General features: G+C 49.3%; 58 protein-coding genes, 1 tRNA gene and 2 pseudogenes (2 of these 61 only partly in view). 2 read left to right on the top strand and 59 right to left on the bottom strand.

Translation table 11 applies throughout. The features are described from left to right. The 5 genes and pseudogenes from FXV78_RS08580 to FXV78_RS18235 all read right to left on the bottom strand — a co-directional run. Positions 1-711: the 5' portion of a DUF3848 domain-containing protein gene (locus tag FXV78_RS08580; RefSeq protein WP_004841035.1), read on the bottom strand. It extends 108 nt beyond the left edge of the window; the window shows 711 of its 819 coding nt (coding positions 1-711); its start codon is at positions 709-711; the stop codon falls past the left edge of the window. Between the two features lies 1 nt (position 712). Continuing rightward, positions 713-2,212: pseudogene (locus FXV78_RS08575) on the bottom strand (SNF2-related protein); the annotation flags it as partial. Between the two features lie 92 nt (positions 2,213-2,304). Beyond that, positions 2,305-3,882 (bottom strand): reverse transcriptase/maturase family protein, encoded by a 1,578-nt coding sequence (locus FXV78_RS08570; protein WP_274600882.1) that lies wholly within the window; start codon positions 3,880-3,882, stop codon positions 2,305-2,307. Positions 3,883-4,582: 700 nt separating this feature from the next. Continuing rightward, complete coding sequence (locus FXV78_RS08565; RefSeq protein WP_330404604.1) at positions 4,583-10,840, bottom strand: SNF2-related protein; 6,258 nt, start codon at positions 10,838-10,840, stop codon at positions 4,583-4,585. After that, the gene (locus FXV78_RS18235) at positions 10,768-11,112 is read right to left on the bottom strand and encodes a TnpV protein (RefSeq protein WP_430472407.1); all 345 of its coding nucleotides are present in this window, start codon (positions 11,110-11,112) and stop codon (positions 10,768-10,770) included. The genes FXV78_RS08565 and FXV78_RS18235 overlap by 73 nt, the downstream gene beginning before the upstream one ends. Here FXV78_RS18235 and FXV78_RS18230 point away from each other — a divergent pair. Further along, entirely contained in the window at positions 11,111-11,572 is a 462-nt protein-coding gene (locus FXV78_RS18230) for a hypothetical protein (protein WP_233447365.1), read from the top strand. The genes FXV78_RS18235 and FXV78_RS18230 overlap by 2 nt on opposite strands. A 409-nt stretch (positions 11,573-11,981) precedes the next feature. Here FXV78_RS18230 and FXV78_RS08560 read toward each other — a convergent pair whose 3' ends face one another. From FXV78_RS08560 to FXV78_RS08440, 25 genes and pseudogenes are all read right to left on the bottom strand, one after another. Next, positions 11,982-12,773 (bottom strand): CPBP family intramembrane glutamic endopeptidase, encoded by a 792-nt coding sequence (locus FXV78_RS08560; protein ID WP_004841040.1) that lies wholly within the window; start codon positions 12,771-12,773, stop codon positions 11,982-11,984. A 148-nt stretch (positions 12,774-12,921) separates the two neighbouring features. Continuing rightward, positions 12,922-13,137 carry a transposon-transfer assisting family protein gene (locus FXV78_RS08555; protein WP_002570996.1) on the bottom strand — a complete coding sequence of 72 codons (216 nt, stop codon included), beginning with the start codon at positions 13,135-13,137 and terminating at the stop codon, positions 12,922-12,924. A 2-nt stretch (positions 13,138-13,139) separates the two neighbouring features. Beyond that, positions 13,140-15,449 (bottom strand): YodL domain-containing protein, encoded by a 2,310-nt coding sequence (locus tag FXV78_RS18835; RefSeq protein ID WP_465220339.1) that lies wholly within the window; start codon positions 15,447-15,449, stop codon positions 13,140-13,142. A gap of 45 nt (positions 15,450-15,494) precedes the next feature. Further along, positions 15,495-16,745 (bottom strand): annotated as a pseudogene (locus tag FXV78_RS18825) (CHC2 zinc finger domain-containing protein); the annotation flags it as partial. A 6-nt stretch (positions 16,746-16,751) separates the two neighbouring features. After that, on the bottom strand, positions 16,752-17,030 hold the full coding sequence (locus tag FXV78_RS08545; RefSeq protein ID WP_002570998.1) for a hypothetical protein: 279 nt from the start codon (positions 17,028-17,030) through the stop codon (positions 16,752-16,754). Continuing rightward, positions 17,027-19,135: a type IA DNA topoisomerase gene (locus FXV78_RS08540; protein WP_039959342.1), complete on the bottom strand. Its 2,109-nt coding sequence runs from the start codon at positions 19,133-19,135 to the stop codon at positions 17,027-17,029. The genes FXV78_RS08545 and FXV78_RS08540 overlap by 4 nt, the downstream gene beginning before the upstream one ends. Then, positions 19,122-19,805, bottom strand: coding sequence for a hypothetical protein (locus FXV78_RS08535; protein WP_004841045.1), 684 nt, complete (start codon positions 19,803-19,805; stop codon positions 19,122-19,124). The genes FXV78_RS08540 and FXV78_RS08535 overlap by 14 nt, the downstream gene beginning before the upstream one ends. Continuing rightward, a complete protein-coding gene (locus FXV78_RS08530; RefSeq protein ID WP_002571001.1) occupies positions 19,802-19,996 on the bottom strand; it encodes a hypothetical protein in 195 nt (64 codons plus the stop codon). Before FXV78_RS08530 ends, FXV78_RS08535 begins: the two co-directional genes overlap by 4 nt. Then, positions 19,993-20,748 (bottom strand): DUF4366 domain-containing protein, encoded by a 756-nt coding sequence (locus tag FXV78_RS08525; protein WP_004841047.1) that lies wholly within the window; start codon positions 20,746-20,748, stop codon positions 19,993-19,995. The genes FXV78_RS08530 and FXV78_RS08525 overlap by 4 nt, the downstream gene beginning before the upstream one ends. After that, positions 20,738-20,989 (bottom strand): DUF4315 family protein, encoded by a 252-nt coding sequence (locus FXV78_RS08520; protein WP_004841049.1) that lies wholly within the window; start codon positions 20,987-20,989, stop codon positions 20,738-20,740. Before FXV78_RS08520 ends, FXV78_RS08525 begins: the two co-directional genes overlap by 11 nt. A 28-nt stretch (positions 20,990-21,017) precedes the next feature. Next, a complete protein-coding gene (locus FXV78_RS08515; protein ID WP_004841051.1) occupies positions 21,018-22,754 on the bottom strand; it encodes a C40 family peptidase in 1,737 nt (578 codons plus the stop codon). Then, complete coding sequence (locus tag FXV78_RS08510) at positions 22,747-23,127, bottom strand: DUF3851 domain-containing protein (protein WP_002571005.1); 381 nt, start codon at positions 23,125-23,127, stop codon at positions 22,747-22,749. The genes FXV78_RS08515 and FXV78_RS08510 overlap by 8 nt, the downstream gene beginning before the upstream one ends. Beyond that, positions 23,127-25,529: a VirB4-like conjugal transfer ATPase, CD1110 family gene (locus FXV78_RS08505; protein WP_004841055.1), complete on the bottom strand. Its 2,403-nt coding sequence runs from the start codon at positions 25,527-25,529 to the stop codon at positions 23,127-23,129. Before FXV78_RS08505 ends, FXV78_RS08510 begins: the two co-directional genes overlap by 1 nt. After that, a complete protein-coding gene (locus FXV78_RS08500; protein WP_004841058.1) occupies positions 25,486-25,941 on the bottom strand; it encodes a PrgI family protein in 456 nt (151 codons plus the stop codon). The genes FXV78_RS08505 and FXV78_RS08500 overlap by 44 nt, the downstream gene beginning before the upstream one ends. Positions 25,942-25,961: 20 nt before the next feature. Further along, positions 25,962-26,831: a VirB6/TrbL-like conjugal transfer protein, CD1112 family gene (locus tag FXV78_RS08495; RefSeq protein ID WP_002592890.1), complete on the bottom strand. Its 870-nt coding sequence runs from the start codon at positions 26,829-26,831 to the stop codon at positions 25,962-25,964. Between the two features lie 69 nt (positions 26,832-26,900). Next, positions 26,901-26,972, bottom strand: coding sequence for a hypothetical protein (locus tag FXV78_RS08490; protein WP_118736852.1), 72 nt, complete (start codon positions 26,970-26,972; stop codon positions 26,901-26,903). A 105-nt stretch (positions 26,973-27,077) separates the two neighbouring features. After that, positions 27,078-28,748, bottom strand: a complete 1,671-nt coding sequence (locus FXV78_RS08485; RefSeq protein WP_003020327.1) for a recombinase family protein — start codon at positions 28,746-28,748, stop codon at positions 27,078-27,080. Beyond that, the gene (locus tag FXV78_RS08480) at positions 28,749-28,946 is read right to left on the bottom strand and encodes a hypothetical protein (RefSeq protein WP_003020324.1); all 198 of its coding nucleotides are present in this window, start codon (positions 28,944-28,946) and stop codon (positions 28,749-28,751) included. A 241-nt stretch (positions 28,947-29,187) separates the two neighbouring features. Then, positions 29,188-30,516, bottom strand: a complete 1,329-nt coding sequence (locus tag FXV78_RS08470) for a virulence-associated E family protein (RefSeq protein ID WP_003020317.1) — start codon at positions 30,514-30,516, stop codon at positions 29,188-29,190. After that, positions 30,494-31,138, bottom strand: a complete 645-nt coding sequence (locus tag FXV78_RS08465) for a CHC2 zinc finger domain-containing protein (RefSeq protein WP_004841066.1) — start codon at positions 31,136-31,138, stop codon at positions 30,494-30,496. The genes FXV78_RS08470 and FXV78_RS08465 overlap by 23 nt, the downstream gene beginning before the upstream one ends. Before the next feature lie 65 nt (positions 31,139-31,203). Then, complete coding sequence (mobQ, locus tag FXV78_RS08460) at positions 31,204-32,784, bottom strand: MobQ family relaxase (RefSeq protein ID WP_003020311.1); 1,581 nt, start codon at positions 32,782-32,784, stop codon at positions 31,204-31,206. A gap of 157 nt (positions 32,785-32,941) precedes the next feature. Further along, complete coding sequence (locus FXV78_RS08455) at positions 32,942-33,952, bottom strand: C45 family autoproteolytic acyltransferase/hydolase (protein WP_004841069.1); 1,011 nt, start codon at positions 33,950-33,952, stop codon at positions 32,942-32,944. A gap of 306 nt (positions 33,953-34,258) precedes the next feature. Continuing rightward, positions 34,259-34,555: a DUF3847 domain-containing protein gene (locus tag FXV78_RS08450; protein ID WP_039959346.1), complete on the bottom strand. Its 297-nt coding sequence runs from the start codon at positions 34,553-34,555 to the stop codon at positions 34,259-34,261. Further along, positions 34,548-34,889, bottom strand: a complete 342-nt coding sequence (locus FXV78_RS08445) for a DeoR family transcriptional regulator (RefSeq protein ID WP_003020305.1) — start codon at positions 34,887-34,889, stop codon at positions 34,548-34,550. Before FXV78_RS08445 ends, FXV78_RS08450 begins: the two co-directional genes overlap by 8 nt. Continuing rightward, on the bottom strand, positions 34,886-35,074 hold the full coding sequence (locus FXV78_RS08440) for a hypothetical protein (RefSeq protein WP_003020302.1): 189 nt from the start codon (positions 35,072-35,074) through the stop codon (positions 34,886-34,888). The genes FXV78_RS08445 and FXV78_RS08440 overlap by 4 nt, the downstream gene beginning before the upstream one ends. 483 nt (positions 35,075-35,557) lie before the next feature. Here FXV78_RS08440 and FXV78_RS08430 point away from each other — a divergent pair, with 483 nt between their 5' ends. Then, positions 35,558-36,364: a helix-turn-helix domain-containing protein gene (locus FXV78_RS08430; protein ID WP_003020299.1), complete on the top strand. Its 807-nt coding sequence runs from the start codon at positions 35,558-35,560 to the stop codon at positions 36,362-36,364. A 174-nt stretch (positions 36,365-36,538) separates the two neighbouring features. Here FXV78_RS08430 and ltrA read toward each other — a convergent pair whose 3' ends face one another. From ltrA to FXV78_RS08270, 29 genes are all read right to left on the bottom strand, one after another. Continuing rightward, positions 36,539-37,834 (bottom strand): group II intron reverse transcriptase/maturase, encoded by a 1,296-nt coding sequence (ltrA, locus tag FXV78_RS08425; protein WP_039959348.1) that lies wholly within the window; start codon positions 37,832-37,834, stop codon positions 36,539-36,541. Between the two features lie 89 nt (positions 37,835-37,923). Then, positions 37,924-38,103 carry a hypothetical protein gene (locus tag FXV78_RS08420; protein ID WP_003020292.1) on the bottom strand — a complete coding sequence of 60 codons (180 nt, stop codon included), beginning with the start codon at positions 38,101-38,103 and terminating at the stop codon, positions 37,924-37,926. A 221-nt stretch (positions 38,104-38,324) separates the two neighbouring features. Then, positions 38,325-39,626: an MATE family efflux transporter gene (locus tag FXV78_RS08415; protein ID WP_003020289.1), complete on the bottom strand. Its 1,302-nt coding sequence runs from the start codon at positions 39,624-39,626 to the stop codon at positions 38,325-38,327. Continuing rightward, a complete protein-coding gene (locus FXV78_RS08410; RefSeq protein WP_003020286.1) occupies positions 39,619-40,053 on the bottom strand; it encodes a MarR family winged helix-turn-helix transcriptional regulator in 435 nt (144 codons plus the stop codon). Before FXV78_RS08410 ends, FXV78_RS08415 begins: the two co-directional genes overlap by 8 nt. Before the next feature lie 116 nt (positions 40,054-40,169). After that, entirely contained in the window at positions 40,170-40,547 is a 378-nt protein-coding gene (locus FXV78_RS08405) for a TnpV protein (protein ID WP_003020283.1), read from the bottom strand. Next, positions 40,507-40,779 (bottom strand): helix-turn-helix domain-containing protein, encoded by a 273-nt coding sequence (locus FXV78_RS08400; RefSeq protein ID WP_039865074.1) that lies wholly within the window; start codon positions 40,777-40,779, stop codon positions 40,507-40,509. Before FXV78_RS08400 ends, FXV78_RS08405 begins: the two co-directional genes overlap by 41 nt. Before the next feature lie 155 nt (positions 40,780-40,934). Further along, positions 40,935-41,093 (bottom strand): Maff2 family mobile element protein, encoded by a 159-nt coding sequence (locus FXV78_RS08395; RefSeq protein WP_004798086.1) that lies wholly within the window; start codon positions 41,091-41,093, stop codon positions 40,935-40,937. A 219-nt stretch (positions 41,094-41,312) separates the two neighbouring features. Further along, positions 41,313-43,142: a VirD4-like conjugal transfer protein, CD1115 family gene (locus tag FXV78_RS08390; protein ID WP_004841079.1), complete on the bottom strand. Its 1,830-nt coding sequence runs from the start codon at positions 43,140-43,142 to the stop codon at positions 41,313-41,315. Continuing rightward, positions 43,139-43,639 (bottom strand): PcfB family protein, encoded by a 501-nt coding sequence (locus FXV78_RS08385; protein ID WP_039959350.1) that lies wholly within the window; start codon positions 43,637-43,639, stop codon positions 43,139-43,141. Before FXV78_RS08385 ends, FXV78_RS08390 begins: the two co-directional genes overlap by 4 nt. 86 nt (positions 43,640-43,725) lie before the next feature. After that, positions 43,726-44,145, bottom strand: coding sequence for a DUF4313 domain-containing protein (locus FXV78_RS08380; protein WP_004841083.1), 420 nt, complete (start codon positions 44,143-44,145; stop codon positions 43,726-43,728). A gap of 21 nt (positions 44,146-44,166) precedes the next feature. Further along, positions 44,167-44,469: a DUF5720 family protein gene (locus FXV78_RS08375; protein WP_004841085.1), complete on the bottom strand. Its 303-nt coding sequence runs from the start codon at positions 44,467-44,469 to the stop codon at positions 44,167-44,169. A gap of 22 nt (positions 44,470-44,491) precedes the next feature. After that, positions 44,492-45,238 (bottom strand): BRO family protein, encoded by a 747-nt coding sequence (locus tag FXV78_RS08370; protein ID WP_004841087.1) that lies wholly within the window; start codon positions 45,236-45,238, stop codon positions 44,492-44,494. A 34-nt stretch (positions 45,239-45,272) separates the two neighbouring features. Continuing rightward, the gene (locus tag FXV78_RS08365; protein WP_039959351.1) at positions 45,273-46,151 is read right to left on the bottom strand and encodes a DUF6017 domain-containing protein; all 879 of its coding nucleotides are present in this window, start codon (positions 46,149-46,151) and stop codon (positions 45,273-45,275) included. 565 nt (positions 46,152-46,716) lie between these two features. Further along, entirely contained in the window at positions 46,717-46,986 is a 270-nt protein-coding gene (locus FXV78_RS08355) for a DUF5720 family protein (protein ID WP_004841094.1), read from the bottom strand. A 12-nt stretch (positions 46,987-46,998) separates the two neighbouring features. Continuing rightward, the gene (locus tag FXV78_RS08350; protein ID WP_004841095.1) at positions 46,999-47,934 is read right to left on the bottom strand and encodes a ParB/RepB/Spo0J family partition protein; all 936 of its coding nucleotides are present in this window, start codon (positions 47,932-47,934) and stop codon (positions 46,999-47,001) included. Next, positions 47,891-48,712: a ParA family protein gene (locus FXV78_RS08345; protein WP_039959352.1), complete on the bottom strand. Its 822-nt coding sequence runs from the start codon at positions 48,710-48,712 to the stop codon at positions 47,891-47,893. Before FXV78_RS08345 ends, FXV78_RS08350 begins: the two co-directional genes overlap by 44 nt. Before the next feature lie 477 nt (positions 48,713-49,189). Next, positions 49,190-49,582, bottom strand: a complete 393-nt coding sequence (gene rpsI / locus FXV78_RS08330; RefSeq protein WP_004841100.1) for a 30S ribosomal protein S9 — start codon at positions 49,580-49,582, stop codon at positions 49,190-49,192. A 26-nt stretch (positions 49,583-49,608) separates the two neighbouring features. Further along, positions 49,609-50,037, bottom strand: a complete 429-nt coding sequence (rplM, locus tag FXV78_RS08325) for a 50S ribosomal protein L13 (protein ID WP_004841102.1) — start codon at positions 50,035-50,037, stop codon at positions 49,609-49,611. 246 nt (positions 50,038-50,283) lie between these two features. Next, positions 50,284-50,354 (bottom strand) — tRNA-Gln (locus FXV78_RS08320). A gap of 159 nt (positions 50,355-50,513) precedes the next feature. Continuing rightward, positions 50,514-51,347, bottom strand: a complete 834-nt coding sequence (gene dapF, locus FXV78_RS08315) for a diaminopimelate epimerase (protein WP_022037264.1) — start codon at positions 51,345-51,347, stop codon at positions 50,514-50,516. 81 nt (positions 51,348-51,428) lie between these two features. Next, on the bottom strand, positions 51,429-51,671 hold the full coding sequence (locus tag FXV78_RS08310) for an HPr family phosphocarrier protein (protein WP_039959354.1): 243 nt from the start codon (positions 51,669-51,671) through the stop codon (positions 51,429-51,431). 73 nt (positions 51,672-51,744) lie between these two features. Next, on the bottom strand, positions 51,745-52,704 hold the full coding sequence (locus tag FXV78_RS08305; protein ID WP_004841109.1) for a carbohydrate kinase family protein: 960 nt from the start codon (positions 52,702-52,704) through the stop codon (positions 51,745-51,747). Positions 52,705-52,725: 21 nt separating this feature from the next. Beyond that, positions 52,726-53,673: a TIGR03943 family putative permease subunit gene (locus tag FXV78_RS08300; RefSeq protein ID WP_004841112.1), complete on the bottom strand. Its 948-nt coding sequence runs from the start codon at positions 53,671-53,673 to the stop codon at positions 52,726-52,728. Between the two features lie 24 nt (positions 53,674-53,697). Continuing rightward, complete coding sequence (locus FXV78_RS08295) at positions 53,698-54,831, bottom strand: CobW family GTP-binding protein (RefSeq protein WP_039959357.1); 1,134 nt, start codon at positions 54,829-54,831, stop codon at positions 53,698-53,700. 16 nt (positions 54,832-54,847) lie between these two features. Then, on the bottom strand, positions 54,848-55,600 hold the full coding sequence (locus FXV78_RS08290; RefSeq protein ID WP_004841116.1) for an exodeoxyribonuclease III: 753 nt from the start codon (positions 55,598-55,600) through the stop codon (positions 54,848-54,850). Positions 55,601-55,665: 65 nt separating this feature from the next. Further along, entirely contained in the window at positions 55,666-56,400 is a 735-nt protein-coding gene (gene truA / locus FXV78_RS08285) for a tRNA pseudouridine(38-40) synthase TruA (RefSeq protein WP_004841118.1), read from the bottom strand. A gap of 4 nt (positions 56,401-56,404) precedes the next feature. Then, on the bottom strand, positions 56,405-56,854 hold the full coding sequence (gene nrdR / locus FXV78_RS08280; protein ID WP_009245363.1) for a transcriptional regulator NrdR: 450 nt from the start codon (positions 56,852-56,854) through the stop codon (positions 56,405-56,407). Between the two features lie 61 nt (positions 56,855-56,915). After that, entirely contained in the window at positions 56,916-57,170 is a 255-nt protein-coding gene (locus tag FXV78_RS08275; protein ID WP_009245364.1) for a YlmC/YmxH family sporulation protein, read from the bottom strand. A 130-nt stretch (positions 57,171-57,300) separates the two neighbouring features. Continuing rightward, positions 57,301-57,478: the end of an ABC transporter permease gene (locus FXV78_RS08270; protein ID WP_004841127.1), read on the bottom strand. The gene runs 1,022 nt beyond the window's last position; only the last 178 of its 1,200 coding nucleotides appear in the window; its start codon lies beyond the right edge, outside the window; its stop codon occupies positions 57,301-57,303.

Genomic DNA, 57,478 nt, shown 5'->3' with positions numbered 1-57,478 from the left:
AGTACGGCTGCGCTGCTGTTCTTCCCGCACCAGATCAATAAATCCATCCAGCACAGCAGGGTGGCTGTTCAGGACATAACCACATCGGACGGTTTCGGGGTTCTCGTTGGGAATGCTCTTAGCCCATTCTTTGTTGCGTCGGGAGTAGCGCCCATCCCAGTCCTGAAGCTGAACGGTGTTGGCAAGGACCAGCGACACACGCTCCATGCCATAGGTCTCGATCACACCCTTTGCCGAATCGTGACTGAGATACATTCCGTCGAAGTGTTCCCGCACCGCCGCTTCAATAGCCTCCTTGCATTGGAGATTTACATTGTTGGAAGCCCGGTATTGCTCCAGCTCCCCATGTTCTTTTGCATAGGCGGCAGAATGGGGATAAACCGGCGTTGTTTGCAGTTCTTCTTTGGCTCTGCACACATCATCGGCACGGTTCTCAATGCTGTCCCTTATTACATCCATATAGCCGGTCTCCAGCTTTTCAAAATAGCGGTACACATCCGCCAGCGGAGAGGGAGACTCCAAAAGAGCCTGTGCCTGTGCATCGGTCAGGTCCAGTTCCTCCATCGCCATCACGATGTCCTCACGGACAGTATACTCATAGGTGTGGTGCAGGATTTCTTCCGGGGGCTGGCTTTTCAGCCAGTCCCTGTATTTGTCCTGCTCAGCAGCCATCTTTTCATAAAGGGCTGTATTCAAATCGTTGGTATTCATGTTATCGCACCTCCTCATGCTGTTTTGGTTTCTTGTCTATACTGCGGGGCGGCACCGGGCGTTTCAGATGGTCCAATACCGAAGGCCGTGTGCTTTTGGCAACGACAGCTTCATCGTGTGCCGGTCCCTTTCCGTCAATGTTGAGCAGGGTATCCAGCTCCACCAGACGGGCGTTTTTGCTTTTCAGTTCTTCTTCATAAAGGAATGGCTTTCCGACTTCCTCCTTTGCGGCAGCCTGCTGCTGATAAAGGTTATCCAGCTGGGCCTTTGCCGCCTCCAGACGCTGGGGCATCTGGGCGAGGGCATTGTCGATACGAGTAAGGTTTCCGCGCGGGTCTGTACCAAGGGTTGCCCTGTGGGTCATCTGGCCTTTCAGCAGGAGTGTATATTCCTGTTTCCAAGCGGAAAATTCCACAGACATGGCATAGCCCCGGTAGCTGCCGATCTGTACCGGATCGGAGGTTTTGACCTCCTTGCAGGCGTCCAAAAGGGCTGCACCGGCGTTCTCCTTATCGGTCAGCAGGTCTCCACGGATCTCCATACCGGCAAAGCCGTCCTCCGGGTGAGGGTGAGCTGCCAAAACCTCCAGGTCAGATTCAAAGCCCTTGATAAAGCCCTTGTGCTTTTCAATCTCCTCCGGGAAGTATTTGAGCAGCTGATCCTCCAAACGATACTGCTTGCTCTGGTGGTCGGCTTTCATCAGCTTCAGACGGGATACCTCCACATCCAAATCCATACGCTCTTTGATACGGGGGTCTCCGGCGCACAGAGCCTTGATCTCGGCAAAGGAAAGCGCCGTTTCGTCCACATCATCGCAGGAGCGCACCGGCGATTTAGAAGTCATGATCTGGCTGATGAATTTCTGCTTGTTCTCCACCGTCTGCCAGAGGTATGCGTCAAAGGTTCCCTCGGTCACATAGCGGTACACATGGACAAGAGGATTCTGGTTGCCCTGGCGCTCGATACGGCCCTTACGCTGGGCAAGGTCTCCCGGCCTCCACGGGCAGTCCAGGTCATGCAGCGCCACAAGGCGGTCCTGCACATTGGTACCTGCGCCCATCTTAGCCGTACTGCCCATAAGCACACGCACCTGACCGGTACGGACTTTGGAGAACAGCTCCTTCTTCCTGACTTCGGTGTTTGCTTCATGGATAAAAGCGATCTGGTCAGCAGGCATCCCCTGGGCAATGAGTTTCTGACGAATATCGTCATATACCGTAAAGGCCGGTTCCTGCTCCGGCAGGGGCACAGCACCTTCCAGTGCATGAAGCAGCGGATTATCCAGCGTTTTCGCCGCCTTGCTTGCAGGGGCTTTTGCCTGCGGGGTAGAAATGTCGCAGAACACCAGCTGGGTCAGCTTGTCAGCTTCGCCATCCCGCCAGATCTGCATGATATTGTCCACACACTGATTGACCTTTGTTCCGGGTTCGTCCGGCAGCATCTGGTTGACGATCCTCTGGTCCAGCCCCAGCTTGCGGCCATCCGAGGTGTCGGGTAGGATACCGGCGAGGTAGCAATGGCTCCTTTTCCGTTATCCCCCCTCAGAACCGGACGTGATACTTTCGCATCATCCGGCTCCCCAGTAATTCCATTTCAAGAACTTTTGGTTATATTACCATTGTGGATTGCTACATGGCATTCCCGACATACCACAAGCGTTTTTCTTTTTCTGGCAGACATTATCTGTACCCATTTAGGTACTTCTGCCTGTCCTTTCTTCTTTAAATCTGCAAGTTTTCTTATATGATGTACCTCTATATTTTTAGTACTTCCACATAATTCACACTTCTCTGCCAACAGTCTTTTAACTAATTCTGTTCGCCCACCATATACCTTGTATGGTATATCCTCTATAACAGCTTTTCGTTTATGCACAAGAGAAATTCCTCCCCATGTCGCAACTAATGGCTTTTTATTAGGACGTTCTACTACAACTTGCAGACACGGAACTGTTTTTCCACTTGTACTTGTTATGGTTGTTCTATACTTAGCCTTTTGCTTATTGATAGATGACCTGTGTTTACACGCAAGAGTTTTCAATAATGAAGTTTCCATATACCAGTACAACTTCGAGAACCAAGACAAATTTTGTGCGAGAATATAATACTGCACCAGTCCTCTGTACTCTTGCTGATATGTCTGTACAATAGAAAAATCATCATCTTGCAGAAGATTATTCCTATGAGTTGCTTTTCCACGTTTCATATATTTCTTGCATTTTTCTTCAATTACTTTTGCAGGGACTAATAGTGCGATTGCTCCATTTGCTCCTCTGCGCCCCTTTGGGTCAATATAGTCATTGACCCTTTGTGCTTTGATTTCATATCCAAGAAACTTTGCCGCCTGACTGCCTGCATTTGTTATTAGAGTCTTTTCTTCTGACATTATCAGATTTAATTTCTCTTTTAGAAATCTTCCTATTTCTTCTTTTATTTCTTCTGCATCTGCTTTAGAGCCAGTGAATCCAAGTAGAAAATCATCCGCATATCTCACATAGCGCAATCTGCGATAATTCTCATCTTGCGTATTAACAGAAGGTATTTTTCTGCGTTCAACCACAAGCTGATGGGCTGTCTTTGCATCTCCCTCCTTTCTGAGTTTTTGGATTTCAGCGGTCAACTTGTTATATTCTGGATTAGATTTCTGCCTTTTCCCTTTTGTGTATTTTGGGATTAAGACTTCTTCAATCCAATTATCAAATTCGTTGAGATAAATATTAGCCAGTATCGGACTGATAACTCCGCCCTGAGGCACACCGCTGATTGTCTGCTTGAATTTCCATTCTTCCAAGTATCCAGCTTCTAACATATTCGATACCAGACGGATAAATCTTCCATCATGAATATTTCTTGCAAGTATTTCCAGTAAAATTTTATGGTCGATTGTATCAAAGTATTGAGAAATGTCTCCCTCAATAAACCAGCGAGTTCCTTTCCATACCTGTATTTCTTGTAGTGCTGTATGACATCCTCTGTTTGGACGAAAACCATGGGAATGTTCACTAAACTGTGGCTCATAATACGCTTCTAAAATCTGACGCATTACTTCCTGCAATACTTTATCTCCCCATACAGGAATCCCCAGCGGACGCTTCTTACCATTTTTCTTTTTGATATATTCCCGTCTTGCTGGTTTCCATTGATATTTCTCCTCACGGAGTATTTCAATCATTCTGTCTATTTTCTGAATGGACATTCCATCTACCGTTTCATTTGTAACACCCTTTGTCATTGCTCCGTTATTCGGGTATAACTTAGCATAGGCATTCAGATATAATTCACGGTTAAATAAGAGCTTGTAAACTCTTTCAATAGGTTTCTTTTGTTTTCCACGTTCTTGAATGACCGTTAAAACAGTTTTGGCTGTACGCATCTCACGCACCTACTCCTTTCTAACTAATCGAAATTACCTGTCACCCTTCGCCATGTACAAGGCTTTCCCTTGCTCGGACTACTATGGTGACTCCGTTACCATGGGGGTCTCCCCCTTTAGGCAATCCTGCTATTCGTCAAAAGTATACGTATCGAGTATCCCTTAGGTTCCTTGTTCGTCCCTTTATTCGCACTCACTGTGCGCTCTTTCATTGCAAAAAGTTACTCGTCCAAAATCAACAACAACGAGCATACAATGACATCGGTATCAATCGCTTTCCGATGGGCGATGCTTTGCACCAAGTCGGAACTAAGGTTCAGGCAGTATAGCTTTAACCATAGGATACGGAACTTGCGGAGCATCGAAGTATTGCGATTAACTCCTTATCCGCTTTACCAACATGCGATTGTCCCCTTTGAGTTTCCTCTCCAGGTAGGTTGGTTGTTCCCATTATTTACTTTTAATAATGTCCCCCTGCGGGGGAGATATACTTTTGCGCTTAGCAGCGCACAATCTTGAGCATATTGTCCTGGGACGGGTCAACGGTTCCGCTGTGTACCAGCGATGCGCGCTCCGAAAGGGCCTTGACCATTTCCTGCTGATGTTCGGTAGGCTGCGCCACGATGTTGTGGTATTCCACTTCCGGGGTAGGCAGATTCAGCTGGTCGGCAGTCTTGATGTCGGCCACCTCTTTGAACAGGTTCATCAACTCCGGCAGATTAAAGAACTTGCTGAATCTCGTTCTTGCCCGGTAGCCGGTTCCCTCCGGTGCCAGCTCCAATGCTGTGACGGTCTCTCCAAATCGGGAAGCCCAGCAGTCGAAGTGGGTCATGTTCAGCTCTTGCAAGCGTTCATACTGAAGGTAACGCTGCATGGTGTAAAGCTCGGTCATGGAATTGCTGACCGGGGTGCCGGTGGCAAAAATCACGCCACGGTTTCCGGTGATCTCATCCATATAGCGGCACTTGGCAAACATATCGGAGGATTTCTGCGCGTCCGATGTGGATAAGCCTGCCACATTTCGCATTTTTGTGTATAGAAACAGGTTTTTATAGTTGTGGGCCTCGTCCACGAACAATCGGTCCACACCCAGCTGCTCAAAAGTTACCACATCGTCTTTTCGCCCCTCGGCTTGCAGCTTTTCCAGTCTGGCTTCCAGAGATTTTCTGGTACGCTCCAGCTGCTTGACGGTAAAACGCTCGCCGCCGCTGGCCTGCACCTCTGCGATGCCCTCGGTGATCTCGTCGATCTGCTCATAGAGAAGCCGTTCCTGACGCTCCCGGCTGATGGGGATACGCTCAAACTGGCTGTGTCCCATGATGATGGCGTCGTAGTCACCGGTCGCAATACGGGCGCAGAACTTTTTGCGGTTATGGGTCTCAAAGTCTTTTTTTGTTGTGACTAAGATGTTGGCGGAAGGATAGAGGCGCAGAAACTCCGACGCCCACTGCTCGGTCAGGTGGTTTGGAACCACAAAAAGAGATTTCTGGCACAAGCCCAGGCGTTTGGCTTCCATCGCAGCGGCCACCATCTCAAAAGTTTTGCCCGCGCCCACCTCATGTGCCAGCAGGGTATTACCGCCATACAGCACATGGGCGATGGCGCTTTTCTGGTGTTCCCGCAGGGTAATGGCTGGGTTCATGCCGCCAAAAGTGATATGGCTGCCATCATACTCACGGGGACGGGTAGAGTTCATTTCTTCGTTGTACTGGTGCACCAAAGTCTGGCGGCGCTCCGGGTCTCTCCAGATCCAATCCCTAAAGGCTTCCCGGATCGCCTGCTGTTTTTGGGCAGCCAGGGTGGTCTCCTTGGCGTTCAGCACGCGGCGCTCTTTTCCGTCTGCGTCCTCTATGGTGTCATAGATACGGACATCTCGCAGGTTCAGGCTGTCCTCTAAAATCTTGTAGGCATTGGCACGGCTGGTTCCGTAGGTGGTGTAGGCTGCCACATCGTTGTAGGATACGGAAGATTTCCCCTTGATCTGCCATTCAGCGGTAAAGGACGAATAGTTGACCTCGATACTGCGCTGGAGATAAAACGGGGTGTTGAAGGTCTCGTACATAAACTGCTGGATGTACTCTTTGTCGATCCAGGTAGCGCCCAGACGCACCTCGATCTCCGACGCATCCAGGTCTTTGGGCTGGGCGGCGGTAAGAGCTTCCACATTGACTGCATAAACCGGGTCCTGCTGTGCCGCTCGCTGCGCCTGACGCAGTTTGCGGCGTACATTGCCGGAAAGGTATTCATCAGCAGTCACATAATGGGGTGTGCCGTCTTTCTCTAACTGTCCCGGTACACGGAAGATCACGCCTTGCAGTTCTCCGGCCAGTTCTTCTTTTGTTTTTTCGGTAAGCTGGCTCATATAGCTCATATCCACGCAGGCTTTTTCCGAGATAGACACCGCCAGTGCTTCGCTTGCTGTATCCACCACAGCCACCGCCTGATGGGGTTTGATGGTCCGTTTGGTGAACATATCCGCCTTGCGTTCCAGCTTTCCGTCCTCGTCGATGACTTCCAGCGCACAGAGCAGGTAATAGGAAGAATCGTCTGCATAGGCCAGACGGTTTGCACGATCATTGATGAGACCGTATTTGGCAGAAAAGCTGTCATAGAGGCTGTTCAGTTCTGCCTGCTTCTCCCGAATGGTGCTGTCCGGAACCGCTGCATCCATCTGAAGGTCGATCAGTTCCTGCACACAATCACGCAGTCCCACAAGACCTTTCACGCGGGCTTCTGCGGTGGCGTTGAGGTCAGGGCGCACCATACGGCTGTTTTCCCGGTAGTACACCTGCCCGTCTACAATGGCATAGGAATAGTTCTTCACATTGGGGTCGGCAGGAATGGAGGTATCAATGGCTTCGCCTTCGCCAAGCTCCGGCAGCTCTGCCTCCTGATAAGTGCCATGAATATACTTCACCGCATCATGCAGCTGGTCGGAAAGCTCCAGTCCCTCGATGGGGTTCACGGTGTAATCCATACCATGAGCGGTGCTTACCGGCTCCTGTCTGCCCAGCACCATTTCCGGGTGGTCGATAAAATACCGGTTGATGGCAAACCCGTCCTCTGTCTGTCCGGTCTGGGTCCATTCCGGCACAATGTCCAACGGGCGGTCCCGCTTTTGGAGGAAGATGATGTCCGATACCACCTCGGCACCGGCATTCTTTTTGAACGCGTCATTAGGCAGACGGATAGCTCCCAGCAGCTCAGCACGCTGGGCAAGATAGCGGCGCACGGTGGAATCCTTGGCATCCATGGTATAGCGGGAGGTCACAAAAGCTACCACGCCACCGGGACGCACCTGGTCGAGTGCTTTGGCGAAAAAGTAGTTGTGAATACTAAAATTCAGCTTGTTGTAGGCTTTGTCATTGACCTGATACTGACCGAAAGGCACATTGCCGATGGCAAGGTCAAAGAAGTCACGCCTGTCGGTGGTCTCAAAGCCGCCTACTGTGATGTCCGCCTTGGGATAGAGCTGCTTTGCGATGCGCCCGGAAACAGGGTCCAGCTCCACACCGTACAGACGACTGTTTCTCATTTCCTCCGGCAGCATTCCAAAGAAATTGCCCACACCCATAGACGGCTCCAGAATATTTCCGGTCTCAAATCCCATACGGCCCACCGCTTCATAGATGGCCTGAATGACCGTAGGGCTGGTGTAATGGGCGTTGAGGGTGGAGCTTCTGGCGGCAGTATATTCCTCCGGGGTCAGCAGCTCTTTCAGCTGGGCATACTCTGAAGCCCATGCCGGTTTTTCCGGGTCAAAGGCATCGGCAAGGCCACCCCAGCCCACATAGCGGGAAAGAACCTCCTGCTGTTCCGGCGTTGCCTGTCCGGTGGTTTCCTCCAGGTATTTCAGCAGCTTGATTGCCTCGATATTGGCCTGGAACTTGGCTTTCGGACCGCCTTCTCCCAAATGCTCATCGGTAATACGGAAGTTTTGTGCATTGCTGCGCAGGTTAGCCTTGTATTCCTCATAGGAGGCTTCCTCGGCAGCTTTGACATTCGGGAAGGTCTGCCACTGGCCATTGACCTGAATGGAAACCGGGTGTTCGTCCAGCACTTCCTCAAAGGTTTTTTCCGGCTCTGTCACAGGGGCTGGCGGCTCCGGCTCCTCAATATGCAGCCGTTCCACCACCACATCATAAGGCAGATTGTTCTTGTCGCCCGGATAGACGGCCACGGTCTCGGAATGGAAGGTCGGGGATTCGGCAGTTGGTTCTGACTGCTCCTGTCCAAAGCCATCCAGCTTACGGGCATACATCCCGCGCAGCAAAGGCGCAACTTCATCCCAGCGAAAATACAGCACAGCCAGACGCTTTTCCTCTGCGTCCAGGACTTCCAGCTCCATGCCCTGTGCCGTGGTACGGTAATCGGCAATATCGCCGGTCTCCAGATTCAGAGTCTCGATCTCATGGGGATAGGCTCTACTCAGCCAGTAGGCGATCTCGCTGTTGCTCCTGCCGGATTGCAGCAGCGTGGAAACCTGTTTTTTATCCGCTTCATCCATCAGTCCATGAGCCAATACATCCCGCAGGTCCTGATCGGCTTTGTTCGGGTCAACGGGAAGAAACTCGGTATAGTAAGCATTGCGGCGATCTGCACGAAGCAGCTGTTCAAACTGTTCTTTGTGTTCTGCACGGTAGATGGGATACACCATACCGGTGGGCAGAAGCTGCACGGTGTCATCCCGCAGCTCGGTGATCTGATAGGCGTCATCCTCGATATACACGGTATCGCCCACGGCATAAACTGGGGCGGCAGGGTCATAGGAGGTTCTTTGCGGAGTTGGGCGGCGAACTGCATCATATTCCTCATCGGAAATGGAAACTTCGGAAGGCTGCTCTGTCTCGGCAGCTGCGATCTGCTCTGCATCCGACATCACCTGTTGGATAAATGGGTCATTGTCCAGTTTTTCCGGCTCTGTCACCTGACCGTTGACAATCCCTCTTTCCTCCAGGGCTTCCCTGATGGCGATAGGGTCGATGTTGTCAAAACGGTCCTGTTCTTCTTCGGTATAGAACCGGTCCTCCTGAATGAGCTGGGCAATCCGGCGCTGTACCTTCGGCCAGGGCAGCTGCATTTCCTCCGGGCTTCCGGCACGAGTAATGAACAGGCTGTTGCTGTTACTGCCGCCGTATTCCTGAGCCAGCCATGCAGCGGTATCTTTCTCTCTTGCATGGTCTTTCATATAGCGGACGACAGCGTGTTTACTCTCAATATTGCCGTTCCATGCACAAAGGGCAGTATCAATATCTTCTTGAGAAAGAGGGCGCAGAAGTTCATGGAGCTTTGGATAGGTTTCGTCGATCACTTCCCGGTGCAGACGCTGGCGGAACTCCGGTATATCAGAATAAAGGCGGATCAGCTCCATATCCTTAGAACCAAGGACCGCACGGCGCACAGCAGCATTGCCCTCGATGACAGCATTTTCACGGTCAGAATGACCGCAGGCATTGCAGTATGCGGCATCCTCGGAAATGGCGGCAGTTACCACAGGCTTATACTGCTCAAACTGCTCCCGAAGGGTAGGCTTTGGCGTTTCTTCCTCCACCTCCGGCTGCTGGGCTTGGATGGCATCTTCTTCGGCCAGTTCCTTTTCAGCCTGGATTTTGTCATACTGCGCCTGTTCCTGTTCGGTAAGATAGCGGCCTTTCTGAACAAGAGAGGTAATGCGCTTGGCAACATTTTCCCAGTTCAAGTGAACATCCGGGCAGTCCTGCTTTTTATAGTGCACTCCTTTTCCGTCGTGGCCTTCGCCGCTAAAGGTTGCGCCGGACAGTGCATGGGTGTAGCCGCCCATGCCATACTCGTTCTTGAGGAATCTCACTTTTTCCTTATCCGTATGGTTTTCCATGAAGAAGGCATAGATACGGCCTTTACCACCAGAGATACCGCTTCCTCTGGTCATGGCGGCGTCGATCTCATCCTCGGTAATGAAGTGCTGGACGATTGGCATTTGGGAAAGGTCAGAAGTAAAAGTTCTGCGTGGTAGGTCAAGTTCCTTCAGGTTCTCCCAGATCTCCCTTGGTTTATGATAGTGAAAGCGCAACAGGTCACGGTTCTGCTGATAGGCGGTCCAGAAGGCGGCGTATTCTTCCTTGAGGGCCTGGCGGAAAGCCGGGTCACTCAGCTGCTCCGTCAGACGGTGGGTCTCCTCCGGGAACCCATTGCCTTTGATCTCTGACAGGCAGGACAAATATCCGGCTTCTCTGGCGTCCTCACTGAGATCGTGATATAGGTTCCAGAACTTTGTGGCAAGGAGGGAGCGTTCATAGCCTGCCGCTTCTGCAAGCTCCACATTGGAGGCAAACTGGCCGCTCTCCAAAAGCTCCCCAATACGCTCCGCGGCGCTCTCCCAGGAAATGACCTGGGCAGACCTGTCATAACGGACAGACTTCCCGTGAGAAAGATGGATACCATCCTCGGCATACCATGCGCTCACGCTGCCAAGGCCGTTGCCGCCGTGGTACAGCGTTTTCAGTATCTCGGCAATCTCAGCGGTGGTTTTCTGTTTTTCAAAGGCTGCAACCACACGCTCCCTCTGGCGGTCTGTATTGCCGCCCAAACGCAGCACATGGTCGATGTCATTTTGGGCAAAAGAAAAAGCAGAGGATGTATGCGCTACATTCTCTGCTTCATCTATGGATTGGATCTGTTCCGCTTCGGAGAGGAACAGGTTTAGGGTCAGCTGTTGATAAGCTCCGCCATCAGGATCTCCTCTGCCTGGGCTTTGCAGGTGTTCATCAGCCCCACCCACTTCATGGGATCGCTGGCTTTCAGTTCCTCGGTGGCTCCCGCTTCCTTCGCCAGCTGGGGCATCATCTGCTCCAGTCTGTTCTGGGCGGTCTCGTCGATCTCCAGAAGGTGCGGGTACAGCTTCTCGCTCAGCAGCATCTGGTTGTAGAGGATGGGACGGTGTTCCTTCAGATAGGTTTTCCTCATCCTGCCGTACTTGCCCAGGGGTTTCTCCGGCTGCTGGCTCAGCTTCAGGTCGGGAATCAGATAGTCTCCGTTCTGGATGTAGGTCATGGGATTGTTCATCTTGCTTGCTCCTTTCTTCTTGGGTGGCTTCGCGCTCTGCATTTCGGACGGTGACGCCGATCTGCCGCAGCACCTGCTGGTTAATCTGGCTGACCGCTGTTCCCAGCGCCCCGATGGTGGACGGGGTGTTGAAATCAAAGATCGCCATGAAATCTTCGTGGTCGAAGTAGCGTTCCGGCTCCAGTCCGCAGCGGGACATCAAAGCGTAAGTGATGCTGACGGTGGCGGCTGCCTTAAACTGCACTCCGATGTTATACTCATCATATTCCTCCAAAAAGGAACCGTCAACGATATAGAAGAAGTCCTGCTGATGCTCCGTCCAGTATTCCTCAGCCAGTTTTCCGGCTACCTCGGTGAGCTGTCCGGCAAGGTCATCACCATAGACATCGTAGGTGCGCTCCAGCATGGCCTGCACCGAATCCAGATGGCGCTCCTCCAGCTGCCATAGCCAGGGAGTGCGGGAATGTTCACGGGTTCCGGTGTCGGAAATGTCAAAGACATAGCGCAGTCGTGGTCTGTCCCCGGAATCGTCCACTAGAGCGATCCCCTTGGAACCGCGCCTTACATATCGGCCCATCTTTTCATTCCACAGGTCGTACTCTGCACAGGCGGTGGCGTCCGGTCGCTGGGCGTAGATCATCAGCTGTTCATGGAACGGGTATTTGTAAAGGCGGGAAGCAGTGGTGAGAAACCCTGCCCATTCCTGCCAGCTCCCCGTGAGCTGTGTTGCCACCTTGTCCGCCATCTGTGCATATCGTTCAGCTTTGGTTGGCATAGTGTTCTGTCCTCCTTTCGGTTTTTGGGTAAAAGAAAAGCAGGAAACCTAAAAGATTTCCTGCTTGTTGCTTTATGGCTTCTTATGCAATATTCTTCTTTTTCTTTGCCACAATAAATCCAATTATCATAAGCACATTCAAAACAAATACTACAACACTGCCTTCAATTTTATAAATTCCACCAGATAGCAGTTGATTGCCACCGAATGTCATATTAAACAAATGCGGATAGTCCTCTGCAAGTGATACTCCTCCCAAAATAATCGCTCCTACACTATTCCAGAGAAAATGAATGATTATAGGGGCAATCAAAGAATTTGTATATTCCAAAACCGCTGTCATAAACAAACTCATTGTCAAAACATTCAAAACAGGGAGAATTCCCGCTTCAAAAGCACCTCCATGTGCAAAAGTAAACAGCATGGTAGACACAATAGTTGCCGCAACTACATTGTAGTTTCTCTTTATCATCTGATATAGATAACCACGAACCAACATTTCCTGCATAATTGTGTTGATAAAGGCTGATAGTATCCAGAGCCAAAGCATAGAAATATGATTAGTATCTTCTATCCGCGCAGACCCGGTAAAAAGCAAAATACCAACAGATATACCTAACCAGCTTAGTCCCACTATCCCTCCTAATGTACTATTATAGACGGGGCGTTGTGTGAGATGTAACTTGGTTTTTTTATGATCTACAAACCAAAAAATGACGGTCATAACAACAATCGCTAAAAACGGTATTAGTTCTGCAAAAAACCTCCACAACGCTGCATTGTCAATATCAGGAATCGGTATAACTGATGCGCAAATTGCCCATCCAACAAAGAAAATGATAGATTTTAATGATACTTCTATTAGCTTTTTCATATTTCTAAAACTCCTTGGTGCTTTCTAATTTACATAAGTACATTATACATCATCTTGTCAAGGAGCTACATCCTTTTTTGGTAAAACTCTACTTGAAAAAATAGTAGAATAAATAGCTTTCTGACCCCTACAAAGAACAGCTTTAGGCTTATTGGTCAAAATCCGGGTACAGCTCCAGCTGGGCAAAGTCCTCATCGGTCATCGCACAAAGCTTCGTAAGGGCGCTGTCGGTTAGCTCCCTCAGTTCCGTTTCCTCCGGTGATAGCTCGCCGCGCATCTCACGCAGGCTGTCGATCAATCCGGTGCGGCTGCCGGTATTGTAAATGCACATCAGGTTCATTTCCTCAAAAGTAAAGTTTCCCATAATCAAATCTCCCTTTCCGCACTCTTTTTGGGTGCTGTCTTTTTGGGTGCTGTCTTTTTGTGTTCTGCTTTGGGCTGGCTTTTCAGCTGATCCACAACGGATTTTTTCTTTTCCCGTTCCTCCCGATGAACGGCGTCAGCCAAGTCCATCAGGGAAATGGGCTGACCGCTTCGGGCCTGCTGTTCCAACTCTGCCACCGTAGGCTCTTTTGCGCCATTGTTGATGATACCGTCGATCATGCCGTAATCGTCCTCCACGGTCATCTCCACATTTTTCAGAGGATTTTGCGGCAAGAATCCAGGGATCTGGGTAAAACCAACGCTGTCACAGTAATGACAGGATACCTTACCGTCCTGCCTGATCGCAACGATGTCGCTGACGCTCATAGAAGGATGGTGGTAGTCTGCCGGATGATTGTTGTTGAACTGATTATAAAGCTGTTCAACAGCAGCCTGCGGAGAATTGCAGGATTCCAACGGCGCAGTATAGACCAGATCATAGTTTTCACGCTTTACTGCCTGCCCGATGGATCGGAGCCAGTCCATCCCTTCATAGCGAATGTCACGCAATTCATCGGTATGCTTTACCTGATAGATGGCAAAGCAATCTCTATTCTGGGAGAGAAATGCCTGTTCTCGTTCCTGCTGATGTTCCTGACGCTCCATGACCTTTTCATGGAACTGAGGGCTTTTCTCCCATTCCTCACGGTCCACACCGCAAAGACCGCCATGCTCCATGATCTCCTGTGTGTCAAACACCATGCTCTCCGTATTGTCCTTATGCAGCACATAGACAGTCAAACCGGCGGCATCCAGTTCCAGCGCCCGTTCTCTGGTAACAGGGAGCATCCCATCATAGGAGTATCCGTATTCCTGCATATCCGGTGTGGAGACCTGCTCATCGGGCATGGGGTATTCATCCAGTGCCTGCTCCTGTGCTTCCGGCAGCTGGGAAGAAGTAGCCATCTGACTGGCCTCTGCCTGCATCTGCTGATAGGCAGCTTCCTGCAAGGTCTCAATGATGGACAACGGTGCGTATTTTACCGAGTCTTTGCCCAAATCGTTGTCATCACAAATCTGGAGAACTGCCTTCATGCGGGAAAGCTCCGGCATATCCAGCTGACCGCCATCCATCTCTTTCATGGACGCAGCATCGTAAAGGGTGTAGTCCCATCCGCTGTCACAGGGCTGGATATGAAGATAGGTGGCATCGTTGATCAGAAACAAAGCCTCCTGCTGATTGGCGTCCGCCCCCAGCACCTCCATTTCTGGCATGGCCGCAGCCAGTTCCTTTACCGCTTTCTGTACCAGCGGATTGTCACGGTAATAGTCGATTGCCTGGATGGTATCCAGGTCAATGGTCTGCCCGGTCAAAATCGGAAAAGGTCCTTCATAGTCGCTTCCGTCTTTCAGCTCAAAGCCAATGCCCTTGATCCCGTTCATTCGCTCTGCCGGAATCTCCTGATAAATGCGAATTGCTTCCTCCAAAGACAGGTTATCGTGGTATTCTCCGAGGTTTGGAAACTCCATACACTCTGCTGCATAATAACAAATGGTTTCTTCCTTACTTACCGCTTCTCCGGCAGGGGTAAGGTCATACTCCTGAATTTCTTCCGGTGAGAGTTTTTCCAGGTATTCCACATAACCAAATGCCTGTACCTTTCCATCCTCGTAGTTTTCCAGTGTTGATGTGAAATGTACCTTGCAGCCCTCTTGGAAGGGATAAACACCCGCATCAGCCGCCGCCTTTGTGATGTAATATCGAAAGGTTTCGGACTCTTTTTGTATTTCCGAGGTGGCAGTGGTCATTTCTTCTTTGGGGTGCAAATCAATCCCACGCTCTTTGCAGATTTCCTTATAGTGGCGCTCAATGTCAGAGATCAAAGTGCCGGAGGTCTTATTGATGGTCTCCAAACTGGCTCTCAGTTCTTTCAGTTCCTTGCCCTGACTCCAGCTGGCAATATAGCCGAAGCTGTTTTCTCCGGTCTCGATGCCAAAATACTTGCAGACTGCATAGGAGATGCTTTCAGCCTCCACTTCCTCCGTGTGGCGGTCTTTCCTCTGTTCTTGCAAAAACTGGGCGAGGGTAGAAAAGCCGCCAACAAAATTCAGCCCTTCTTCCTCGGTCAACCGAAGATACCCTTCTTTTGAAAGGTCTAAGGGTTCTGCCAGAATCACAGAGCCTGCATGATTTACACCAACTCGGTCCTCCACATAAATCGGATCGCCGGGGTCATAGTCAGAACCGCGCAGGTCGTAGCAGTAAACGCCCTCCGGCAGAGTATCACGGGCAATCCGCCCATTGGAAAACAGACCGGGTTTATCAAACAGCTCAATCTCCTGATACTTCTCGTCATTGGCAATCTGAATCTTTTTCTGATTGTGGAGCTTGCTATGGGCAATCTCGTGGACTGTGGCCGAAACCGTCTGCACCTCACTCATGCCCTGACGAATGGCGATTTTCTGATGATCGGCAGAAAAATAGCCGTCCGTATCGGCGGCCATTGCTTCAAAAGTGATCGGCACCGGCGCACTGCGGCGCAGAGCCTCTATGAATGCCTCATAATTGGGCACATTTCCGGAAAGGGAGGAAGCAAGCTCCGGCAAAGGTTTCCCGTCAGTCTGGCTCACATCAAAGACCTTGACAGGGCGGAACATGGGGATTTCGATTTCTTTTTCCTCTGTAACGATCTTTCCGTCTTTATCCAAAATCGGAGCCTTGGTATCCGGGTCCAGTTTCTGCTCCTCGATTTTCTTCTTGTACGGTGTGGGGGCGATGATGGTAATGCCATGCTCGCCCTTTTTTACATGACGCTCAAACTGGTCTTTCCACTTATTGTATCCGGCTACCAAAGTGGCGTCCGGCTTCTGCATATAGATGAGCATGGTATTGTTTACCGAATAGCGGTGGAAGCGGGACATGACGGACAGATAGCGCATATACTTTTCACTCTCGAACAGTTCCTTGATGCCCTGCTCGATGCCGTCTGTGATTTCCCTTAGCCGCTCTCGGTTGGTGGGTTTATTCTCAGCCATGATTTTCAATCTCCTTTCCAAGTATGTGATTTCTGCTGTGTGTTCTGCAATCCATGCCTTTTGTTCTTCTTCACTTTCATAAAGAAAAAGGTCCAGCAGGTACTCTACATAGGTTTTCTTCTGAATCGCTTCCACAAAACAGGGGTGCGGTTCCTCCTCTGGTGTCCGGGGAGAATTGTCGGCCTCCCATTTTTTCAGCAGATAGTAGTAATCGGACAGTACGCGATAACACCGCTGCCGGTCCTCCCGAAACTTTTGTGCCTCGGTTTTCTGCCGGACATATTTCCTGCGGGGAGGGGCCTGACTGTCATAGATCAGGCCAAAGTCCTGTGCCAGTTTCTCCGCCGCTTCTTTTGGGGAAAGGTTGTAGAGCTGGGCGGTCAGGTCGATCACATCCCCATCTGCACCGCAGCCAAAGCAGTGGAACCGCTGGTCTACCTTCATGCTGGGGTTCTTATCATCGTGAAAGGGACAGCAGGCCATACCGTTTCGTTTGACCTCGATCCCATAAAACGCTGCCGCTTCTCTGGTGCTGACCGACTGCTTGACTGCTTCAAATACATTCTCTGCCATGTACCTTTAACTGCTGGACTTTCTCACAGGGGGCTGGTATCCGGCAGCTTTCGCACGCTCACTGGCAGCTTTGCGGCGTTCTGCACTGTATGGCTCCCTGACTGATACACACCGCTTGGGGACGGTAAAGTTATGGGCGTCCTTTCGGGTGATCTGGTCGGGGTGCTTTTTTGCCAGCAGTTCCAGCTTCTCCATCAGACGGGGATCGTGGGTGTAGACCTCAGCCATTGGTTCTGCCTGGTTATAGAGGAGAATGGTTTCCCGTTCCACTAAAGAGAGCTTCATCGGCTGCCTCCTTTCCGCTGGTCAAACTCCAGCTTGAAGTTGGCGTACTGTCCATCATCCTCCAAAACCACAGTGGCATCGTAGGTCTTGCCGATTTTCTCCGAATATAGTCCCGTCACACGGACACGGCCATCTTTCAGCAGCGCAGACACCACAGCCTTGGTCGGCTGTTTTTTCTTGGCAGCCCACCATTTGTTATTTTTCCAGATTGCAAATTTGCAAGAATCATTCTGACAGAAGAAGCCTTTTTGCAGTTCTGCAACTTCACCGCCGCAGCGAGGGCATTTGCCTACCACCTCACGGGGCGGAGTGAACAGGTACTCGGTTCCCTTGATGACCTGATAAGTCCCTACCAGGTCTTTCAGCATGGCGCTGATCCCGTCCAAAAACTCCTCCGGGGCAAGCTGCCCGCGCTCAATCTCGCCCAGGCGGTACTCCCACTCAGCAGTCAAAAGCGGCGATTGCAGCTGTTCCGGCAGGACCGTGATAAGGGAAACTGCATCGTGGGAAGGGAGAAGCTGCACCGTTTTCCTGCTCTTTTTTCGTTCCAGAAAACCGGCAGATACCAGCTTTTCCAAAATACCGGCACGGGTGGCCGGTGTACCCAGACCTTTTCGCTCAGCGTCCTCCGGCATATCCTCTTTTCCGGCAGTCTCCATCGCGGACAATAGGGTGTCCTCCGTAAAGTGCTGAGGCGGACTGCTTTTGCCTTCTTTGATGATTGCAGCAGCAACCGAAAGGGTCTGTCCTTCAGTCAGCTCCGGCAGGGCTTTCTCTGCGCCCTCTTTTTTCGGCTCTGCATCCTTCATTTTGGCACGGTAAGCGTCCTCCAGTGCTTTCCATCCGGGGTGCTTCACCGTTTTTCCTTTGGCGGTAAATTCCCCACCAGCACACGCTGCAATCACAACGGTTTCCGAATAGATATGGGGCTGGGCTACGGCGCACAGCAGACGCAGGGCCACCAGCTCCAGCACCGCTTTTTCTCCCGCAGGAAGGGCAGAAAGGTCTGCATCCTTGAGATTTCTGGTAGGGATTACTGCGTGGTGGTCGGTTACTTTCTTATCGTTGATGACCGTCTGCGAATCACAGGTAATGGCGATCCCTTTGCGAAACGGCATGGCGTTAGCAACCAGATTGACCAGCACCGGTAGGCTGTCTGCCATATCGCCGGTCAGATAGCGGCTGTCGGTACGGGGATAGGTGCAGAGCTTCTTTTCATACAGGCTTTGCAGATAGTCCAGGGTCTGCTGGGCTGTAAATCCAAGCAGGCGGTTGGCATCTCTTTGCAGAGTAGTCAGGTCATAGAGGGCAGGTGGCTTTTCGGACTTTTCCTTGCACTCCACCTTTTTGATTGTGACAGCTGCACCCTGACAGGCTTCTTTCAGCTGCTCGGCAGCGGTCTTATCCGCCATGCGCTCCCCGGATACGGTAAGACTGGCCAGCTCCAGCGCCACGGTATAAAAGGGAACCGGCTTAAAGGTGTCGATCTCAGCTTCTCGCTGGACAATGAGTGCCAGCGTTGGGGACATAACGCGCCCGATGTTGAGTGTGCGGTGATACAGCACGGAAAAAAGCCTTGTGGCATTGATCCCCACCAGCCAGTCGGCCTTGGCACGGCAGAGGGCAGCATCCCGAAGTCCGTCATAGTCCGCACCGGGGCGCAGGTTTGCAAAGCCCTCCCTTATGGCGGAGTCCTCCATCGAAGAAATCCAGAGCCTTTTCATCGGCTTTTGGCAGCCTGCCAGCTCATAGACGCTGCGGAAGATCAGTTCGCCCTCGCGTCCGGCATCGCAGGCATTTACCACCTCCGTCACATCCGGGGCATTCATCAGCTTTTTGAGAATATCAAACTGCTTTTTCTTATCCTTTCCCACCACCATCTGCCAATGCTCCGGCAGGATAGGCAGGTCATCATATCGCCACTTGGCGTACTTAGGGTCATAACTGTCTGCATCCGCAAGACCAGCCAGATGGCCCACGCACCAGCTGACACGCCAGCCGTTGCCCTCCAGATAGCCGTCCTTGCGGACAGTCGCGCCGATCACGGCGGCCAGACTTTGGGCAACGGACGGCTTTTCAGCGATTACCAGTTTATATCCCATCATCTTCATCCTCCCATTCTTCCCGCACAGTCGTGTGCAGTTTTTTCTCAATGCTGTTTTCCTCATCCAGCAGCAGGTCATAGCCGAACCGGTAGTCATAGCGGTACAGTTTCCCCAGCAGGTCATTGATGATGATGCGGCAAGCCAAAATGACACGGGTTTTATCCACCTGCATCAGCTGGTAGCGTTGATAATTGCTGTAATATTCTTCATGGCGGTGGGTATTGCGGACGGTATCTTCAAGCAAAATATCTACTGCGTCCTGACAACCATCTTCTTTTTCCCCTTCCATGCAGTTCAGAAGTTCCATTACCATAGGAAAGCTCTGTTCATCCATAGGAGCTTCTGCTGCAAGAAAACCGATCAGGGCAGATAGGAGCAGACGGGCTGCTGTCTGTTCCTGATCCGTCAAAACAGCCATCGTTTTCTCCGCATTTGGCAGGATCTTTTCTTCCACAAAATCCGCCGCGTCTCCTGAATAAAGCTGACGGATGGAATCTACGGACAAGGGAACCGTTGCGGCATCCAGAGAGAAATCAAAGGAATCTTCCTGTTTCGGTTTTCTCCGGAGTTTGTTTAACATGGTAGAAAGAATGTCGCCGCCAAAATACACAGCAATTACCAGCAGGTCAAAAACAGCAATCAGCTTGATAAATATAATCAGAACACTCATTTTTTTCGTTTCCTTTCTTTAAGCCAGCGTTCCATCTCACGGTGGCAAACGCCTACGCAGGGACTTCCATAATTCCCGCAGCCATAACAGGGGTGGCTTTGGGGTAAAGAGGGAGGACGGGAAGTTTCCTTCCCGCCCTCCGGTCTGCGTGTCATCATGCGTTCATAGGGACTGTCTGTGAAACGGGTCATTTCACGCTGTCCTCGTCATCTTCTTCTGCGCTGCCCCCGTCAGCGTCCGGCTCGCCCGACTCCTCATCTTCGGTTTCCCATTCCTCGGAATCTTCCTCGCCATAATCATAATCGTCCAGACTGTCATTGCCCTTGGTCTTAGGCTTGTTCTTAATGAGCTTCAAGTAGGCAAATACGCCACCGCCGCCCAGCAGAGCCAGCAGAAGGATCAGCGCAGCCGGGTTCAGTCCGGCAGGCTTCTCTTTTTCCGGTTCCGTCGTTTCTGTCGGGGGGTCCGGTGCTTTTCCCGTACATTTACTCTTATCAGTTACACAGACCGGACAGGCCGTATTGACTGCCCCTGCTTCACATTTCTTCGTGCAGCTGCACACCGCAGGCGGCTCCTCTTTGGCTTTGCCATCTTCCATTAGTGCCATCAGGTCCGCTTCATCCACCTGGTTCAGAAAGTGAACAGCGGTCTTTTTATCCTCGTTGGCCCTGTCGATCAGGATATAAAAGTAGTTGCCCGCCTTGGTGGTAACGGTAATGAGCTGCTTGTTGCCACCAAAATCATCCACCAGCGCCGCGTTGCCTTCTGGGGTCAGCGGAGGCGCTTTTTCCGTTTCTTCCACCACCACATTGCTGTCATTGGTGGTATCCTCTGCCGGGGGCGGCGCTGCGCCCTGGGCAAAAGCGGGGACGGTAAAGCCCGATGCCAAAACCAGCGTCAGGCAAAGGGCGGAAAGTGTTCGGAGCAATCGTTTATTCCTCATAGCTGTTTTCCTCCTGTTCGTTTTTGGCATCCACCATACTGTCGGGAACTGTGCCGCCGGACAGCATAGCGCTCAGCTGAGCAGGGGTCATACGCAGGGCGCGCACCATCTGGACGATCTCCAGATTTTCCGCCTCGGTTTTCTGTGCCTCCAGCGCCTTGAGCTTTTCCTGATACTCTGCGATTTTCTCGCGGACCTTTGTAATCTCCTGGTCAATGCGTTCAATTTTGTTCTTTGCCATCGTCTATCACTCCTTCTAAAAATCTCTGTTACCAGTTCATCAGACCGTAGCCCTTGATACTCTGATAATTCAAGTCATAACTCTTGATCTTGCAGGCATCGCCGGAATTTCCCTCCACGGTATAAACACGGCTGCCATCGGTGCCGACAACGATGCCCACATGGTCGGCGCTGCCGTCCAAGTCCCAATCGAAGAAAATGGCATCGCCGGGGGCAATATTCTCATACCCCCGTGCGCCCCACTGTCCATGAGACTGGAACCACGGAACGCCCTGCCACTCACAGCCTGCAAAGCGCGGCTCACTTTTTCCTGCCTGGTTATAGCACCAGGATACGAAGCAGGCGCACCATTCCACGCGGCTGTCAAAGCCATACCAGCTCCAGTAGGGATAACCGCCCACATTTCCCACCTGACTTTTCGCCAGTTCCACCAGCTGCGGATTGCCGGGGCGGGTGCCGTTAATGAACTGCACACCGGACAAATCTTCCGAGCCGCTGGTATCAGGGGAACCGCCGCCAAACAACAGCGGCTTATTGCCCATGGTCTGTCGATAGACCTGATACATTTCCATCTGCTCCGGGGTCAATAGCTCCGACGCCACAGCGGAAATGGGCTTGCTGGTGAGTTTCACATTCAGAATGTAATACTCATAGGGGACTTCTTCTGAGGTGGTCTCGCCGGTCTCCGGGTCGGTGGAGGTCTCCGTGCGATAGCGGATCTCCACTTCCTCGGTAAGCGTCAGCTGATACTGTGCTGCAAACACACGCGCCAGCTCTGCCTGGGCGCTTTGCCTGGTGTAGCCCTGCAAGACAGCAGAGAGAAAGGCCGCCAGCTCATGGGGGTCATGGCCGATCATGCCAAGGTCATAACGATACTCGTCATACCCTGGGTGGCTGCTTTCGATGTTGTCGATTTCCTCCTGCAACTGGGCTTCTCTGGCTGCATAATCCGCCTCCACCGCCAGCATTTCCGGGTCATCCGACGGATAGGTGGTGCCGGAGAGAACGGAACCAATGCTCTGCGCCATCATGGAACAAGAGGACATGGTATTCATCAGCATACAGGCGATGAGGAATAAAACCCCTGCGATCAGGAAGCCCTTTTTGTGGCGCATGACGAATGCCCCTGCCTGCTGTGCCTTTTCTTTTACCGTCCTTGCGGCCTTTCCTGTTTTGGACGCAGCCTGGGCGGTATTTCCGGCAGTCTGACCGGTGCGCTTGGCGGCGGCATACTGCTTTTTGATGGCCTGCTTTTGCTGCCAACGGGAAAGAGGATTGCTGGAAAACTGGGGATTTTCCTGCAAAGATTTCTGGTACAGGACATTTACATTTGCCTTTTCCAGTTGACGCTCTGCCTGGGCTGCTTTGCGGTACGGCTTCAGCTTGTGGCTGCGGTAGCCCTCCCGCACCAGATAAGCGCCGGTCTCCACCGCCTCCTCGGACTTGTGGGCGCTTTCCACGCCCACATTGTCCTGTTCTGTTTCCCGGATTTCTTTGTGGAGCTTGCCCGCGACCAGATGGACGGGTGCTTCCTTCACTCTCTGAGAAAGTTTGGAGGGTGGCTTTTTCTTGTCCTCAAAGGTCAGCTTCGAGGTCTTTTTTCCGGTATCCGGGTCAATAACTGTCTGCCTGACCTTTTTCTTTGGAATATTGGCCTGCGCCTTATCTGCTCTGGCCGCAGCTTTCTCCGCTTTGCGGATCGGCTTTTCCAGCGCAGGGTCAGCCCGTTCCTCATCGGTAAAGCGCAGGCGCGGCTCTTTATTCAAACCATTCTCCCAGCATGAGGGAGGACATCATGTAGTGCAGCTCTGCATAAATGGCCATCCCCACAGGATCGTTGAACATACAGCCGGACAGGTAGGCATAAAACTGTGCCACCACATCAGACAGGATCTTTGCTTCGGTTCCTTCCAGAACCAGACCGCCCATGCCTTCCTTGGCACGGATGGCGCTCCAGACTTCTGCCAGACGGAGAAGCCCCACCTGACCGGTCTCATTCAGTTCAGCTGCCTGATCTGCCGCCGTGCGGCACTCACTTACCGCATCAGCCATGACCGTAAGCAGCTGGCTGCGCTGGGCATTTACCGCCCTGTCAAAAAACATCAGCGGGTTTTGATTCAAAATGTTGGGGTTCATCATCATTCATCCTCCTTCTTTTTCAGTTCCTGGGGTTTGGTGGTCATAATGCGGTAAAGCTCGGTATTCTTCGGGAAGTGATCCACGAAAGGCAGGATCGTGGAGCCATAGAACAGCAGACCCTCGCCCTCACCGGAGTGGGTCACATAGCTCAGCTGGTGCGTGGAGATGCCCAGCTGCTTGGCGAGAATCTGTCGGTCTCCGCCTGCCTGGTTGAGCATATACACGAAGTCGGAGTTTTCAAAGATGTTCTCCACCTCACGGCTGGAAAGCAGGTCTTTGACATTCTGGGTGATACCTGTGGGAATGCCGCCCCACTTACGGAATCGCTTCCAGATTTCCACCGTATAAGCGGCGGTCTGTTCCTCTTTCAGAAGCAGGTGCATCTCGTCGATGTAGTAGCGGGTGGACTTGTGAGCGGCACGGTTGATGGTAACGCGGTTCCACACCTGATCCTGGACCACCAGCATACCGATTTTCTTGAGCTGCTTGCCCAGTTCCTTGATGTCATAGCAGACAATGCGGTTATTGATGTCCACATTGCTCTGGTGGTTGAACACATTGAGGGAGCCGGTTACATAGATTTCAAGGGCCGTGGCGATATACTGGGCTTCCTTTTCTTCCTGTGAACGGAGCAGGTTATATAGATCCTCCAGAATCGGCATATTCTCCGGGCGTGGGTCGTTGAGGTAGGTCTGATAGACCAGACGCACACAACGGTCGATGATGGTTTTCTGCACCGGCTGCAATCCGTCCTTACCGCCCACGATCAGCTCACACAAGCTGAGGATAAAGTCAGACTTGAGGGACAGCGGGCTTTCATCATCCGAGTAGTCCAGGTTCAGGTCCATCGGATTGATGTAGTTGGTTGAGGTAGGCGAGATCTTGATGACCTGCCCATGCAGACGCTCAACAAGAGGTGCGTACTCAGCTTCCGGGTCACAGATGATAACATCATCATTGGTAAGCAAAAAGCAGTTGGCGATTTCTCGTTTTGCGCTAAAGGACTTGCCACTTCCAGGTGTCCCAAGTATCAAGCCGTTGGGGTTTTTCAGCAACTTTCGGTCCACCATGATGAGGTTGTTGGACAGAGCGTTGATGCCGTAGTACAGGGCTTCTTTGCCGTTCTGAAACAGTTCCTGTGTGGTGAACGGTACAAAGATAGCCGTAGAACTGGTGGTCAGCCCTCGCTGGATCTCGATCTGATTGAGTCCCAGAGGCAGACAGCTCATCAGCCCTTCTTCCTGCTGAAAGTCCAGTCTGGTCAGCTGACAGTTATACTTCTGGGCAATAGAGCCTGCCTGAAAGATGTTGTTGCCAAGCTGACGGGGATTGTCCGCTGTGTTCAGCACCAAAAAGGAGACAAGGAACATTCTCTCGTTTCGGCTCTGCAAATCCTGCAACAGCTTTTTCGCTTCACTGCCGTAGGTGGCAAGGTCAGAGGGAATGATGTCCATGTCGTATCCTGCGCGAACTGCTTTTTTCTGTTCCTCGATCTTACTGCGGTCCAGGTCGGTAATCTTGCGCTTTACCGTCTTAATGGCTTTCACCTGATCCACCGACTGAATGTGAATACTCACAATGAGCGAGCTTTCCATATCCAGAAAATCAGCCAGCAGACGGTCATTCAGCTCTGGGGCTAAAATCTGCAAAAAAGAAACAGTCCCGTATTTCTTGCCCATACGGAACTGCTTGCCGGTGCGGAACTCAAAGGAGCTTGGTGCAATAAAATCTTTCGTAGACAAACCGGAAGGAGCCAGCCAGTCCCATTCAAACTGAAATGGGAGCTGTTCGTCCATGTGGAATACCGCATGAAGCTGGGAAAGCCTTTCCTTACCGTCCAGTGTTCTGGCGGCTACGCCAAGACGCTTGAAGTTATTGAGTATATCGGTCTCAATACGCTCCAGACGGGGCTTGGCAACTTTGATGCTGTCAGCGTCGATACCAAAGGTCAGGTATTTGGTCTTGATGAGACCGTTGTTGCCTCTGGCCAGCTGATTTTGCAGCATCGTGGTGTATTCCTCACGGATACTGTCAAAGGCATCCCCCTGGGGTGGGATGGAAATAGAGTTGGCAAAGGTCTCCTCCGATGCCGCAAGGTTCAGAAAAGACAACTGGAAGTGAATCGAGCTGTCGAAATAATTGAGGAAATCACACCAGCCCTCAAAGATCGCGGTCTTATCTTCATTTTGGGAGAGCTGATAGTTGATGTCCTGAAACTGAATGATCTTTGTGTAGTGGCTGTCCGATACGCGGCAGATCCCATCCGGCCACATCCGTTCATAGGGGATACTGTCCTGTGCCGATTTTCCTTTTTTGTCCGTGCGGTTGGCGCGGGCAATGGCCGCTTCGATCTGCTTTTTATCGGCGCGGGACAGCTTTTTCTTTGTCTTTACCGGCTGCACAGTTTTTTCCTCGGTTTTGCCGAACAGACGATACAGCCAGTTTTTGATTGCGGTGAACAATGTCATACACCTCCTTATCGAGCATTTCCTGCCGCTTTAATACGGCATAAAAGTTATTGGTCTGGTAGGGACGCTGCTTGGGACGGATCACAGCCACTTTTAGGATGTTGCCGACGATCTTTTCCAGGGGCTGTCCATGCTTTTCATACATTGCCAGCAGGAAGAAGGGCATCATGACCAGCATCATACACATGGCGGCCATGCTGTTTCCCGCAGGCTCACGGAGCAAAAAGAACAGCGGTATGCCTACAAGCGCCCCTGTGGTAAAGCAGACCAGCTGCCTTCGGGTCAGATTGAACATGACCTTGGTTTTGACTTTGGTTAAATCTTTGGGTACGGGTACATAAGCCAATGTGGAAACCTCCTTCCGTTTTAATGCGCCTGAAAGACTGATTTTGCGAGGCTGCCGGTTTTGAATAGCGTAAAGCACAGCAGTACGGTGTAACCCACGCAGCTCCAGATCGCCATGATGATGTCATCTTCCAAAGCGATGTTCTGCACCAGCACAGCATAAATTGCCACGCAGACGATGATGAGAAACGCCTGAAAGCCCAGCGCCAGCAGGGAACGGAGGTAGTTCTGTCCCATACCGCCCCATTCCTTGCCCATCATGGCAGCCATTGGAACGGGAGCCACCGAAGTCACAAGGTAAATCTCGATCATACGGCCATAAATGACGATAAAGATACAGATATACAGCGCCCACATGGTAATGCCGATAAAGAGGGATTGGAACCAAAGCCCGAACAGCGGCCCCAGATCCATTTCCATCAGCCTTGGTTCCAGATCGGTCATAACTGAGGAAATGTCAATGGACGCATCTGAACCGATGATCCCTGCCGCCTGCGCCACCACGCTCTGGGCCATATCAAAGACGCCCATCACGATATTCCAAGTGTTAGTGACAATCAAAATAGCGGCGGCGCTCTTGAACACCCACTTGAAGATCATCCAGGTGTCCACATCGTGCAGGTTGTTTTTGTCTGCGATCATCTGGATCAGGTCTACGGTCATCACAATAGCCAGGATCACGCCTGCAATCGGCACCATGATGGAGTTGGACAGATTCTCAATCATACTGAAAATACTGCCATTCCATCCCTGTGGTGTCTGGCCTACCTGTACGGATATATCCGCGACCTGTTGGTTTACGCTGTCAAACATCCCCGAAAGGTTGCTCATAATACCGCCCACCAGCATTTCTTTCAGCCAATTTGTCAGGGCTTCAAGTAAGAAATCCATACGGTGTCAACCTCCTTTCCGCCGCTCCCGCAAAGCAGCGGGAGCGGCAAGGATTTCATGCAGGGACGCTTAGACAGAGAAAAGCCCGGAGAGCAGAGGTACAAGGACCATGCCGACTACGGCTACACCAGCGCCGGCCATAAGCTGTTTTATCCCCAATTAGGTGTAAAACTCTGCTCGATGGCGGGCGGCGGCGTACAAAAAATCTATATGGTGTTGTTAAGAGAACCGTCCCGGCGGGACAGGTCAGGCAGTGACCTGTTCCACCTCTGGGATGGGTTTGAGATTAAAATGAATTTCGATAGAAATGTGTCTTGTTTTATCTTCGTCAATGCGCTCATGCACGACGATTTCTTTGATTAAGCGGTTGAGGGTGGCTACGTCCAGCTCTGTGATATTGGCGTATTCCTGAATGGCTTCCACCCATTGTTTTGCGTCATTGGCAAGCTGGACTTCATCGGACAGCCGCTTTCTGCCCTCGGACACTTTTGCTTTAAGCTCCGTCTGCTCGGTCTGTGTCTTTTCCAGCATGGTGTTGAAATTCTGCTCACTGATACGCCCTGCAATCATATCCTCATAAAGCCGCATGACCATTTTGTCCAGAACCTCAATCCGTTCCTCGTCCCTTGTAAGGGAGCGTTCCATTGCTTCCCGCTGTTCCCGCTGCTCGGCTTCACAGGTATTGGTCAGGCGGTCAGCAACCGCTTCCCCGTCCATCAGGGCAGCTCTGGCACATTCCCGGATTTTCCGCAGCACATGGCTGTAAAGGGTGTCATAGTCAATCCGGTGCTGGGTGCAGTGGTTCTTTCCAAAGGCATTGTAGGTCTTGCAGGAATAAATCTGCTGGGGATGTTTTGCGTTTGTGTAGCGTACTGTCAGCGACTTCCCACACTCGCCGCATTTTAACAGTCCGGCAAACAGGCTGATTTCATTAGTCTGCCCCGGACGCTGGCGGGATTTCAGCTTGTTCTGCACAATGTCAAAGCTCATGCGATCAATCAGCGGTTCATGCTGCCCCTCCACCACAATCCAGTCCTCCGGCTTCTTTTCCCCAATCGTGCCGATTTTGAAACGGTAGTCCTTTTTCTGGGAAGCAATCGCCCCGGTGTAGACGGGATTCATCAAAAGGTCTTTGATAACGGAGAAGTCCCACATATACCGCCCGTTTTCCGGGTCTTTCTTTTCCCATTTGGTGCGGGTATTGCGAAGCCCCCGTTCCCGGTTCCACCATGTGGGGCAGGGGATTTTTTCTTCCTCCAGCCGTCTGCGGATATAGTTCGGACCATGACCGTTCAGGGCATATCCGAAAATCAGCCGCACAATCGGGGCGGTTTCCTCGTCAATGAGCAGATGGTTTTTGTCCTCCGGGTCTTTCCGATATCCAAACGGGGCAAGACACCCGGTAAACTGTCCTTTCTGCGCTTTCAGAAGATAAGAGGAATGGACTTTCTTGGAAATATCCTTGCTGTACATCTCGTTCAGGATATTTTTGAACGGGGCAATGTCGTTGTTATCCCGCAGGGTGTCGATTCCGTCATTCATGGCGATATAGCGGACACCGTTTCTTGGGAAAAAGTCCTCAATCAAATGCCCGGTTTGCAGATAGTTACGCCCCAGTCGGCTGAGGTCTTTCGTGATGACAAGGTTGATTTGCCTGCGCTCAATGGCTCTCAACATTCTCTGTAAATCAGGACGCTCCATATTAAGACCTGTGAAGCCATCGTCCTGATAGACTGCCACAACCTCCCATCCCTGCTTTTCGCAGTATTTTTCCAGCATATCACGCTGGTTTGCGATACTGGCACTTTCGCCTTGCAGGTCATCGTCCTTTGACAGCCTGCAATAGACCGCTGCACGATACCCTCCGGCAAGTGCCGAACCGATTGTTCTGTATTCCATTTCGTTCATCATAGCCATTTACCCACACAATCCAGACGGTATCTGGCTCTTTTGAACCTCATCTTCATTATAGCTCATATCTTTCCTTTTAGCAAGATATTCTTTCGTATTTGTCTTACCGTATTTCTGGGAAATCAGGCTGACGAACACATCGGTTGCGTCCAGTTCCCCGTCAAATACCGTTGTAACATGAATCTCTGTTTTGTTTTTTGCCATAGGCAGTTATCCTCCATACATGAAAATAGCCAGACAGAGGGTGTCGGCAACGAAGTCCGGCAACGGGCTTCAAAAGACCTTGCAAACAATCTCAATCTGGCGATGGTTACTATTTATACTTTTCTTTTATTTTTCTGTTGTTTTGGTTGTTATAAGGGAGAAAAGCCCGCAGTTATGGGGTTTTCCCCGGCAACCGGCTCGGCAACGGGATAGCAACAGGGGATGCAACGGGCTGTCATTTTCAGAATGGAAGCTCCATCTGTTCTGTGACCTCCACAAAACCGTCCATCGTTTTTTCAGACGGGTTGCCGGAGTCCGTTGCCGGGTTTTCACGCTCCCAGCCCTTTTGTCTGCCATATTCGGAAAACATTCTTGGGTTTGGGAAGTACCGCCAGCCGGAAATGCACTGGTTCATAATCTCGTTGATTTCCCGGATTTCCCATTGCTTCGGCTCGTCAAAGACATGGTTCAAGGCTTCCTTGTAGAGCTGCTTGGAGCAGACCATGCTCCCGGTGTACTTATCAAGATACGCCTGTATCATCCCGGCTTTGGTGTCCTCCGGCATAAAATCCCTCTGGTGTTCTTTGAGATACCGCTGCATGGCGGGGCTGAAAGCCAGCTTGAACCTGCCGCTTCGGTAAATCTCCATCGCTTCCGCCCACATCTGCTCGATATAGGCTCTGGAAGCAGCTTCGTCCTCTAAAATGTGAACCTCGGCTTGCTCCGGGTACACCATGACGGGGATAAAGCGGCGGTTGCCGGAACGGTCAAGGGGCAGGAAGTCAAGGGCATTGGAAGTGCCGCCAAACACGCACTGACGGGGGCGGTCTGCCGGGTGGGTTTCATAGGGTATCTTGTAAACCTCTTTCTGCCGGCTTAAAAATGACTTGATTTCCTCAATGCTCTTGGCGTTTGCGGTTGCCATCATTTCCGACATTTCGATAATCCAGTGACCTTGCAGCTTGCGGTACACATTGTCATCGTCCAACTTCCGCAAATCATCGGAGAACCACTCGTCCCGGACTGCCAGCAGACGGAAGAAGGTGGACTTGCCAGCCCCCTGACCGCCTACCAGACAGAGCATGATTTCAAACTTGCATCCGGGCTGAAAGGCTCGTGAGATTGCACCCAGCAGGAATAGCTTCAACGCTTCATAGGTGTAATCGTCTGCGTCAGCCCCCAAAAAGTGCCGCAGGCAGAAGCGGATTCGCTCTGTCCCATCCCACACAAGGGTATTGAGATAATCCCGGATGGGATGGTACTTGTTTTCATTCGCCACAATCCCGATGGCGTTATCAATCTTTTTCTCATTGGTAAGCCCGTAGGTTTCTTCCAGATAGAGAAGCAGATACTTCATGTCCGTATCGTTTAAGGCGGTGCTTTCCCTGTGGAAACCGATGGGCTTTATGATGTCTTTGCGGTCGGTCAGGATGTTGTAGGCGATAGCCCCGGAAAGCAGCGGGTCACGCTGGAATACAGTCAGGCAGTTTCGTATGCTCTGACGGACACCGCCTTTCTCGGTAGTTTCCAGCCCCGCCTTGATTTCCTCAATGCTCTGGGGCGGCTGCATGGCGTTTATGGTGTTTTTTAGTTCTTGCTGCGTCTGCGGCTGCAAGCTCTGCCATTCGCTGTTCAAGCTGTATCACATCCTTTCCGTAGTCCGTAATCAAAGCCGCTTTTTCCTCGGTTTCCCCGAACAGCAGCACATCCAGCAGATATTCCACATGGGCTTGCTTCTGTAAGGCTTCCACAAACCGGGGATGAAAGGCTTCCTCCGGGGAGTGTGGGGCATAATCTTTTCTCCATTCCCGGAGTAGGTGGAGATAATCGGCAAGGATACGGAAGCAGCGGTTCTTTGCTTCCTGAAACTGTTCCTCCGGGGATTTCTGCCGGGGCTTGGGCTTTTTTGCCTTTCCCGGCGGTTTCCAGTCCTCATAGGAAAGCCCGAAGTCCTGTGCCAGCTGTACGGCGGCTTCTTTCTTTCCCAGCCCATACAGGGCGGCGGCAAAATCAATCACATCCCCATCTGCACCGCAGCCGAAGCAGTGATAACGCCGATCCAGCTTCATGCTTGGGGTTTTATCGTTATGGAACGGGCAGCAAGCCATCCCGTTCCGACCTATATGGATTCCATAATGCTCCGCAGCCTGTCTTGTTGTGACGGACTGCTTCACAGTTTCAAATACATTCAAATCTATCCCTCCTTGAAAAAAAGAAAAGCACCTGACATTCTCAATCTGAAAATGGCAAGTGCCTGTTAAAGTTCCATATCCTGTTGTTTGTGTTTTGTCTGCACCGGGGCAGTTCTTTGTGCTTTTTTCTCGTCAGCCTTATCCTGCAAGACTTCTTTGATAGGCTGTTTCTTGGGCGGCTCTTTGCTTTCTTCTGTGCCGGGGGTGGCTTTCCGTACCCAGTAGCGAATGTCCCGCAGCTTCTTCAAATCCTCCTGTACCTCGGTCAGCGGTGTTTTCAGGGCTGCAATTTCTTCCAGAAGCGTTTCCTGCTCCTCTTGCAGCTCCTTTTGGGTACTGTCCTTATCGTCCGGGTGCTTGGCAAGGTAGGCGGCGGCTTTCTCATACCGGGCAACCTCCGGGTGTTCCTGTTTGAATTTTTCCTTTGTTTTCTTAAAAAATATCTTCTGGTACTTCTCATAGACAGCCTTACATTCTTTGCAGTCTGTCCGGCTGGCAAGAATCCCGTCAATCACTTTGCTTCGGGCTTCCTTTGGCTTCATCTGATTGCGGTAATCTGCGGCTGATTTCCCGGAGGATTCCAGAAATGCTTCTAAGTCCTCCACAGTGGAAAGCCCCTTTTGCCGGAGATAGGACAGGGCTTCGCTGACTGCCTTTAAGTCCTGTGAAGTCCCCCGGTTCTGTCCAGCCCTCGTCCAGTCCTTCCGTTCTTCCTTTCGTATCTCCATGTACTTCATCAGCAGATTGGGAAGAAGTGTCGCTTCCTCCGCCGCCTTTTGTGCAAGCAGTTCTTTTCGTTTTTCTCCCAGCTCGGTAATCCAGCCTTTGAGGTTTTGGATAAGCTGTCGGATGGACTTCATCAGATTGTTGGCAGCTCTGATTTCCCGGTTCAGGTTGCCGATGTTCGTCTGGATACCCCGCTTTTCCATCTGCCGGACAGCAGCTCCCTCATGGACAGTAGGGATAATATCAAGCCCCTGTCTGGCATAAGAACGCAAGTCCACACGCTCTGGGCGGTCATTGGCTTCCAGATAGCGGTTCTGGATGACCTCCCATTCATGCCGCCAGATTTCGCAATACTTCTGGTCGTTCCAATCCACCGTATCCTCCTTGTGGCTTTTCCATCTGCCGGACGGAAGTTTTATCCGTTCCCCGTTTTCGTCAAGGTCATAAACCTTGCGGCTCTTGGGAAGCCATTTTCCATGTTCGTCCATTGCCCTCATAGTGAGCATGACATGGGCGTGGGGATTGTGTCCCGGCGGATGGGGGTCGTGGATGGCAAAGTCAACGATCATGCCTTTGGAAACAAACTGCTGTTCACAAAACTCCCGGACAAGGACAGCGTACTGGTCAGGCGGTATCTCTCTGGGGATGGTAAGCACCCACCGCCTTGCAAGCTGGGAGTTCCATTGCTTCTCCACCGCTTCGGCGGCGTTCCATAAGGTATTGCGGTCTGCATACTCCGGCGGAGCATTTGCCGGGAGCAGGATTTCATTGTGGACGATACCACGCTTTTCCGAGTAGTGCTTCACTTGCTGGTCGTATTCACAGAACAGCTTTTCGCCACTCTGGTAAGCAGCGGCGGCAACCGCAGACTGTCGCTGGCTGCGCTGCACAATCGTGATTTCGTTGTGTGGACAGGGCATTTCGTGTCCCTCCTTTCGGTAATTGGTGGATGGGGTGGCGTTTTACCACTTCATTTTGTGCAGAAAAAAAGCAGGAGATCTTTTTCAGATTTCCTGCTTAATGTGCCGCTGTGTGGGCGGCGAGTATTTAGTTGTAGTAATATATCAGCTTGAAAAATCAAAACTGAAAACGAGTATCTTCTTTGAATTTGTGTCGTCCGGGATTCCCTTCGCTTCGATAAATTTTGTGTCGTTTCATATCATAGATGACTGACCAGACAGTATCTTTACCAGTACTTCTGTCATACTGGCAGAGAAAACCATAATCCCCAGACAACAATTTTTCTGCAAATGGAAGATTGAAACCTCCATTTTTTCTGTTAAAAGCTGAATACAATGTTTGATACCGTTCTTCTGCAAACCAATTATCAATTTTATCGTTGTTATAGCCTATCATTTCTGGAAAATGGAAAGTGTTTGTTGCGCAGACAAAAGAAAGATTGTTATTCAATGTCTTTTCTACTTTTATCTGTTCCGCATTACATTCTATAACTGTTATCGTCCCCATTGCATCAGCTAAGGTTAAAGTTTGCGCTGAAGCAATCGGTAGTTGATATAAACAGGAGACAGCTTCCGATACATTTTTACATTTCTCCAGCAGGTATCTGACAATCATACCTGCGTTAAATCCCGGTTTGCATTGGTTAGGATAGACGGATGTTAGACCAACCGCTAAACCATGTTCATTAACGCCATCTTCAATCTCAACAAAAGCAGTTGTATTTCCTGTGAAAGAATAAACTCCATCTGTCAATTTATAAACTACATTCTGATTTAGTCTTTCGATTTCTGTCAGAAAATCACTGTTTCGTCCCAGAAGAATTTCATGCTCCGTTGTAAAAGCAAAACAAGAGCAATTACAAGATGGCGGCATAGAGTACATACTAAATAATACAGCTTGCAGAATACGGACATCACATTGTTGTCCATCTGCCAGACCTTGAATTTCTTCCATAATCTCATGGTAATACTTTTCATAAATCGGAAGGCAGGACAAAGCATAGTCAATCCGCTCCTGTGTGATTTCAAATGGTATGTTCTCCAAAATTATATTTTTGTGTTTTAACAGTAAGGAACCCCACCGAAAACCAGCTTCGTAGTGTGTTCCCCTAAAATGTGCATGATACATTTTTACACGCTCCTTATTGATTAGGTAAAGAGCTACCGGTAACTCTTATCTAAGGGTAACTGAATAAAAATTTTAAGTCAAGCCATATTTTACTTGTCGGCTGGGAACAGCTTGCAGCGCAAGGTGTCCCCAGAGGGCAGGTCCACAAAAGGGTAGCTGGCGGCAGCCAGCGCAGGGGAAGCGTAGCGTCTCCTGTTTGATTTGAAGCAGACCATGACTGCGGAAAATCACAGCCCTCCGGCGAGGAGCCTTCGGAGAACGCAATGCACCAACCTCTGGGTGGTGTATAATTGCGCCCTTAGTAAACTAAGGGGTTTCCGGCTTCTCCCGTTCCAGCAGTTTTTTCAATAGTTCCTGCGTGTCCTGCCTGTGAAAAATGAGTTTCAACAACATCATGACATCATCATCTGTCAGGCGTTCCGGCTCTTGCAGAAAACTTTCCAGCATACCGCCACGGGTACAGAGCCGGTGCGTCCGTTCCTTTCGGGTAAGCTGCTTTAACTGGTGCTGCAATGCCTTTTCATCATTGATGGCTTTCCGCAGTTTCTTTTCGCTTTTCTCCATCTCCCGGTTGAGCCTTTCCAGCTTTGAGGTATCAGGCAAGGGCAGCGTCCTCCTTTCCCGGTATCAGCACATAAATCCTGTTTGGTTCTCCAACGCCCTGACGCACCCGCATGATAAGTCCGGCGGTTTCCAGTTCATTCAAAGAACGCTTGACCGTCATGGGGCTGCGGGACAGGACTGCGGCAATGGCTGTGACAGGGAAGCAGACAAACAGGATTCCGTTCTCGTCCTCCTGCCCTTTGGAGAGCATAGCGTCCAGCATCCGGCAGTACATGACCTTTGCGGTGCTGCTGACTGGAAATCCTGTCAACGCCCTGGGAAAAGGCATACAGGGCGGCAAGGGTGTGTCTATCGTCATAAATTCAAAATTCATTCGGTGTGTTCCTCCTTTTTCTTTGCTCGTTTGGATAAATAACGGGGGCAGTCAATCACAACCGCCCGGAAGCTCTGCTTGCACCCATGCTGGCATTTCCGGCATAATTCGTTGTAAGTGACACGCCCCCGGTCATTGAGGTAAAAGGAAAGCTCCTGTTTCCTCTTTTTGCTCATTCTCGGCATATTGCGCTTCCTCCCGTTTTTGTGTATGGTTTCGGGGCGATTTTCGGAAAAATTACAGCCATAGAGCCGCCTAAAATCTCCCGAAGTATCAGCGATAGGGTAGACTATCCCCCTATCAGATTGTCGTGTTTCGGTATCATTTCGGTGTCAGTTCGCCAGTTCTCCCCGGTGTCGTTCCTCCCCTGAATCTCACAGCGGCGTATCGCTCCCTTTGGTACGCTCGTTTCGGTCAGGGTTCCTCCACATCCCTGCCAAAAGTCATGGCACTACATCGCCGGGGAAGCATATCCCACACAGGCTGGTCATTCGATTGGAATAATCCATCGATGAACTACCTGTATCATAGAACATTTTTGTGCCCTGTGCCGTATGTCCACAAAGTAGGAATTAGGAGTAAAAATCAGAAATTTCCACGATTGCGGAAAGTGTGATATAATCCAGTTAAGCGGCAGCAATGAAACCGCCGGAAAGGAGTGTGCGCCCATGAAAGGAGCAACAAGCATACAGGAACGCCTTTGGGAACTCCGCAAGGACAAAGGCTTAAATCTGGAAGAACTATCAAAGCTGACGGGTATTTCCAAATCTGCTCTCGGAAGTTATGAAAAAGAGGATTTTAAGGAAATCAATCATGGCAACCTTATCACGCTGGCAGACTTCTATGGGGTTTCCGTTGATTATCTACTGTGCCGGACAGAGAACAGGGAGCAGATCAACACGTCATTGACGGAGCTGCATTTGAATGATGAGATGGTTGCTCTCCTGAAAAGCGGTCGGATTAACAACCGTCTGCTCTGTGAGCTTGCCACACATAAAGATTTTATCAAGTTTCTTGCAGACATTGAGATTTATGTGGACGGGATTGCCACCATGCAGATTCAAAATCTCAATGCACTTGTCGATACCGTCCGGCATGAAATCATTGAACGGTATCGCCCCGGCGAAGATGACCCGCATTTGAAAGTGCTGCAAGCCGCCCATATCAGCGATGATGAATATTTCAGCCACATGGTTCTGGATGACCTCAATCTCATTATCCGGGATATTCGGGAAGCTCACAAAAAGGACAGTGAGAGTGCGCCCCAGACCACCGTTGCCGATGAACTGAAAGAAAATCTGGAAGCGGTCGAAAATTTCAAGGGCAGTCGGGATGAAAAGCTCGTTGTCCTTTACTGCAAGCAGCTCGGTATCAACTATAAAAATCTGTCAGATGAAGAATTTCGCTGGCTCATTCGGATTCTCAAAAAATCAAAGAAAATGGGAACGCCTATCAGCCAAAGGAAAAAACGGTAAAGAAAAACCGCTGTTGCATGGTTTGTTAGCTTCCATGTAGCAGCGGTTTTTACTGTGGTTATTCAGTTGAAAATCAGAACGATAGTCGAGTAGACTAAGACCTCTCAATCTTAGCCCCTCACAGATCCGTACGTGCGGCTTTCCCGCATACGGCTCCTCATAGTAACATTCGCTTCAATATAAACAATAGTACGTTTTAGGTTTTGCTAACGGGTAATACTTGAGCATTTCCACAAATCCATTCCATGTGTATGCCCGTCTACAACCTCTCCGATTCATGGCTTTGAATAGAAACTGTTGTACTCTGTGCAGGAATGTTGTTATCTTCCGAAAATTCCATGTAACACCATAATACCGATAGTGTCCAATTAGTTTTACGTTCAACTCTTTAATTATTTCTCGCATTGGTCGATTTCGATTATCGTAAATCCAGTTCTTGTATGCTCTAACCTTTTGCTCAAACTTCTTTCTTGAAGTCTGTACCTTTGGTACGAAACCTCCCTTTCGAGTTTTGCTACAGTAGAAGGTAAATCCCAGAAAATCAAATGTTTCAGGCTTACATTCTCCTCTTGCTCTACGATTCTGCTCTGCAAATCTCCCAAATTCAATCAGTCTGCTTTTACTACTTTCCAGCTCCAGTCCAAACTTTTCCATTCGTTCCTTTAACTCTTTATAGTATCTTTCAGCTTCTGACTTATATTGAAATCCTGCAACAAAATCATCCGCAAAGTTGACGAGAAAACACTCTCCATGCATTTCCCTTTGCACCACCAGCTTAAACCACAGCGTCAGCACATAATGCATGTATATATTTGCAAGCATCGGACTCATTACTGAGCCTTGTGCCGAACCTTCCTCTGTTGGCTCGAATTTTCCTTGCTCTATTATTCCTGCTTTGAGGTATTTACGTATTAGCCACAATAAGTTCCTATCCTGTATATTCCATTCAAGGAACTTCATCATCCAATCATGGTCGATATGGTCAAAGAAACCTTTGATATCGGCATCTACGATATAGCTGATTTTTCCATAGCTTATCCGTTGGTATACTTCTTTTATTGCTTCGTGACACCCCCTATTCGGTCTGAATCCATACATGCAGTTTAGGAATCTCGGTTCATAAATAGCTCCCAGTATTTTCTTCACTGCCATTTGTACAATCTTATCTTCATAGGAAGCAATCCCTAATGGTCGTTTCTTTCCATTTCCTTTAGGTATATATACCCTCAGTGACGGAAATGGCTTAAAGGATTTGTTTTTCAACCTCTGTACCAGTTCCTTGATATTTCTATCAAGGTTCTTCCCATACTCATCCTTAGTTACCTTGTCAATTCCGACTGCTTTGTTCCCATCTAATTCCCTATGGCATTGCTTTAGCATATCTTCATTTATCAAATGGTACACTGATGTAAATATAGGATGTTTTGATGTTGCCGATATCTCAGCTATTCTTACTAATTTCGTTTCCATTATTTCCTCCGTCCCTGAGTACGGATAATGTGTCCTCAGTAAGACCTTTACTATGCAATCCCCTTCCCTCCATAGGCATTGCCCGATTTCTACAGTACTATGGGATTGTCCGACCACCTACCATTCATTTGAAATCCTCCGTTTTCAGTTGCAACTTCATACTCTTCTTCGAGAAATGGCAGGTTCTCCCCAGTTGATGTGTATTCACAATGTAAAACATGATTGGTTCTCTGACTCCGCAGTGCCACATAATACTCGCCATATCGCATTACATGCTATTGTCTTCCGCACCAGTTAAGACGTCGACCGACTGAAGTTAACGTTTCGAAGCTCAATCACTATTCAACCCTGCTTTCTTGCTGTCTACGCTTGTCAGATGCCGTTACCGGCATCATCCCAAGACTCGCTATTATCTGGTTGGCTAAACCTTGGATAAACCGGAATCCCACCGGCTTGACTACACACCCTTAGCTGGGCGCACAACTGGAAGTTATCGATTTCTTTGTGCGCTGTATCTAACGGACAGCACAATGCTTACTGATGCGGTAATGACCTTTGCAAATACGGCGCTCCACCAAATCGTGATTTGACCGCCAAACACCGGCGGCAGCATCAGCATCAACACCAGCATGATGATGGGTTCGATAAAGGTCAGAACATAGGACAGCACACTTTTTTCGGTTGCGTAGAAAGCCGCCGCGGAAACTCGTGTGATGGCGTCAAACGGAACCGACACAAGGAAGATCGGCATGACCTTTATGACCCCTGCGTTTACCTCGGCAGATGAACCGAACAGTAGTCCAATCTTTCCACGGAGCAGGTAAATCAGAATCGCACTGATTACCGCCAAAACCATGGAAAATTCATACGCCAGCGTTTTGGTTTGTTTGAGCGATTTTTCTTCGCCTGCTCCGTAGAACTGACTCATGAGCGGCTGGCTACCATCACCGACACCCTGCAAAAGAAGATAAACAATGCAGATGATATAGGAGATACAGGCATAGGTGGCGATAGCCTCCTGTCCGCCATAATAAACCGAAAATCGGTTGATGATCACAAGAGAGATATTTGGGGCAAGGGTCAAGCCAAATGGAGCAAGTCCGATTTTTAATATCTGAAATGCCGTTTTCGGGGTATCAACAGGTGCGATTTTCAGAGTGAGGTTCTTTTTGATGGCGCAATACACGAGTGCAACCGCCATGGTAACTCCCTGCCCAATAATGGTCGCCAATGCCGCACCGTACATGCCCCGTCCAAGAACCCACACAAAAGTATAGTCAAGAGCAACATTGGTAGCAAAGCCGCAGATCATAGCGATCATTGCCCACAAAGAACCGCCGTAATTACGCATAAACGGAACCAGTCCGGTGCCGAACACCTGTAAAATCGCTCCAAGGGCAATTACCTTGATATACTCATTTCCCAGAGTAAGCAACTCGCCCGATGCACCAAGGGCAGAAAGGATTTTCTCTGAAGTGAAGAAAACGGTGACAGTCAGGACAGCGCTGAAAAGAAGCATCAGCCATGTTGCACCGGCAACGAACTCCCGTGCTTTTTTCTCATTTCCTGCTGCTTTCAGAATGGAGTATTTGACTGAACCACCCATTCCGATTCCTGTCCCTACGGATTGCAGGACCGCCGTGATGGGATATGCAATGTTGATTGCGGAAAGTCCGGCATCCCCGATTGAGTTGCCTACAAAGAAACCGTCAACGATGGCATACACCCCGGAAAGCGCAAAGGATAACACGGACGGAATCACATACTGAAAGAAAGTCCGCTTGTTATTCACTGCCCAGACCTCCTCTCAGCTCTCTTTCAAAGAGAAGATTGAAAAGGTCAAGAATTTCACACATGGCTTGGAGCCGTTCGTTCCCGATTGTTCTATAAACCTTCTCCTCGGCTTTTCGTAAAGGCGCAATCATTCTGTGGGCGTATACCTGTCCGCTTTCAGTCAAGACGATCCGCTTCTCACGTTTATCGCCCTCGCTGGCCTCCAACAGTAAATAGCCCTTCTTTTGAAGTGCGCTCACGACCGTATGAACCGTCTGTTTTTGCATACCGAAATTCTCTGCGATCTGCTTTTGCGTCAGTTCTCCCATGGATTCCAGCGCATACAGCACCATCATTTCCGGGTATCCGACGCCAAGTACTGAAGCTGCTTTTGTATATAGCGCAGTGCTTTTCGCCCACGCAACGTTAAAATGATTGTTTTCCATAAGTCCTCCTCTTACAAATAGTATTTACAAATACTATTATAGTATATTGTAAGGACTATTGTCAAGGGCGTATGGAGCAAAAAATTCTTATTTGTCATAATCATTCTACCATACCGTTATGAATAAATCATCTCTTGCAAAATAATTTCTTCTGCCCGGTTGTGAATGTTATTGCAACGCCGCACCCATTCCATTTCTTGGGTTCGTTTCAATTCCTCGGTCACGCCCTCGGCATCTTTCATCTGCTCCATGATGGTGTCTAACCGTTCCTGTGCCTGTTCGTTCAGGTCTGCAAGGTATGTCCATAACTCCCCGGTCAAGGTCAATGTGTTCAATCTGACTGGGTGGACTTCCCTTAAATATTCCCTGTGCATCCGTCCGTACTTTCCAATAGGGCGGTGTTCCTTCGGCAGCTTCAAATCCGGGATATAGTAATCTCCGACAAGGATATAATCAATTCCGTTTTCCGTTATTCTTGGTTTCAGTTCGCTCATGTTCCTTACCTCCTGTGGAAGTAGGCTCGTCTGGTACTAACTCAATCACATCGGTAATCTCACAATTCAGCGTTTCGCAGATACGGGCTAATGTGTCCATGCTGATGTGCTTTCCCTCTTTACTCATGTTGGCAATCATATTCGTTGTCATACCAGCGGCAAGCCTTAAATCTTCTTTTCGCATATCACGCTCTAACAGTGTGTGCCAGAGTGGTTTATAGCTGATGTGCATATTGCTTTCCCGCCTTCCTATCCATACCACCGGGGCGGCTGCCCCGGCAGGAACTTTTCTCTTATTATAGCACCAATCTTGTGAAATCACAATTTATTCTTGTGGACTGCCGCTGATACCGTCTGGATTGTGCTTTTCCTTTCTTTTTGTTCCCTTTAATTAGCCATGAACTGCTTCATGCCCTGGCTCTTTGCGCCCGGATTATCATTTCCGTAGCCCTCCAAGAGGTTGATAACGCCCCAGATACCAAGACCGGCACCGAGCGCGATAACGAGGGTCTGAAGAACGGTGATTGCCTGTTCAAAAAATGCCATATAGTTTGTTAGCCGGAATCTGATTAAAAAATAGGTTTGTCATGTTTCATAGGCATACAAAAGCCGGAACAATCTGCCGACCGGTTTCCGGGGGCATGATTCCGGCTGTCCTCCTTTTTCATTATTTTTTCTTGCGATTGTCCGCTTTGTACGCCAATGGCCCGTAGAGGGCAGGTGCGGCGAATAGATAAGATCACTCCCTTCAAAAGCGGAACGAAGTTAAGCGCCCTTTGTGTCTACTTCATATACTTCGCAGACCTCATTGGGCTTGAGTTTCAGCCTTGCGGACAGGAATGCTTCAATGTCAAAAGCGTTCTTATCGTCCGCGTCGGCAGTGTACTTGAAATTGGGGTGCTTGGTAATGTCGTACTTATCCGAAAGGAAAGGACGCACACCACGCAACTGGAGGATACACTTGCCGCCATCCATAACAGCAAGCTCATCCTGGCTCATCAGCTCTTTCCCCAATTTTTGATAGTTGAGAGAATGGGAGGTTTCCCGACCACGGCTCTCTCCGGTGTTGTAGGTGTCGATGGTTTCCTTGCCCAGCACGGCAGCCAGCTCCTTGAGGGTGGTTGGCTCCTTACCGCCTAGGAAGATGGAAGTATCCATGTTGCCGATGATGGTATCTGCGTTATCCTTATAGATCGCCTTGAGCTGACTCTGCGCCTGCAACACCAGACAGGCAGAGATCTCACGGCTTCGGATGGTAGCGACCAGCTTTTCCAAACGAGGAATCTGCCCGATATTGGCGGCTTCATCAATTAAGCAGCGTACATGGACTGGGAGCCTGCCGCCATACACATCGTCCGCCTTTTCACACAAGAGGTTGAACAGCTGGGTGTAGCACATGGAGATCAAAAAGTTAAAGCTATCGTCCGTGTCGCTCATAATGAGGAACAGGGCAGTTTTCCGGTCTCCCAGAGTGTCCAGCTCCAGCTCATCATAGGCTGTGACCTCACGCAGCTCTGCAATGTCGAATACCGCAAGGCGCGCACCACAGGAAATCAGGATCGACTTGGCTGTTTTTCCGGCGGCCAGCTTATATTTCTTATACTGGCGCACCGCAAAGTGGTTTGGCTTCTCGGCTTCCAGCGCATCAAACATCAGATCTACGGGGTTTTTGAACTCCTCGTCATCCTCACGGACTTCCATAGCGTTGATGAACTCAATGAGGGTGGAGAAGTTCTGCTCCTCCACCGGAGCCTCATAGTGGATATAGCCAATGAGCGCGCAGTACAACAAGGTTTCTGCTTTTACCCAGAAATCGTCTCCAGCCTTGCCCTCGCCTTTGGTATTGGCGATCAGCGTCGTGACCAGCTTCAAGATGTCCTTTTCGCTATGGATATAGGCAAAAGGGTTATAGTGCATTGATTTTCGGAAGTTGATGGTATTTAGAACCTTGATGCAGTAAGGTTCATAGATGACCTTGCCGTGCTTATCCTTCATGGGCTTTCCGTCCTTCCCCAGCTTGGGTGCGCCCCTTTGGAGCATTTTCCCGCACTCCACCAAAATGGTTCCCTTCGGGTCTGTGACCACATAAGAACTATGCATCTGCATCAGATTGGGCTTCAACCAGAAGCGGGTCTTACCGGAACCGGAGCCGCCGATCACCAGCACATTTTTGTTTCTGGCGGTCTTGGGGTCCTTGGGGCGGCTGTTCATGGTCAGGCTTTCGGTTTTTGTGAGAATGACATTGTTCTGGAACACCGGGTCGATGTAGGGAGCAATATCCTCACGGGTTCCCCACCGTGCAGAACCATACTCCATGCCGTGACGGTACTTCTTGGCGTTCTTGCTCTTGAGATATACCGCCAGACGCAGACCAGCACCGCAGCACAGCCCCACCAGCAGATCCAACGGGTGCAGGCTGGGCCAGAAACTTTGCAGCGCCCCAGGCAGGACAGCAAACAGGGAAAGGAATTTTTCCGAAGCATTTGCCCCCTGAGCCAGCCGCCATGCCTCCCCGAAGTTGGTAGCAAACAGCCCCATCAGGAGATAGGGCAGGTTCAGCAAAACGAGCTTTTTGATGTCAAACTGCTTTTTCATCGCTCCAGCTCCTTTCGCTTGGTGCGATCCACCACGGCATTTTTGACCATCTCTTTGAACTGACTGAGTTTTGCCAGCACAGACGGGCGTTCCGTTTTCTCGGCCTTCTTGACCTTTTTGCTGGTGTACTCGGTAAATGCAGCGGTCAGCGCATCGGCGTCACGGCCTTTGAAAAAGATCAGATACTTGGGCGGGGAGCTGCTGCGGTCTTTCTTTACCGCATAGTCTACACCATATTTTCGGGCGATCTTCTCAAATTCCTTGATGGAGGGGTCTGTGATCTCAATATTGGAGATCCCCTGATTCTGACCAATGAGCTGCTTGACGGTCTGTTTGCCGTGGGGTGTCACAGGAGCGTCACGGCTTCTCTGTTTTTGCAGCTTCTTCTCCTTGTAGTGGGCCATGTACTTACTGATGGCAGCTTTGAGCAGCCTGCCGGTAAACTTTGTTCCGCTGACAACCAGCGTTAAAGTCCTGTTTTCCACTTCTTCCTGCATTTTCATCTCCTCCTTTCCACAAAATGTGCAGGGGTGGTGCATTTCTTTCTAAGGCGGAACCACCAGCCGCCGGAGAAAATATTTCTTCATCGCTCCATCCCGCGGTTCTTTTTCTTTACCGGCTTTTTATCCGGCAGATTCCACTCTTTCCGAAACTCTGCCACGCCTTTAGGGTCAAATGCCTTCAACTTTTCCAGATCAAAGGCAACAGCAGAATATTTTCCATAACCGGACTGCACCTGATAGGGAAGCACCTTCCCCAATTTGTTCTCTCTAATAAATCGCAGCAGGTCCTTGCTGATGTCACCGGAAATAAACGCCTCTCCAGGGTCCAGGGAATACCCTGGAAGGTTCACCGTCATATCTGCAAACGGCTCTGCTCCATCTTCTGTATGGGTAATCATGCCGATATAGAGCCGCTGATTATTCGCATACATCCCAAGTTGCAGCGATATGGTTTCTTCCCCATATTCCCACTTGAAGGGTACTTTCTTTTCCTCATTCATATCAGATTCCTCCTATCGTATCTAATTTTTGTGGTCATAAAACAAATCTCCATTTCTGACCTTTGCATGGCTGAGAATCTTGATCTGCCCCTTTGCCTGACTGTCCAGAGCTTTTTCATAGCCTATATCTGACAAAAACAGGCGGGTGCGTTCTCCTTTCCAGCCCACCGGGGAGTCATGCGTCAGCACATCAAAAATAATCATGTGCCGCGTGTTCTCCGCAAATCGCTGGAGATCCATGTAGTCATGGCCGTGGTAGTTCTGCGCCCCGGCTTTCTGGCGCATTTCCTCCATCAGCTGACCGATTGTTTTGCCTTCCTGCATAAAACCCACTTCCTTTCTGTTCTTATGAGACCAGCAAGATCATCTCCCGCAGCTGGGCAAAATAGAGCTTGCCCTGGGGCGTGACCAGCGTGTAGGAACCGGTATGGCCGTGGTTGCAGTAGTCTTTGACGCAAAACAGCCCTGCATTTTTCACATTGGCATAAGGCAGCACATTGCCGGATGCCGTGCGGTACACAAACCGCCGTTCTATCAGAAACCGAACAAACCGGCGCTCCGGGACATCCAACTCTTTGGCGGTAGTCCTGAGATTGGTGCTGTGCTTTAAGTCGATGAACAGGTCATAGAAAGCGGCTTTGCCCTCCAGCTGTGCATTTTCCTTACGCAGAGAAATATTTGCTTCACGCTCAGCCAACAGGTCTGAGCAGAGCTTCATCAGAGCTTCCGGGGAAGTGGCTACCTCCCACAGCTTCTCTTTTGTGAGATAGGCTCCGTGCTTGCGAATGGTAGGCAGGACCTCATCGAATACCCACCGTTCAAACTGCTCTGCCGATGGCAATTTGCTATGAACGATCAGGCGGTACAAATCGCCTTCTGGGATAAAAGTCATACTGATTTTGCGGTCAGGGCTTTGTGGGTGAGGTGCGTCGCGTTTCACGACATACCTACAATGGCGGATAATTGCATCGCGGGGATTGCTGTACCCCAGCGCAGCGGCCACATCCGTTCCGCAGAACAGGTATTTGCCGTTTTCCTCAATGACACGGATACTGCCAAACTCCGGGTTTTTGAAAATTTCCATCTGGTTCATGTCGTGCCTCCTTTGGCATGATAAAAGGCAGCCTTTACCAGCCGCCTGCGTGCATATCGTGGTTGACCAATGAAGTGAAGTGATTGTTCATGGTGGTAGGCGCATTGAACAGCACCGCAAGCAGGTACTGCTTCATGTTGCGTACCTGGGTGGTGTTCTTTTGCAGACAGTCCATGACAAACTCGATGTGGGAGCTATCCAACTTCAAAAAACGGGAACGCACGATCTCGTGAGGGAAGTCTGCCCCAGAAATCCGGGTGGTCTTTCGTTTGGCACAGACGGTTTCTACCAACAGCTCTACGATCTCATTCAGGTCATCCAGGTAGAGAGGATAACGCTGCTTCAAGCAGTCATACTCGATATTCTCCAAAATCAACTCCCGATAATTTTCTATCTCTGTGACAGACATCGCATCCCTTCCTTTCCGTTCCGGCGGTCTTGCCGCCGCTGTTTCCCGGAAGGGAATGGAATCGGTACTTGATCCATAAGTAATTGATTTTTCTGTATTTGATTTCTCTATATTTAATTCTGCGGGCTTTTCCGTATCCGGTTTTACCATATCCGGGTTTTCCGTATCTGGTGAAGCCGTATCCGGCTGGGACAGATCTGGCTTCTTTGGCTGTGGCTGTTCATAAATGATGTACTCGGTATCAGTAATACGGCCATTCGTGCCGCGAAGCTGCCTGCGAACAATGTAGCCAGCTGTTTCCAGCTCTTTGAGTGCAGAGCCAATGGCGTCCACACCCTCCTTACAGATGGAAGCCAGACCTCTTGTAGTGTAATTCCACTCCTCTGGGAGCGACAGGATCATGGAGAGCAGACCCTTAGACTTTAAGGTCAGCCCCTTATCCTTCAGATGATAATTTGACATAACGGTGTAATCGCGTGTCCGTTGTACGCGGTAGACTGCCATTCACTTCACTCCTTCCTGTGGTCAGAAAATAACAAAAGCCGCTGTCAGTAAAGACGCGGCTCAAACTTCATAGAAAACTCCTGGTCTCCCATCAAAGGGATAGCGGCTGATGTCCTCAAAGGCGTCGGCAACCTCCTCCGCTGGATAGTCCTGCCAGTCCCGCTCCCTGACGATATGATGGATAGTACGTTAACAGGTAGAAAACCTTTCATACGCCGAACGATATTTCGTATTCACGCAGGAGACATCCACAAACCGCCCGTCCTCCAAGAGCCATAGTTCCCTGATGCAAGAAGCATCCACCTGCGTAGAATGACTCTGGATAGTTTTTTGGTAAATACAAAATCCCCGCTGCGGAAACAACTCTGGCCCATAGTAGTTCAAAGAACACTCATGGTTCCCAGCGGTCTGGTAAGCAAGGACACTTTCCCCACGATAGCGGACAGACTGCGCCACAAGTTCCATGTTCAATCTGGAGAGCGCCCTTTTCCGCTCCTTTTTGTCGGGGAAAAGATAAAGATACGCCGTCCTAATGGCATTGCAAATTTCTTTTTCTCTAAACATCTTATTTTCTCCGTTTTTTCTTTACATCCAAGACATGCCCCTCAATTACACGGGCGTGCCTTTTGATCTTGATCTCCCTGCGCTGCTGGCTTTGCAGGGCGGACTGATACCCGTCCTCAGTCAAAAACAGCCGCATTTCATCTCCGGGGCTGCCGTAAGGAGTGCTGGGACGCAGGACGGAAAACTCAATCATCCAGCGGGTGTTATCCCAAAACCTCTCTACGGCGAGAATGTTGTGTCCTTTCAGCTCACGGGCTGAAATATCCCTCATAGGCGGCTCCTTTCATCGTTCCTGGTCTCTCTGACGCTTTTTCTGCCATGCCTCCAGCAGCTTGATGATGGTTTCCTGCATCCGCTGGGGCGTATAGCTTTTAGGGAAATACTTCCGCAAGGTGTCAGAGGTAAATGTCACTCGGTCCAGATCACTTTTCTTTTCCTCACCCATGATGACACGCATCATATCGAGGGTCAGATGCCCCTCCTGGCTGTATTTCTTGAGCCGCTGGGCTTGGGAAAGGGAAGGGGTAGCCTGTTCGCTGTCCATGGCGTCCAGCAGATCTGTCTGTTCTTCTTTTTTGAGAAAGGACAGCTCATAGGCTGGGTTCAGGGCAATCTTCTTTTCATCCACCATATCCATCAATTCTGGAATCAGCTCTGTCAGACGGATATAGCGAAAAATCTGGTTTTTACTCTGCCCAACTTGCTCTGCCAAAACCTCGCTGGACTTCTTGCCCTCTAACTTGTTCCCAACTTGGGAACAAGTTAAATCAACTCTCTCCCCCTGATGTTTCATGGCATTCAGCTTCATTTTATAAGCAAATGCTCTTTCACTGGGGAGCAGGCTTTCTCGTTGTAAATTGCTGTCAACCATAATGATCGTGGCGGCATCATCATCCAAATCCCGAACAATGACCGGCATAGTTTCCTTTTCTGCCAGCTCACTGGCTCTGTGCCGCCTGTGTCCGGCCACCAGCTCATAACCGCCCTCCGGGTCCGGTCGGGCAATCGCCGGAACCAGAACGCCATACTGCTTGATACTGTCAGCGGTCTCCATCATGGCTTCGTCATCCTTGACTTTGAATGGGTGGTTCTTAAACGGATGCAGTTCAGACAACGGAATTTCCTGAATCTTTTCCAGCTTTGCATCCTGGCGACCTTCTTCGGTGGAAAACAGATCATCTACCGAGGCCAGCTCTATTTTTTTCGCGCTGCTTTTCAAGTTTCAACACCTCCTTCGTCAGATTTTTGTAGCCCTCTGCCACCTTGCCGCCGGGATCATGGGCAAAAATGCTTTTTCCCTCGGCGCTGATTTCCTTTGCCCGAACAGAATGGGGAATCTCTGTGCCGAATACTTTGATCTTGCTGCCATAGGTCTCCCGCAGGAGCGCGGAGATCTCTTTGGCAAAGTTGGTTCGGCTGTCCACCATCGTCAGCAGGATACCGTCTATCTGGAGCTTGGGGTTGATCTGCCGCTTTACCTTGTTCACCGTGGAGAGCAGTTGTTCCAGCCCTTTGGCGGGCAGATACTCTGCCTGAACGGGAATTATGATCCTGTTCGCAGCGGCCAGCGCATTGACTGTGAGCATCCCCAGAGAGGGCTGGCAGTCGATGAGGATATGGGAGTATTGCCCCTTCAGCGTGTCCAGATATTGCCGCAAGACAGTCTCACGGCTCATGGCATTTACCAGAGATACTTCCATACCGGATAACTGGATGTCCGCAGGCATCAGGTCTACGCCCTCAGGGTGGTGCAGGATACCCTCGCCGGGACGGAGCGGCTCATCCATCAGGATGCGTCCCATAGCGTCCGACAGCGTAAAGGGCAGCTTGTCCGGCTGGGGATTGCCCAAGCTGATCGTCAGGCTTCCTTGCGGGTCTCCGTCGATCAGCAGGACTTTCTTTCCGGCCTGCGCCAAACCGATTCCAAGATTGGCACAGGTGGTGGTTTTGCCAACGCCGCCCTTCTGGTTGGCAATGGCAATGATTTGCGTGTTCATTGACTTCACCTCATTTCTAATTGTTGCTGTTGCTTCTGGAAATAGAAAAAGCCGCCACTCCAAAATAAAAAGTGAAGTGACGGCTCTTTCTATCGCCGGAATACGAGTTCCTGAAATGAAAAAAGCACCCAGTCATTTTATACTGAGTGCTATATCAAATTCATATTCAATTATTCAAATTAGGTCAAACTATGCCAAACTGCCACAGCCCAAAACGAGGGGAAGGCAGGCTGAAAAGTACCTCCAAAAACACCCCAAAATCGGCTCTCGGTTAACCACTTTGGGCACCACTTGACCCTCTTTTTGCCCTCTTTTTGGCCGGTTAACCACTTGCGGACCACTAAAAATTGGGTGAAAACGGCTCTCGATTTGCCAAATTTGGTCAAACCACATCAGCCCGTTTAGATACAGTAAAACCCCGGAAAACCTTGATTTTCCGGGGTTTTTGAACCATTTTGATACGGTTTGAACAGCAGATTATCTCTTGCTGAACTGAGGCGCGCGACGAGCTGCCTTGAGACCGTATTTCTTACGTTCTTTCATACGTGGGTCACGTGTCAGGTATCCAGCGCTCTTTAATACTGGTCTGTACTCAGCTTCAGCTTCAAGAAGTGCTCTGGAGATTCCGTGACGGATTGCTCCAGCCTGTCCTGTGTATCCACCACCATGTACGTTTACGATTACATCAAATTTGTCTGTTGTTCCTGTAGCAACGAGTGGCTGACGAACAACAACTTTTAATGTTTCCAGTCCAAGATACTCATCGATATCTCTTTTATTGATTGTGATCTTTCCTGTTCCCGGTACAAGATATACTCTTGCAACAGATTTTTTTCTTCTTCCTGTTCCGTAATATTTTGCGTTAGCCAATGTAATGTCCTCCTTTCAACCTTTCCTTAAAATGTCAGTACTTCTGGTTTCTGAGCCTGGTTGTTGTGCTCTGGTCCAGCGTATACATGAAGTTTCTTGATCATTGCTCTTCCCAAAGGTCCTTTTGGAAGCATTCCTTTTACAGCAAGTTCAACAACTTTTTCTGGTTTCTTTGCAAGCATCTCAGCCAGTGTTGTCTCTCTCATTCCACCTACATAATCAGAGTGATTGTAGTAGATTTTCTGCTGTAATTTCTTTCCTGTTACTTTCACTTTATCAGCGTTTACAACGATTACGTAATCTCCTGTATCAACGTGTGGTGTGTACTCTGGTTTATTTTTTCCTCTTAACACTTTAGCGATCTCTGAAGACAGACGTCCTAATGTACATCCTTCAGCGTCAACCACATACCATTTTCTTTCGATCTTGTCTGGGTTAGCCATATAAGTTTTCATGGGTGTTCCTCCTACTTACTAATTATCATAGATTATTTACTTTAACTCTTCTATATGAAATCAGCATACTCCGGGGCTTTGGTGTAAGCTGTTTCTCCTTATGTCATACTGCTTTATTATATTCTTTTTGTCCTTGATTGTCAATGTTTTTTTCTCCAAAAACAACAGTAAAAATCACTCTGCAACTGTACACAGTAACATACTCCGGACATAAAAATAAGACAGCCTTTATGACTGTCTTACAAGCTACGGATAGAGGACTCGAACCTCTACTAACAGAGTCAGAGTCTGCTGTGCTGCCATTACACCAATCCGCATCATTTCTCTTTCTGTCAGACTCAACATTTACATTATATCGCAATTTTCCAAAAAGTCAAGCACTTTTTTTATTTTTTAAGCAAAGTTCGTTACCGTTCATCTCAGGTATTGATAGTAACCGGAGATAAACCGTAACGAACGCCCTGCCTCTTTTTCTATTATGCCTTCCACACTCCGTCAAAAACAACCTCTGCCGGTCCTGTCATATAGATTTTATTCTGTTCACGATCCCATTCGATCAGCAGATCTCCTCCGAGCAGCTTAACCGTCACTTTGTTTTCTGTATATCCTCCGAGAATACATGCCACTGCCACTGCACAGGCTCCGGTTCCACAGGCAAGTGTCTCCCCGGATCCCCGCTCCCAGACACGCATACTTGCCGTGTGTCTGTCTAAGACTTTCACGAATTCTGTATTCACTCTGTTCGGAAATCGTTCATGATGCTCGAATTTCGGTCCGATCTTCTCAATCTCCAGATGTTCGATATCATCCATAAATATGACTGCATGAGGATTTCCCATAGAAACACAAGTCATCTGGTATTCTGTTTCGTCCACAAGGATCGGAACAGCAACCGCTTCCGCCTCATCTGCGATGACCGGAATCTGCGCCGGTGTCAGGATCGGACTTCCCATGTCCACTCTTACCAGAACCACTTTTCCATCCTCTACAGTCAGATCCAGATATTTAATCCCGCCCAGTGTCTCCACAGAAATATGTGTCTTATCGGTAAGACCATAATCATAAACATATTTTGCCACACAACGAATTCCGTTTCCACACATCTCTCCCCTGGAACCGTCTGCATTATACATCTCCATCTCAAAATCTGCTTTCTCGGACGGATTGATCAGAATCAGTCCATCCGAACCGACTCCAAAATTCCGGTTGCTCACTTTTACAGCCATTTCAGAAGGATTTTCAATCCGTTCTTCAAAACCATTCACATAGACATAATCATTGCCCAATCCCTGCATTTTTGTAAATTTCATCCTGCTCTCTCCTTTCTTTTTCGAAAAAGGGTATCTCCCATCCACTGGAAAATACCCTTATGTTATCGATGTATACATACTTTAAACAAGAAATTTCTTGATCAATTCTTTCAATTCTTCTGCATCCCCATTAAACACCTGCAGTTCCATCTCTTCCTCTATATTCATACTGCAGATTCCCAGAAGAGACTTCGCATCAATCGTAATTCTCCCCTGTTTCAGATCAACATCTCCATCAAACTGATTCACTGCTTTTGCAAATTCCTGTATTTCATCGATGTTTCTAAACTTCACACACAATTCTTCTGCTACTGCTTCCGGCATTGTATATTCCTCCCATATCTTCATGTACTGCGCTTCATTGTACACTATTTATCGGGAAAAAGAAAGCAGTTTTTTATTTTTGCAGAAATTCCAGAACCTCTTCCTTCTCCGGCATGGAACGAATCGCTCCTTTTCTGGTTGTAATCAGCGCTGCTGCTGTATTTGCAAATGTGAGCATTTCTCCCAGCTGTTCTTCCGTCAGATTTTCAAAATCATGCTCCAGAATATAATTTAAAGAGCTTCCGCAGAATGTATCTCCGGCTCCTGTCGTTTCGATCGCCTTCACTGATTTTCCGGCTCTTTCTACACGCATTCCCTTGTAGTACGCACGGCTTCCGTCTTTCCCCATTGTCAGAAGAATCAACGGAATCTGATATTTCTCCTGAAGATACCGGATTCCCTCATCGTAATCTTCTTTTCCTGATACAAACTGAATCTCATTATCAGAAATTTTCAGAATATCACAGTACTGGAATCCGTACTCCATCTGTTCTTTCGCCAGATCCAGAGAACTCCACAGCGGCGGGCGCAGATTCGGATCAAAGGATACTAAAAGTCCATTGTCCTTCGCTGCCTTAAGCGCTTTTTTTGTTGCCTTTCTGACTTCTTCATGTGTCATGGACAGAGTTCCGAAATGGAACAGTCTTGCCTGACGGATAAAGTCTTCCTCAACTTCCTCCTCACGAAGCATCATATCTGCCCCCGGATTTCTATAGAAAGAAAATTCTCGGTCTCCATCCGGGAAAGTATGTACAAATGCAAGCGTCGTGTTCACTTCATCATCAGTCAGAAGATTAGATGCATCAATCCCTGCACTGCTGATCGTATCCCGCAGCAGTCTTCCAAACTGATCATCTCCTACTTTTCCCAGAAATGCAGTCTTTTTACCAAGCTTGTTCAGCATTGCCAGCACATTACACGGCGCTCCTCCCGGGCAGGCTTCGAACAGGTTATTTCCCTGTTCGCTCTGTCCGTTCATTGTAAAATCAATCAAAAGTTCTCCCATTGCGATTACGTCAAATCTTTTTTCCATCTTGTCTCTCCCTCACTCTTTTTAGTTAAAGTAAACCAGCTCTTCGATTGGTTCGGCTTCTTCAATATGCTCTGCCTCCAGAATCGGTCCGGTACCTTTATACACTGATACATGTCCATACTGTACTTTTGCGCGCACCTTCACCCATTCTCCTGCCTGCAGCTTCGGTGCGTAGGCGCTCTTGCAGATATATCCTAAAAATGTAGTGTCATCCGCACAACAGGTCATCGCCATCCGTCCCGGAAGAAATACCTTGGACGGAAATCCTTTCGGCTTTAATACTTTTGCGGTAAATTCAATCACTTTTCCCTTGTATCTGTCCGGATTTTCCATAACATCCACATACCAGATTCCATAATCCTCTCTTGGAATCTCAATCACAGGCGCGTTCAGATCATACGGCACATCATCCCCGAAAATATTCTCGATCTCACCGTTTTCATCCTCAAAGATCACTTCTGCCTGTGGGCTGACTACTTTCACACTTCTGCGGTATCCTGCCAGAGGTTCAATATCTGTACAACGATTAAACAGCACCAGTTCCGCCCCGCGTACCATTTCCACAAACAACGGCTTCAGGTTGTTCAGATACATCTGGAATGTACTGGCATCCACTGTTGTCAGCTTCTGTTCGATCTCCCATCCTTCAGGAAGATTTAACGCTTCAAAGTCACTGACTTTCCACATTCCGTTGTATTCGATCACCACACGCTCCGGCGAATATTTTTCATGCAGTTCATTTAAGAATGCTTCTGTCAACTCTTCCTGTTCTTCTATTTTGATGATCTTCACACCATGCTTTGCCATTTCCAGCGGATCAAACTCTTCCTCACCTTCCTCGCAGAGAATCAGAAGCGTTGTTCCATCAATCTGAAAATAATCCTGTGTCAGTGTGAACTTTAAAAACTGGGATTTTCCACTGTCTAAAAATCCAGTCATCAGATAAACCATTACATCCGGTTCATTCATTGTTCTCTCTCCTGTCTGTAGTTTCTATTTTTTCAGTCCAAATAATTCTTCCAGCTTGTCTTCTTCCAGCCTGGAACCGATCACACAGATTCTTCCCGTATATTCCGCTGCCCCGCTTCTGACTTCATGCTCCTGCGGAACCATGTCAAAATAAATCCACTCTCCGTCTGCACCTGCGACCATTCCCTTTGCACGAAGAACAGTTCCGTATGTGTCATCCTCTTCCAGCGTCTTTAAGATTCTGCTGATTTCTTCCCTGCTGTAGGTTTTGATCGTCTCTCGTCCCCAGCTTGTAAACACTTCATCTGCATGATGATGGTGATGATGTTCATGGTCATGATTGTGTCCGCAGCCACAACCGCACTCCCCATCATGATGATGTTCATGCTCGTGATGGTGCTCATGGTGATGGCCATGTCCGCAGCCACACTCCTCTCCATGATGATGGTGATGCTCATGATGATCGTGTTCTTCATGGCAATGGTGATGGTGTGCGTGTTCATGCACATGTCCGCATTCCGGGCAGATTTCCTCTTCCAGGAGCAACTCTTCTTCCAGAGATTTGCTGTGCTCCATTGTCTCCAGAAGCTTCTCTCCTGACAACTGCTCGATTGGAGTTGTGATGATTGGAGCCTTTTCATTTAACTTGCGAAGCAGCGCAACACTTTCTTCCACTTTCTCTGGTTTTGCCTTATCTGTACGACTTAAGATGATCGCACCTGCATATTCGATCTGATTGCTGAAAAATTCTCCGAAATTCTTCTTATATAATCTGCATTTTGTCACGTCTACAACTGTTGTAAAACTGTTCAGCTCCGCTTCGATCTCATCCTGCACATCCTGCACTGCTTTGATCACGTCAGAAAGTTTTCCAACACCGGATGGCTCGATCAGAATCCGATCCGGATGATACGTATCTACCACTTCTTTTAAGGATTTTCCAAAGTCTCCGACTAACGAACAGCAGATACATCCGGAATTCATCTCCCTGATTTCAATTCCCGCTTCCTTAAGAAATCCTCCGTCAATCCCGATCTCTCCGAATTCGTTCTCGATAAGCACAACCTGTTCTCCCGAAAATGCTTCTTTGAGCATCTTTTTAATAAATGTTGTTTTTCCGGCTCCTAAAAATCCGGAAATAATATCAATCTTTGTCATGTTCATTCTCTCCTTTTTATTTTAAATCCAGCTCGATCGGACAATGGTCTGATCCCATAACATCTGTCAGGATCTTCGCATCCGCAAGCCGGTCCTTCAAACATTCTGAAACGCAAAAATAATCGATCCTCCACCCTGCATTCTTTGCTCTGGCACTGAACCGGTAAGACCACCAGGAATAAATCCCTTCCTGATCCGGATAGAAATACCGGAATGTATCAATAAATCCCGCATTTAACATCTCGGTAAACTTTCCTCTTTCTTCATCCGTAAATCCGGCGTTTTTCCGGTTCGTCTTCGGATTTTTCAAGTCAATTTCTTTGTGTGCCACGTTCAGATCACCACAGAAAATCACAGGCTTCTCCTCTTCCAGTTTCTTCAAATACGCCAGAAAATCAGATTCCCACTTCATGCGGTAATCCAGTCTGGCAAGCTCGTTCTGAGAATTCGGCGTGTACACAGTCACAAAATAAAATTCTTCAAATTCCAGTGTAATCACACGACCTTCCTGATCGTGCTCCTCGATTCCGATTCCATAAGTCACATTTAATGGTTTCTTTTTTGTAAATACAGCCGTTCCGGAATATCCTTTTTTCACGGCATAATTCCAGTACTGCTCATACCCTTCCAGATCCAGCTCAATCTGACCTGCCTGCAGCTTTGTCTCCTGCAGACAGAAAATATCTGCATCTGCTTCCCGAAAGAATTCCAGAAATCCTTTCTGTACGCAGGCACGGATTCCATTTACATTCCATGATATCAGCTTCATAAATCCTCCTGTTTTCTTTAGAAAAACCCAAAAAGGGACCGTCTACTTTCGTACCCGCCCCCAATCTAATAATACACTTCTTTTAATGTCAGCCCTCTTGCAGGTGCAAGAAATCCGGCATCTGCCCTGTCTCTGCCTGCCAGTGCAGCCTTTACCGATTCCGGCGTTCTTCTTCCGTCTCCTACTTCCAACAGAGTTCCTGTCAGGATCCTCACCATATGATACATAAAACCGCTGCCCCGGTATTCGATCCTCAACTTGTCCCCCTGTACCTCCACGATTATAGCATAAATTGTGCGAATTGTGGACTTTTCCTCCTTTTTGTCCGTAAATGCGGCAAAATCATACCGTCCAATCAGATCATCCGCTGCTCTTTGCATCGCCTCTATATTCAGCTCTTTCGGATAATGATAGGTATACTTTCGCATAAACACATCTGGTTTTTCCCGCATATCGATCCAGTATTCATAACATTTTCCAACTGCACTGAGTCTCGCGTGAAATCCGTTCTTTACCAGTTCCATTTCGATCACCCGGATATCCAAAGGAAGCAGCCGGTTCATATTTTGTAAAAACTCAGACTCCTGTACTTTTCCGCGCAGGATCACACTGGCCGTCTGCCCTTTCGCATGGACACCGCCGTCTGTGCGTCCTGATCCCTGTACTTCCACCGGATATCCTGCCGCCTCAGACGCTGCCTGCTCTAAAAGCCCCTGGATCGTCTTGTCTGTATTGCTCTGTCTCTGCCAGCCCTGATACCGGCTTCCATCATAAGCGATCGTCAATTTATAGGTTCGCATACAGCTACTCCAGGATCTTCTTCAGTTCGGACATAAATGTGTTCACATCCTTAAACTCTCTGTATACAGATGCAAAACGGACATAGGCGACCGGATCCAGATCTTTGAGACGATCCATCACGATCTCTCCGATCAATTTGCTTGGGATCTCTTTGTCCTCTCTTTTAAATATCTGGAGCTCGATATCATCGATCGTCTGCTGGATCTGCTGTGCTGAAACTGGACGCTTATAGCATGCCCGCAAAACTCCGGCTTCAATCTTAGATCTGTCATACTGTTCTCTGTTATTGTCTTTTTTGATCACGATCAGAGGAATCGTCTCTACCTTCTCATAGGTTGTAAATCGTTTCCCGCATTCATCGCAGGATCTTCTTCTTCGGATGGCGTTGTTGTCCTCCGCCGGTCTGGAATCGATCACCCGCGTATCCGGATGACCACAATACGGACATTTCATACTCGTTTCCGCCTTTCTTTTCCCTTTGCATTTGGTTTCTTTTCCCCATTATAACCAACATCTAGTACTTTTGCAAAAACTTTTCTTCACAGATTTCCACCAAAATGATATCCGGCCCGATTTTTTTAATACAACCGAACGGAATCACATATTCTCCGTCACTGCCAAGTATCCCGCAAATCTTCCCGGGAACCGGAATAATGATCGCCAGAACCTTTCCATCGCAGACATCAATATCCACATCCACCACACAGCCAAGTCTTCTGCAGTTACATATATTGATCACTTCTTTCTCCCTCAGTTCACAGAGCCTCACACCTCACACCTCACACCCGCTTCCCGAAATCCGTTCTGCCGCTATAAAAAGCGCCTGCATACAGCAGCCTTCTTACTGTTACTATATGCAGGCACCTTCTCTTTGTGAAATGCTCTGTCTGAAACAACTTCTATTTTGCCATTACCTTTTCGCTTTCAAATGCTTTTGCGATTACCGTGATCAGTATCACTCCCAGGATCAATGTCTCTGCCAGTGTCACCGCATACTGCATCACACTCACATCCCCTGTAAGAATACCCTGCAGCGCCAGCGCTGTATTAAACACCGGTACTGCATAATACCAGTTT

The organism is Mediterraneibacter gnavus ATCC 29149 (genome assembly GCF_008121495.1).
In the GTDB taxonomy this organism is placed as follows: Bacteria; Bacillota; Clostridia; order Lachnospirales; family Lachnospiraceae; genus Mediterraneibacter; species Mediterraneibacter gnavus.
Note: the sequence above shows the minus strand (reverse complement) of the source record. Positions and strands in the feature narration are given on the sequence as shown.

Excerpts from the sequence above, each read along its gene's own strand:
- FXV78_RS08570 (WP_274600882.1), bottom strand. The coding sequence starts at position 3,882 with ATGATTGAAATACTCCGTGAGGAGAAATATCAATGGAAACCAGCAAGA.
- FXV78_RS18230 (WP_233447365.1), top strand. The coding sequence starts at position 11,111 with ATGGGATTGTTCATCTTGCTTGCTCCTTTCTTCTTGGGTGGCTTCGCG.
- FXV78_RS18235 (WP_430472407.1), bottom strand. The coding sequence starts at position 11,112 with ATGACCTACATCCAGAACGGAGACTATCTGATTCCCGACCTGAAGCTG.
- FXV78_RS08560 (WP_004841040.1), bottom strand. The coding sequence starts at position 12,773 with ATGAAAAAGCTAATAGAAGTATCATTAAAATCTATCATTTTCTTTGTT.
- FXV78_RS08555 (WP_002570996.1), bottom strand. The coding sequence starts at position 13,137 with ATGGGAAACTTTACTTTTGAGGAAATGAACCTGATGTGCATTTACAAT.
- FXV78_RS08545 (WP_002570998.1), bottom strand. The coding sequence starts at position 17,030 with ATGAAGCTCTCTTTAGTGGAACGGGAAACCATTCTCCTCTATAACCAG.
- FXV78_RS08540 (WP_039959342.1), bottom strand. The coding sequence starts at position 19,135 with ATGATGGGATATAAACTGGTAATCGCTGAAAAGCCGTCCGTTGCCCAA.
- FXV78_RS08535 (WP_004841045.1), bottom strand. The coding sequence starts at position 19,805 with ATGAGTGTTCTGATTATATTTATCAAGCTGATTGCTGTTTTTGACCTG.
- FXV78_RS08530 (WP_002571001.1), bottom strand. The coding sequence starts at position 19,996 with ATGACCCGTTTCACAGACAGTCCCTATGAACGCATGATGACACGCAGA.
- FXV78_RS08525 (WP_004841047.1), bottom strand. The coding sequence starts at position 20,748 with ATGAGGAATAAACGATTGCTCCGAACACTTTCCGCCCTTTGCCTGACG.
- FXV78_RS08520 (WP_004841049.1), bottom strand. The coding sequence starts at position 20,989 with ATGGCAAAGAACAAAATTGAACGCATTGACCAGGAGATTACAAAGGTC.
- FXV78_RS08510 (WP_002571005.1), bottom strand. The coding sequence starts at position 23,127 with ATGATGAACCCCAACATTTTGAATCAAAACCCGCTGATGTTTTTTGAC.
- FXV78_RS08495 (WP_002592890.1), bottom strand. The coding sequence starts at position 26,831 with ATGGATTTCTTACTTGAAGCCCTGACAAATTGGCTGAAAGAAATGCTG.
- FXV78_RS08485 (WP_003020327.1), bottom strand. The coding sequence starts at position 28,748 with ATGGCTATGATGAACGAAATGGAATACAGAACAATCGGTTCGGCACTT.
- FXV78_RS08480 (WP_003020324.1), bottom strand. The coding sequence starts at position 28,946 with ATGGCAAAAAACAAAACAGAGATTCATGTTACAACGGTATTTGACGGG.
- FXV78_RS08470 (WP_003020317.1), bottom strand. The coding sequence starts at position 30,516 with ATGCAGCCGCCCCAGAGCATTGAGGAAATCAAGGCGGGGCTGGAAACT.
- mobQ (WP_003020311.1), bottom strand. The coding sequence starts at position 32,784 with ATGCCCTGTCCACACAACGAAATCACGATTGTGCAGCGCAGCCAGCGA.
- FXV78_RS08455 (WP_004841069.1), bottom strand. The coding sequence starts at position 33,952 with ATGTATCATGCACATTTTAGGGGAACACACTACGAAGCTGGTTTTCGG.
- FXV78_RS08445 (WP_003020305.1), bottom strand. The coding sequence starts at position 34,889 with ATGAATTTTGAATTTATGACGATAGACACACCCTTGCCGCCCTGTATG.
- FXV78_RS08440 (WP_003020302.1), bottom strand. The coding sequence starts at position 35,074 with ATGCCGAGAATGAGCAAAAAGAGGAAACAGGAGCTTTCCTTTTACCTC.
- FXV78_RS08430 (WP_003020299.1), top strand. The coding sequence starts at position 35,558 with ATGAAAGGAGCAACAAGCATACAGGAACGCCTTTGGGAACTCCGCAAG.
- ltrA (WP_039959348.1), bottom strand. The coding sequence starts at position 37,834 with ATGGAAACGAAATTAGTAAGAATAGCTGAGATATCGGCAACATCAAAA.
- FXV78_RS08420 (WP_003020292.1), bottom strand. The coding sequence starts at position 38,103 with ATGCGATATGGCGAGTATTATGTGGCACTGCGGAGTCAGAGAACCAAT.
- FXV78_RS08410 (WP_003020286.1), bottom strand. The coding sequence starts at position 40,053 with ATGGAAAACAATCATTTTAACGTTGCGTGGGCGAAAAGCACTGCGCTA.
- FXV78_RS08405 (WP_003020283.1), bottom strand. The coding sequence starts at position 40,547 with ATGAGCGAACTGAAACCAAGAATAACGGAAAACGGAATTGATTATATC.
- FXV78_RS08400 (WP_039865074.1), bottom strand. The coding sequence starts at position 40,779 with ATGCACATCAGCTATAAACCACTCTGGCACACACTGTTAGAGCGTGAT.
- FXV78_RS08395 (WP_004798086.1), bottom strand. The coding sequence starts at position 41,093 with ATGGCATTTTTTGAACAGGCAATCACCGTTCTTCAGACCCTCGTTATC.
- FXV78_RS08390 (WP_004841079.1), bottom strand. The coding sequence starts at position 43,142 with ATGAAAAAGCAGTTTGACATCAAAAAGCTCGTTTTGCTGAACCTGCCC.
- FXV78_RS08385 (WP_039959350.1), bottom strand. The coding sequence starts at position 43,639 with ATGCAGGAAGAAGTGGAAAACAGGACTTTAACGCTGGTTGTCAGCGGA.
- FXV78_RS08380 (WP_004841083.1), bottom strand. The coding sequence starts at position 44,145 with ATGAATGAGGAAAAGAAAGTACCCTTCAAGTGGGAATATGGGGAAGAA.
- FXV78_RS08375 (WP_004841085.1), bottom strand. The coding sequence starts at position 44,469 with ATGCAGGAAGGCAAAACAATCGGTCAGCTGATGGAGGAAATGCGCCAG.
- FXV78_RS08370 (WP_004841087.1), bottom strand. The coding sequence starts at position 45,238 with ATGAACCAGATGGAAATTTTCAAAAACCCGGAGTTTGGCAGTATCCGT.
- FXV78_RS08365 (WP_039959351.1), bottom strand. The coding sequence starts at position 46,151 with ATGGCAGTCTACCGCGTACAACGGACACGCGATTACACCGTTATGTCA.
- FXV78_RS08355 (WP_004841094.1), bottom strand. The coding sequence starts at position 46,986 with ATGAGGGATATTTCAGCCCGTGAGCTGAAAGGACACAACATTCTCGCC.
- FXV78_RS08345 (WP_039959352.1), bottom strand. The coding sequence starts at position 48,712 with ATGAACACGCAAATCATTGCCATTGCCAACCAGAAGGGCGGCGTTGGC.
- rplM (WP_004841102.1), bottom strand. The coding sequence starts at position 50,037 with ATGAAAACTTATATGGCTAACCCAGACAAGATCGAAAGAAAATGGTAT.
- dapF (WP_022037264.1), bottom strand. The coding sequence starts at position 51,347 with ATGAAATTTACAAAAATGCAGGGATTGGGCAATGATTATGTCTATGTG.
- FXV78_RS08310 (WP_039959354.1), bottom strand. The coding sequence starts at position 51,671 with ATGCCGGAAGCAGTAGCAGAAGAATTGTGTGTGAAGTTTAGAAACATC.
- FXV78_RS08305 (WP_004841109.1), bottom strand. The coding sequence starts at position 52,704 with ATGGAAAAAAGATTTGACGTAATCGCAATGGGAGAACTTTTGATTGAT.
- FXV78_RS08300 (WP_004841112.1), bottom strand. The coding sequence starts at position 53,673 with ATGAATGAACCGGATGTAATGGTTTATCTGATGACTGGATTTTTAGAC.
- FXV78_RS08295 (WP_039959357.1), bottom strand. The coding sequence starts at position 54,831 with ATGACAAAGATTGATATTATTTCCGGATTTTTAGGAGCCGGAAAAACA.
- FXV78_RS08290 (WP_004841116.1), bottom strand. The coding sequence starts at position 55,600 with ATGAAGCTGATATCATGGAATGTAAATGGAATCCGTGCCTGCGTACAG.
- truA (WP_004841118.1), bottom strand. The coding sequence starts at position 56,400 with ATGCGAACCTATAAATTGACGATCGCTTATGATGGAAGCCGGTATCAG.
- nrdR (WP_009245363.1), bottom strand. The coding sequence starts at position 56,854 with ATGAAATGTCCGTATTGTGGTCATCCGGATACGCGGGTGATCGATTCC.